The organism is Nocardioides allogilvus (assembly GCF_003047285.1).
In the GTDB taxonomy this organism is placed as follows: Bacteria; Actinomycetota; Actinomycetes; order Propionibacteriales; family Nocardioidaceae; genus Nocardioides; species Nocardioides allogilvus.
This window is the reverse complement of record NZ_PZYX01000003.1, coordinates 112,934-168,872: the sequence shown is the minus strand read 5'-3', so window position 1 is coordinate 168,872 and position 55,939 is coordinate 112,934. Positions and strand designations below refer to the sequence as shown.

Genomic DNA, 55,939 nt, shown 5'->3' with positions numbered 1-55,939 from the left:
CAGCGCCTGGTCGGAGACCTCCGAGTTCTTCGTGTCCCGCGACCTGCGGGGCCGGCGCGGCTGGAAGACGGTCAAGAAGTCCGGCGCCTTCGACCGCACCCTGGCCAGGTCGAAGCGCAAGGGCGCCCGGATCGTGCTGCCCAAGCAGCGGGTCGGCGAGCTTCGCCTCTATGCGCCGACCGCCCCGTCGTACGGCAAGGTGCGGGTCAAGATCGGTGCGACCAACTGGCGCGTGGTCGACCTGTCCGCGCCGCGCTCGGCGCAGCGGGAGTTCGTCGTCATCGACCGCTACCAGGGCGCCCGCACCGGGAAGGTCGTGATCGAGGTGCTGACCCGCAACAAGCCGGTCCTCCTCGACGCGATCGTCGCGCGGACCAACGTCTTCCAGGGCTGAGCCCCCCGCCCCGCAAATGACGAACGGCCCGCCCGCTCCGAGGAGCAGACGGGCCGTGCGTGTGGAGCAGCGTCAGGCCGGAACGACGTTGAGCGAGACCTTGGCGGCCACCTCGTCGTGCAGCTTGACCGACACCTCGTGCGCGCCGAGCGACTTGATGGGCTGGGCGACCACGATGGTGCGGCGGTCGACCTTCTCACCGGAGAGCTCGGTGATGGCGTCGGCGATCTCGGCGGTGGTGACGGCGCCGAAGAGGCGACCACCCTCACCGGAACGGACCTTGACGTTCACCGGAGCCTGCTCGAGCTTGTTCTTGATCTCGACCGCGTGGCCGGCATCGCGAGCGGCACGCGAAGCGCGGGCAGCCTTGATGGACTCGATGGTCTTCTCGCCACCACGGGTCCAGCGGAGGCCGAGGCCCCGCGGGATGAGGTAGTTGCGGCCGTAGCCGTCCTTGACCTCGACCACGTCGCCGGGGGCGCCGAGGCCGTCAACTTCCTGCGTCAGGATGAGCTTCATGTCTCGTGCTCCTCTCAGCGACCGGTGGACGTGTAGGGCAGCAGAGCGACCTCGCGGGCGTTCTTGACCGCGATGGCCACGTCACGCTGGTGCTGGACGCAGTTGCCGGTCACGCGACGCGCGCGGATCTTGCCTCGGTCGGAAATGAACTTGCGGAGGAGCGTGGCGTCCTTGTAGTCGACACCGGTCGCCTTCTCCTTGCAGAACTGGCAAACCTTCTTCTTGGGCTTGCGAATCACTGCCTTGGCCATTGTGGTGCTTCCTTTCTAGAAGCCCGGCCCTGCCGAACAGACAGGGGCGGAATGGTTGAGGTGATTACGGACGGGTTGTGCTGATCAGAAGGGCGGTTCTTGCGAGCCGCCGACGCCGGGGGCACCCCACGGGTCGTTGGCGGGGGCAGGGTTGCCACCGCCGTACCCGCCCTGGTTGCCGCCCTGGGCCGGCTGGCCGCCGCCCTGCGGAGCGCCGTAACCGGCACCCTGCGAGGGAGCAGGCGTGGCCCACGGGTCGTCGGCCGGGGCGTTGCCGCCCTGTCCGCCGCCCTGGCCACCGCCACCGAAGCCGCCACCGCCACTGGAGCGGTTGGCGCGGGTGACCTTGGCCGTGGCGTACTTCAGCGAGGGACCGACTTCTTCGACCTCGATCTCGAAGACGGTGCGCTTCTCACCCTCGCGGGTCTCGTACTGGCGAGACTTGAGTCGGCCCTGCACGACGACGCGCATGCCGCGCTGCAGCGACTCGGCGACGTTTTCCGCCGCCTGGCGCCACACCGAGCAGGAGAGGAACAGCGCATCGCCGTCCTTCCACTCGTTGCTCTGCTTGTCGAACGTGCGGGGCGTCGACGCGATCCGGAAGTTCGCCACGGCCGCACCCGAGGGGGTGAAGCGCAGCTCCGGGTCGTCGACGAGGTTGCCGACGACGGTGATGATCGTCTCGCCTGCCATGTCAGGTCTCCCTAGAAGTCAACTGATCAGTGATGTTGGTGGCCACCATGACGGAGCCCACCGACAGTGGTCCAGAGGTCAGCCCGAGGGCCGGACCTCACTTGGCGTCGGGACGCAGGACCTTGGTACGCAGGATGGACTCGTTGAGCGTGAGCTGGCGGTCGAACTCCTTGACCGTGGCCGGCTCGCAGGTCAGCGAGATGACGGCGTAGATGCCCTCGGCGTTCTTCTTGACCTCGTAGGCCAGACGACGACGACCCCACACGTCGACCTTGTCGACACTGCCGCCGTCCTTGCGGATGACGTTGAGGTACTTGTCGAGGGACGGCTCGATGGTGCGCTCCTCGAGACTGGGGTCGAGGATCACCATCACTTCGTAGACACGCGACATGCGTGGCTACCTCCTTCGGACTAAAGGCGGCCACGGACGTTCCGTGGCAGGAGGATGTGCCCCCACTGGACGGGGGCGACAGGCAAGGTTAACAGCGAGCCGGGCCGGACGGGCAAATGCTGGCCTGTGGATGAGCGGACGCACGGATCGAGCCGTGCGGCTAGCGTCGTGACCATGCGTACGGCGCCGCTCCACCACACCGTCATCGCCGGCCGCTACGCCATGATCGACCAGATCGGTGCGGGCGGCATGGGCTCGGTCTGGCGGGCTCGCGACGAGCGCTCCGGCGAGGTCGTCGCGGTCAAGGTGCTGGGCCAGCACAACGCCGCACTGCTGATCCGCTTCGTCCGCGAGCAGGCCGTGCGCGTGCGCCACCCCCACGTCGTCGCGCCCATCAGCTGGGCCGCCGACGACGACCTGGTCGTGCTCGCGATGGACCTCGTCGCGGGCGGCTCGGTCCAGGACCTGCTCGACGAGCACGGCACCCTCCCGGTGGGCTATGCCGCGGTGCTGCTCGAGCAGCTCCTCCAGGCGCTCGCCGCGGTGCACGCGGCCGGACTGGTGCACCGCGACGTGAAGCCGGCCAACCTGCTCCTCGACCCCTCCGAGCCCGGCAGCGACCGCCCCCACCTGCGGCTCGGCGACTTCGGCGTCGCGGCCCCGATCGCGGACGCCCGCTACACGACGGTCCCCGGCGCGATCGGCACCCAGGGCTACATGGCGCCCGAGCAGGCCCGCGGCGCACCGCCGGACCCGGCCCAGGACCTCTATGCCGTCGGTCGCGTGGGGCTCCAGCTCGTCAGCGGCCTGCCACCGGAGCGGCAGGGAGAGATCGGGTCGGGGCCGCTGCGGCCTCTGCTCGAGCGGCTGCTCGTCGTCGACCCCGAGCAGCGGCTCGCCTCCGCGGAGGCTGCCCTGCGGCTGCTGCGCCGCCTCGACATCGCCTTCGAGGCCGGGCCCCGGGTCGTGGATCGCCTCGGCCGGCAGCCCACCGACCAGATCGACTGGACTGCCTGGGCCCTCCTCGGTGCCTGCGTCGCCGTGCTCGCCCTCTGTGTCGCGGTCATGGTCGGCACACTGCGCTGACCTCCCGGTCCACCCGACGGCGGTGTCACGGCTCCAGAGGGACCGAGACGACTCCGATCGAGCGTCCGAAATCGAAGCGGACGGTCCGGGGGGCGTCACCCGAGACCACGTAGGCGGCCCTGACGACGGAGGGAGCGGCGCTGTCCAGGACGGTGCCGGGATCGTCACCCAGCAGCATCGTGGCCTTCCCTTCGATCCGGGCGTCGACCACGAGCCAGCTGCGGGAGTCCGGCGCCCAGCCGAGCCCCGCTACGTAGGGCAGGCGGTGGATCGCCGCCACCTGGCACCCGTTGTCGAGTGTCGCCGCCACCGGGAAGTCGCGCGCGTCGCAGAGCCTGTCGACGCTCGTCGTCGCGGTGGCGAGCTCGAGCAGGCTCTCGGCAGGCCCGGCGCCCACCGCACCCGTGCCGGGATCGACCGTCTGGGTGAAGCCGTCGTAGGTCACCTCGATGCCCAGAGGGTCACTGACCCCCACGACCATCGCGCCCGACCGGCCTGCCTGCGCGGTGATCGGAACGGGCACCTCGGCGCCGCCGTCCACGACCGTGAGCGTCGGCTGCGGGAGATCCTGTGGCTGGCGCCCGTCGAGGAGCACGCTGCGCGCGTCGCTGCTCGGATGGGCCTCGAAGGACCATTCCAGGCCCAGCAGTGTGACTCCCTCGTCGACCGGTTCCAGGCTCCCCTTCCCGCTGGGGACCGGGCCCAGGTCCTGGGCGACCTCCAGGGTCAGCACACCCGAGGGCAGGCCCACGGCGGCGGTCGCGGTGTCCTCGATCGCGGTCGCGTCGACCTGCTCCACCTGGCCGGCCTCGACCTCGACCGGCTCGTCCCCGTCATCGGACGTGCAGGCGGTCGACGACGTCACGATCACCACGAGAACCACCGCTGCTCGTCCCAGCCACGCTTGGCGCCTCATCGGTCGGTGGTTCCCCAGTTGTCGTCGTTCGCATATTGGTTGGCCGCGAGTCCGTCCGGCACCGGCCACTTCGCGTTCTCGAGGGCGCTGTCGCCGCCGGTGAGCTCGGACCAGGCCATGAATCCGGAGTTGCGTCCCTGGATGCTCACCTCGCGCATGGCCGTGACCACGGCGTTGAGGAAGTTGGCCCCGTCCACGATGATGCCGACGGGCGCTGTCACGGTCGCCGTGGGCAGCTTCGTGATCTCGATGTCTCCCAGCAGGGTGTCGACGATGTCGGACACCAGCGCCACCAGCGCCTGGATGACGTCCGACCAGCACTTCTGGATCATCTCCGCCGCGTCGGCCATCAGGTGACTGGCCGAGCCCATCTTGGCGGCCATCACCGTCATGGCGCCCTTCTGCTGGCCCGCAGCGCCGGAGTAGGCCTCGAAGCCGCGCCCGTCCCAGAAGATCTTGACCGTGTCGGTCGACTTCCCCACCGCAAAGGCGGCGTCACCCAGGGAGGACTGCGCGGTCTGGTAGCCGGCGCCGAGACCGTTGAGCTTCTCGGGGTTTCCGAAGATGCCGTCGATGCAGGCCTGCATGGCGTCCACGGCCTTCTTGTGCGCGTCCCACAGATCAGACAGGAGGTCGCCCAGCTTGCCGTTGAGCCAGTCCTTGACCTCGCCGATCAGGACGGCTCCGGAGATCGCACCCACCAGCGAGCCCAGCGGACCCCCGACGATGCCGATCGCACCACCGATGATGGCCGCGTCGACCTCGCTGAGGCCGTTGATCTTGTGCTGGATCTTCTCCCCCCACTTCTCGATCTCCTCGACCAGCTCGTCGTTGAGCTCGATGATGCGGTTGAACCACATGTCGGGGGTGCCGAACAGGATCAGGTCCGTGAGCTGCCCTTGGAGGGGCGGAGCGTCGTAGTCCGGCAACCCGGGAAGTCGATCGCCCATCAGAGACCCGCCTCCTGCTTGGTCATCAGCGTCGAGATGTTGGCGTCGGTCGCTTCGTAGTCCTTGGCGACCTGCTCGAGGGCGTCGCCCATGTCGGTCGACGTCTCACTGCCCGTCCCGAGGACTCCGGCGGCTGCCGTCGCGAAGTCGTCGTGCGGCTGCTGCAGGGAGGCCAGCAGGACGCCGAACAGATAGCCCTGTCCCTCACCGTTCGTTGCCTTGGTCTTTGCCGTGGCCAGCTTGGGACTCGCCTCGCTGCGCCACGTGAAGGCGCAGTTGTAGAGCGCCTGGGTCTCGACGTAGATCGACTGAGTTGGTTTGGTCATTGCTCCACCGCTTCCTTGAGTGCGTTGTTGAGGCGCTCCAGGCTGGTGGCCCACAGCCACTCCTGGTCGACGTCGACCGCCGTCAGCTGACCCCGATCGTTGCGGGCCAGCGAGACATATCCGTTGAGCGATGTCGTCCGCCGCATCCCCGGCGCCTGGATCGGTTCGAGGCCGCCGCCGTTGATGTAGCGCGCCAGGTGGTTCATCTGCTCCTCGTGCGTCCGCACGACCAGCCGGGGGGCGGTGGGACCCGGGAGGGGTGCCAACGGCCGGTCGGGGTCGGAGGGAGGACGGTCAGGATCGAACGCCCCCAGGAGGGCGAGCTCGTTCAGCACCCGTGCCGCCTCCGCGCGGTTGGCCGCCTCGAGGACGGCGTCGCGCAACCCCGTGTCGGACGTGGTGACCGACGTGAGCTCGAGGACCTGGACGGCCATGACCTCCCCCTGGCAATCGAGGGAGACCTTCACCAGCCGGGCCGGATCGGTCGCGTCGGCCTCGATGGTGCCGACGTAGTCGGGGCTGAGCACCCGACGTACTGCTTCCTGGTTCGACATGCCCAGCATCTACCCGCCGCCCCGACGAGCAAACACTCGAACTGACGTCGGATCCCGGCGACGAGGTTTCCGCGTCGGTGCCAGCGCATAGCCTTGCCGTCATGGACATCAAGATCGGCGCGCACGTGGACCAGACCGACCCCATCGCGCAGGCACAGGCGCGGGAGATGCCGCTCGTGCAGTTCTTCCTCGGCGACCCGCAGGGCTACAAGGGTCCCGAGGTGCAGTACGCCGACGGCGCAGCCGCGCTGAAGGCCGCGGCCGAGGCCGCCGGCGTCGACCTCTACGTCCACGCGCCCTACATCGTCAACGTCGCGACGACGAACAACCGGATCCGGATCCCCAGCCGCAAGCTGCTGCAGCAGCACGTCGACACGGCCGCCGAGATCGGTGCCAAGGGCCTGATCGTGCACGGCGGCCACGTCAACAAGGACGACGACCCCGGTGTCGGTTTCGACAACTGGCGCAAGGCGATCGATGCGACCGACCTGAAGATCCCGCTGCTGATCGAGAACACCGCCGGCGGTGGCAACGCGATGACGCGCTACCTCGACCGGATCGCGGGTGTCTGGGACGCGATCAGCGGCTGCGAGCAGGCGGACATGGTCGGCTTCTGCCTCGACACCTGCCACGCGCACGCCGGCGGCAACCCGCTCGAGACCGTGGTCGCCGACGTGCGTGCGATCACCGGGCGCATCGACCTGGTCCACTGCAACGACAGTCGCGACGAGTTCGACTCCGGCGCCGACCGGCACGCCAACCTCGGCGCCGGCAAGATCGACGCCGACCTCCTGGCCGCCGTCATCCGCGACGCCGGCGCCCCGGTCATGCTCGAGACCCCCGGCGCGGCCGCCCAGCACATCGAGGACGCGGCCTGGCTGCGCGAGCGCCTCTGAGCCTCCCCGAGCGGTCGAGAACGGCTCCGTGCCGTCCGGCCTCCGTGCGCGCAGAAAATTGATTGCCCTCTGCATGCAACCAGATGGGGCAGTACTGCGTCTGGGTATGTAGAGAGCTGGCTGGACACGCACGGGGGTCGTGTCCGGCCGTCTTTCATTTTGTGACCGGCTTCGGGCCTGTGTGGGTCTGGCCGCCCAGCCGATACCGTGGCCCGGTGACTCCTCCGACCACGATGCCGCTCTCCGTCCGGACCATCACGACGGCCGAGCACGCAGCGTTCATCGCCGCCCGCCCCAGCGCGAGCTTCCTCCAGACCCCCGGCTGGGCCAAGGTCAAGCCCGAGTGGCGCGCCGAGAGCATCGGCTGGTTCCGCGACGGCACGCTCGTCGGCACCGCGCTGGTCCTCTACCGCCAGCTCCCCAAGCTGAAGCGGTTCCTCGCCTACCTGCCCGAGGGTCCGGTCATCGACTGGCTCGACGACGACCTCTCGGCCTGGCTCGACCCGATGGCCGCGCACGCGAAGAAGCAGGGTGCCTTCGGCGTACGCATGGGGCCGCCCGTCATCACCCGCCGCTGGAGCGCCGCGCAGATCAAGGACGGCATCGCCGACGAGACCGTACGGCGCCTGACCGACGTCGCCCCGCTCGAGCGCTCCCGCGAGGGCGCGGCCGTGGTCTCCCAGCTCCACGAGGGCGGCTGGCGACCGCAGGCCGTCGAGGGCGGGTTCGCCGCCGGGCAGCCGCAGTTCAACTTCGTCATCCCGCTCGCCGGTCGCACCGAGGAGGACGTGCTCAAGGGCATGAACCAGCTCTGGCGCCGCAACATCAAGAAGGCCGCCAAGGAGGGCGTCGTCGTCGAGCAGGGCTCGCGCGCCGACCTCAAGGCCTTCCACGACCTCTACGTCCACACCGCCGAGCGCGACCACTTCACGCCGCGCGGCCTGGCCTACTTCGAGACGATGTTCGACGCGCTGTCGGCCGAGGCACCGGGCCGGATCACGCTGTGGCTGGCGCGTCACGACGGCGACCTCGTCGCCAGCACGATCGCGATCCGCGTCGGCACCCACGCCTGGTACTCCTACGGCGCCAGCTCGACCGAGAAGCGCGACGTCCGCGGTTCCAACGCCGTGCAGTGGGAGATGATCCGCGACGCGCTGGCCAACGGCGCCGAGGTCTACGACCTGCGCGGCATCACCGACACCCTCGACTCCTCCGACTCCCACGTCGGCCTGATCCAGTTCAAGGTCGGCACCGGCGGCGAGGCGGTCGAATACGTCGGCGAGTGGGACCTGCCGCTGAACAAGCCGCTCTACAAGGCCTTCGACCTCTACATGAAGCGACGTTCGTCGTGATCCGGGGCAGCTTGTCGCGTCATGTGGACGGTTACCGACCCGAATGCCGTTGCTTGAGCGGCCATATGGACGCTCAAGCAGGGGAACAGTCGCCATGAGCCTCGTCCTCTGCGTCGACGGCGAGCGCTGGCGCCAACACCTCCTGGAGACGGTCACGGCGCTGCCGGGTGTCGTGCCGGTGGCCAAGGGCAACGGCTACGGCTTCGGCATCGGCCGGCTCGCCCGCCGCTGCGGCTGGCTCGACGAGCAGGCGTCCGTCACGGGCAGCCGCATCGACATGATGGCGGTGGGCACCTACCTCGAGCTGCACGAGGCAGCCCCGCGCTTCGACGGCGACCTGCTGGTCCTCACGCCGTGGCGACCCCTGGGAGCTGCCCTCGACGTCCCCGAGACCCTCAACCCGCGCGTCATCCACACCGTCAGCCGGCTCGCCGACGTGGGCGACCTGCTCGGGCGGGCTCCGGACGCTCGCTTCGTGCTCGAGCAGCTCACCTCGATGCGCCGCCACGGGATGACACGGCGCGACCTGCTCGCGGCCGCCGAGGTGCTCGCCGAGAGCGGGCTCTCCGGCCTCGCGGGGGTGGCGATGCACCTGCCCCTCAACACCGCGAGCCACCTCGGTGAGGTCACCCGGCTGATCAACGACGTGGTCGCGACCGGCCTGCCGACGCGCACGATCTTCGTCAGCCACCTGACTCCCGTGGAGCTGGCCGGGCTGCGCACCGCCTACCCCGACTTCACCATCCGCCCCCGCATCGGCACCGACCTGTGGCTGGGCCAGCGCGCGGCGCTCAAGGTCACCGCGACGGTGCTCGACGTGCACGCCATCGAGCGCGGCGAGACCTTCGGCTACCGCGGCCGATCGATGCCGAAGGGCGGCCACATCCTGGTCGTCAGCGGCGGTACGGCGCACGGCATCGGCCTCGAGGCGCCGACCGGCGACCAGTCGCTGCGCAGCCGGGCCGCCACGATCGCGCGCAGCGGCATGGACGTAGCCGGCTTCGTGCGCTCGCCGTTCTCGATCGACGGCAAGCAGCGGCTGTTCGCCGAGCCCCCGCACATGCAGGCCTCGATGCTGTTCGTGCCGTCAGGTGCGCGGGTGCCCGACGTCGGTGAGGACATCGAGGTCCGGGTCCGCTTCACGGCCACGACCTTCGACCGCGTCGACATCCGCTGAGCCCGGGCCCTCCGGCTCGCGCTCGGCGGCGGCCATCGCCGTGACCCCGATCAGCCAGACCAGGCCGGCGAGGCGCAGCACCACGCCCAGCCAGTAGGCGCGTGCGTCACCGCCCCCGGACGGCGCAAGGATCCCGCCGAGGTAGAACCCGAGCATCGCCCAGTGCCCGATCTCGCAGGCCTGCCAGACCAGCAGGTGGCTCCACTGCCGCACGGCCACGACGGCGAGCGGCAGCAGCACCAGCGCGAACGACGGGGCCGCCGCAGGACTCACGATCAACGCCTCGGCCACCAGCAGCGTGCCCAGGCTGGCGAACGACCACTGCGTGCGCCAGGCCAGCACGACCACGACGACGCAGACGACGAGCAGCAGGACCGCGGTGCCACCGAGGATCATCCGCAGGGACGGGTCCAGGCCGGTCACCTGCGAGGCGAGCAACCAGGCCGAACCGATGTCGGCGCCGTGGAAGTAGGCCTTCCACGAGGTCAGCCACGCGCTGGGCGAACTCGCCACGGCCGGCAGCATCAGCGCCGTCCACGCCGCCACCGCTCCGGCGCCGAGGATCCCCGCCTCGGGCCACCGGCGATCGCGTGCCAGCAGGGCGATCCCGGGCACGAGCAGCAGCGCGGCGAAGGGCGACGCAGCAGCGGCCACACCGATCGCCACCCCCGTCACGCCGAGGCGCCGGCGCGACCAGCCCCACAGTGCGGCGGTGACGCCGGCAGCGGCCAGCAGGTCCCAGCCGATCGGGAAGAACAGCACGAGCACGGGAGCCAGCGCGAACGCAGCGGCGTCCCAGGGTCGGTGCCGCCGGACGCCCGTCAGCAGCCCGGCAGCGAGCAGCCCGACGCCTGCCAGCAGGACGATGTTGACGAGGGTGAAGATGCGCGCCTCGCGCAGCACCCCGGGCTGCTCGGCCACCTCGGGGACCGGCACCAGGGCGCGGGCCTCGAGGTCCGGCGAGCCGCTGAGCAGCGCGGTCACCCGCTGGCTGGCGAAGGCGACATAGGCGGGCAGCGGCGGCTGCCAGGCCGGTGCATATCGGGCCCGCGCCTGCGCGTCGTCGGTGAAGGGCCAGGTGCCCTCGGCGAGGCCGTTGGCGACGTACGCCGTCGAGATGTCCGACCAGCACAGGTTGGTGTAGCGGCCGGTGTTGCCGGCCTCGCCCGCGATGTCCAGGCAGGGCGCCTTCGCGACGATGCCGAGCGACAGGGCGACGGCCGCGAGCAGGAGCACGACGCGCAGCGGCGTCCACCACGGGTGCTGGCCCGCGTGGTCGCCGAGCGGCCCACCCACCGCCTCGCTGACCGAGCGGACGAGCGCGTCCTCCCGGCTCGGCGAGACCCGGTCGCGAGCCGGATCGCTCACCGGACTGCGGTGCGGCTCGGTGTTGCGCTCGGCGACGTCGTCTCCGACGGCGGCGGCAGCGGCAGCGGCGACGTCGGGCTCGGCGTCGGGGTCGGGGTGGGCGTCGGGGTGGGCGTCGGCGTCGGCGTTTGCGTCGGGGTGGGGGTCTCCGTCGGCTTGGGCTTCTGGGTCTTGATGGTCGCCGACTTGGTGGGCTTGCGCGTGGGCTTGGGCTGCGGCGGCTGCGTGGTGGTGGTCGGCGGCGGGACGTAGGGCTCGTGGCCCTCGTCGGGCGCGTCGCCGTCGACGTAGGCAGGCTCCGGGAAGTACTCGACCTCGAGGCCCTCCATCACGCGCTGCATGATCGCGGTCCAGGTGTCGGCCGGATAGCCACCACCGAAGTAGGACGGCAACCAGCCCTCGAGCTGTTCGTTGCCCTTGCCACGGACGTACATCACGGCCGTGGCCATCTGCGGCGTGTAGCCGGCGAACCACGCCGAGGACACCTCGCCGTCACCGTTGGTGGCGGTGCCCGTCTTGCCGGCGGCGGGCCTGCCGAGGTTGAGCGCCGAGGTGCCGGAGCCCGACTGCACGACCTGCTCCAGCGCGTAGGAGACGTCGGCCGCGATGTCCTCGTCGATGGTGCGCGTGGCGTCGTTCTTCCAGGTGTAGCGCTCCTCGCCGGAGGCGTCGACGACCTTCTCGATGACGTGCACGCCGGCGCGCTCACCGCCGCCCGCGATGGTGGCGTAGGCGTTGGCCATGTTGATCGGGCTGACCGTCGCGTTGCCCAGCGCGACCCCGGTGATGGGCTCCAGGCCCGGTGAGGAGTTGGGGATGCCCTTCGTCTTGCGGGTGCCCTTGCCCGGCGGGATGCCGAGATCCCCGGCAGCGTCGATGATCTTCTCCGGGCCGTCGTCCATCCCGAGGGTCATGTCGATGAAGGCGGTGTTGACGGAGTTCTCGGTCGCGGTGAGCATCGAGATGGCCGAGCCGAAGTCCTCGTCGCCCTGGTTCTCGACATCCGTGCCGTCGGGCAGGAGGTAGGGCGAGTTGCCGTCGAAGCTGTCGGTCAGCTCGTAGCCGTCCTTGATCGCCGCGACGAGCGCCGCGACCTTCATCGTGGACCCGCCCTGGCCACCGGCCGACGCCCAGTTGATCTGGGAGTCGAGGTAGTCCTGGCCGCCGAAGAAGCCGCGGAGCGCACCGGTGCCGACCTCGACCGTGGCTGCTCCGATGTGCAGCTCCTTGTCCCCGAAGCCCTCGGGCTTCTGCTCGAGCACACCCTCCTCCACGGCCGCCATCGCCTCGGGCGTGAAGGTGGTGGTGACGCGCAGGCCACCGCCGTCGATCTCCTGCTCGTCGAAGCCGAGGCGCAGCAGCTCCTTCTTCACCAGCGTCAGCATGTGTCCGCGCTGACCGCCGAACTGGCTCTGGCTGGCGATCTCGGGGAACTTCGGCAGCCGCTTGGCTGCCTTCTCCGCCTGGCCGGCCGAGATGGTGCCCATGTCGGCCATCGAGGACAAGACGTAGCCGTAGCGCTCCTTGAGCGCGCGCCTGGACTCGCGACCGTTGTCGGGGTCGTAGCGCGAGGGGTTGTTCAGCGTGGTGGCGAGGACCGCGCTCTCGCGGAGGCTGAGGTCCTTGGCCTCCTTGTCGAAGAAGGCGCCTGCGGCGGCCTGGATCCCGTACGCGCCGCGGCCGAAGTAGATCGTGTTGAGGTAGCCCTCGAGGATCTCCTCCTTGCTCAGCTGGTTCTGGATCTTGAGCGAGACGATCGCTTCCTTGATCTTGCGCTGATAGCTGCGCTCGCTCGTGAGGTAGAGGATCTTGACGTACTGCTGGGTGATCGTGGACGCACCCTGCTGGGCGTTGCCCTGGGCGTTGGAGAACGCCGCGCGCAGGATGCCCTTGGGGTCGAGGCCCTTGTCGGTCCAGAACGTGCGGTTCTCCGCGGCCACGACCGCGTTCTGCATCGTCTGCGGCATCTCCGAGAGCGGGATCGACTGCCGGTTCTGGTCGTCGTAGTAGGTCCCGAGCTCGGTCTTGCCGCCGCTGTAGTAGACGAAGGTCGTCTGCGCCTTGAACGCCTCGTTGGGCTCCGGGATGGCGATCGCCTTGTAGAGGACGAAGAACAGTCCCACCGCGATCAACAGGCCGACCAGCCCGAAGACGGTCAGCGTCTTGAGCAGGCCACGAACGCGGTCGCCAGCCGACTTCTTGGGCTTGATGGGACGTCGGGTCATGGGGGGACCGTCAGCTCTGCGCTTGCTCACGCGCAAAGGGTACGTGGCAGGGCTGGTCGACTTCGATTAGCGGCGTGTGGATATATCGCTACGATAGGTCGCATGGCACGTCGCGCAGAGACCATCGAGCTGGCAGTCCTCGGACTGCTGCACGAGGGACCCATGCACGGCTACGAGCTGCGCAAGCGGCTCAACCTGATGCTCGGCTGGGGTCGGGTGCTGTCCTACGGCTCCCTCTACCCCGCGCTGAAGAAGATGCTCCGGGCCAACCTCATCGAGGAGGCGACGGCCACCACACCGGTGTCGCGCCGCCCCCGGATCGTCTACGAGGTCACCGAGGCCGGGCACACCGAGTTCGAGCGCCTGATGTCGGAGGTCGGTCCCACGGCGTGGGAGGACGACAACTTCGACATCCGGTTCGCGTTCTTCGGACGAACCGACATGGAGATCCGGTTGCGGGTGCTCGAAGGGCGCCGTACCCGACTCCAGGAACGACTGGCACGCGTCCAGTCGGATCTCGAGCGCACCCAGGCCGAGGTCAACAGGTATGCCGCAGAGCTGCAGCGGCACGGGGTCGAGTCGGTCGAGCGCGAAGTGCGCTGGCTCTCCGACCTCATCTCCGCCGAGCGGGGCGAACCCCTCTCACCGCACGGGGCGCGGACGGTCCACACCCCGAGCACCGACCACTGACCATGCACGCCACCAAGAAGTCCCACGACACAAGGAGAGTCCCCATGGGGTCCGTACGAGTAGCAATCGTGGGGGTCGGCAACTGCGCCACCTCCCTCATCCAGGGCGTCGAGTACTACAAGGACGCCGACCCGACCGCAGTCGTTCCGGGCCTCATGCACGTGAAGTTCGGCGACTACCACGTCTCTGACGTGAAGTTCGTCGCCGCCTTCGACGTCGACGACAAGAAGGTCGGCAAGGACCTCTCGGAGGCGATCAACGCCTCGGAGAACAACACGATCAAGATCTGCGACGTCCCCACCATCGGTGTGGAGGTGCTGCGCGGCCCGACCCTGGACGGCCTCGGCAAGTACTACCGCATGACGATCGACGAGTCGCCCGCCGAGGCGGTCGACGTCGTGGCCGCCCTCAAGGCTGCCCAGGTCGACGTCGTCGTGTCCTACCTCCCGGTCGGTTCCGAGGAGGCGGACAAGTTCTACGCCCAGTGCGCCATCGACGCCGGCTGCGGCTTCGTCAACGCGCTGCCCGTCTTCATCGCCTCCGACCCCGAGTGGGCCAAGAAGTTCGAGGACGCCGGCGTCCCGATCGTGGGTGACGACATCAAGTCGCAGGTCGGCGCGACCATCACGCACCGCGTGATGGCCAAGCTGTTCGAGGACCGCGGTGTCGCGCTGGATCGCACCTACCAGCTCAACGTCGGCGGCAACATGGACTTCAAGAACATGCTCGAGCGGGAGCGCCTGGAGTCCAAGAAGGTCTCCAAGACCCAGGCCGTGACGTCCAACCTGACCGGCTCGCTGGCCGGCCTCACGGACAGCAAGAACGTCCACATCGGCCCGTCCGACTACGTCGCCTGGCTCGATGACCGCAAGTGGGCCTACGTCCGCCTCGAGGGTCGCGCCTTCGGCGACGTCCCGCTCAACCTGGAGTACAAGCTCGAGGTCTGGGACTCGCCCAACTCGGCCGGCATCATCATCGACGCCGTGCGCGCCGCGAAGATCGCCCTCGACCGCGGCATCGGCGGCCCGATCATCGCCGCCTCGACCTACCTCATGAAGAGCCCGCCGGTGCAGATGCCCGACGACCTCGGTCGCGAGGAGCTCGAGAAGTTCATCAAGGGCGAGTGATCTCACCGCTGGTGAGCTGAACCGCCGAAACCCCCGAGAGGCAACCTCTCGGGGGTTTCGTCACGTTCTGGGGTGTTGCAACACTCCGGAACCCTCGATTCCCCCGCCTATGCGGGTTTTCGTGGGGCGCCAGGGGTGGGTGCCACACCAGCACCACGCCGTACGGCGAAGCGTCAGCGCTCCACGGCGACCTTGATCTTCGCCAAGGTCTCGCGCATGCCCTCGCCGAGCTCGACCTGGAAGTCGGCGACGCCGCCGAGCATCCGCTCGGTCAGGGCGCGGGAGATGTTCGAGATGCCGTCGGGCGCCTCGCGGCGCTGGATCAGGCGCGTGCCGCCGGCACCGTCGGCCTCGAGGGTGAACGACCAGATCGTGAAGTTGTCCTTGACCCGGAACGCGACCTCGCGCTGCGGCTCGAACCGGACGACCTTGGACTGGGTGGGCCACACGAGCAGGCCACGCCGGTTGATGTTGATCATCTTGGTGCCGAGCTGGATCGGGCGGCCGCGGACGATCGTCTTGACGACCTGTGGACTCCACTCGGACATCCGGCCGAGGTCGGAGACGAGGGTCCACACCTTCTCGGGCGCAGCATCGATGGTGGTGGACTCTTCGAGCAGGGGTGCGACGAGATCGGTCATGGGCGGTTACGTTACCCAGCCTCAGTCGACCGGGTTGGCCTCGGCCCACGCCAGCAGGGCGGCGCGGGCGTCGTCCTCGCTCATCGGCCCGTTGTCCATCCGCAGCTCGAGCAGGTGCTTGTAGGCGTCACCGACGCGGCGCCCCGGCTCGATGCCGAGGATCTCCATGATCTGCGCGCCGTCGAGGTCGGGACGGATGGAGGCGAGCTCCTCCTGCTCGGCGAGCCGGTCGATCCGCTCCTCGAGCGAGTCGTAGGTCCGGCGCAGGCGGTCGGCCTTGCGCTGGTTGCGGGTCGTGCAGTCGGCGCGGGTGAGGATGTGCAGCCGCTCGAGCTGGTCGCCGGCGTCGCGGACGTAGCGGCGGACCGCCGCGTCGGTCCACTCACCGGAGCCGTAGCCGTGGAAGCGCAGGTGCAGCTCGACCAGCTTGGACACGGCGTCGATCTCGGCGTTGGAGAAGCGCAGCGCCTGCATCCGCTTGCGGGTGATCTTGGCGCCCACCACGTCGTGGTGGTGGAAGGTGACGAGACCGCCGGACTCGAAGCGCCGGGTCCGCGGCTTGCCGACGTCGTGCATCAGCGCGGCGAAGCGGGAGACGAAGTCGGGACCGCCCCCCAAGCGCGACTCGAGGTCGATCGACTGCTCCAGCACCGTCAGCGTGTGCTCGTAGACGTCCTTGTGGCGGTGGTGCTCGTCGCGCTCGAGGGCCAGCGCCGGCAGCTCGGGCAGGACGTGTGCCGCCAGGCCGGTGTCCACCAGCAGCGTGAGCCCGAGCCGGGGGAACGGCGCGCACACCAGCTTGACCAGCTCGTCGCGGACCCGCTCCGCGGAGATGATCTCGATCCGCCCGGCCATCTCGGTCATGGCCGCGACCACCTCCGGCGCAACGGCGAAGCCGAGCTGCGCGGCGAAGCGGGCGGCGCGCATCATCCGCAGCGGGTCGTCGGAGAAGGAGTCCTCGGGACGGCCGGGGGTGCGCAGGGTCCGGTTGGCGAGGTCGACGAGTCCGCCGTACGGGTCCTCGAACTCGCGACCGGGGACGCTGACCGCCATCGCGTTGACCGTGAAGTCGCGCCGCCCGAGGTCGCCGGCCAGGTTGTCGCCGTACGCCACGTCGGGCTTGCGTGAGAGCGGGTCGTAGGTCTCGGAGCGGTAGGTCGTGATCTCCACCTGCCACTCGCCGATGCGTGCGCCGATGGTGCCGAAGGCGCGGCCCATGTCCCAGATCGCGTCGACCCAGCCGGCGAGCAGCTTCTCGGTCTTCTCGGGCCGGGCGGAGGTGGTGAAGTCGAGGTCGTTCTGCAGGCGCCCGAGCATCGCGTCGCGCACCGGGCCGCCGACCAGCGCCAGCTCCTCGCCGGCCGCGGCGAAGCGCGCCCCGAGCTGGTCGATCACCGGCCCGATCCGGGTCAGCTCCGCGCTGACGCGGCGCTCGACCTCGACGATGGTCAATGGAGGCAGGGCGGCGTCGGACACGAGGGTCAACTCTAGGGGATCGGAGAGGGATCGCCGTGGTCGCGAGCGTCGTGCTCGAAGGGGTGGTCTGCGCGGCTACAGTCGTGCCGTGCAGCACCTGTCCCCCTCCCTCCCCGCCCGGAGGAGTCGGGGACGGATCCCGGCGGTGCCGACGACGGCGCGGGCTCTCGTCCTCGCCACGCTCTCCCTCGTCCTGGCCCTGCTCGGGCCCGCGTCGGCGAGCCTCGCGACCGCCTCCGCAGAACCCCGCAAGGGCGCCCCGGCCCGGGCAGCCGCCGACCCGTTGAAGATCCACCTCGACTCGATCAAGCCCTCGGCCCTGAGCGACGACGAGCGCCCGGTCAGGATCACCGGCACGCTCACCAACCAGAGCGACGAGCAGTGGACCGACATCAATCTCTATGCGTTGGTCTCCGCGTCCCCGATCGTTGACGCGCCCTCGCTGGCCGCGTCCTCGGCGATCGACGCGGACGAGTTCGTCGGCGAACGGATCGTGACGCCCGGCACCGAGGACACCGTCGAGGTGCTCGAACCCGGCGAGACGACGGAGTTCCGGCTCAAGGTGCCGCGCAGCGAGATCCTCGTCGAGGCCACCGGCGTCTACTGGCTCGGGGTGCACGCCCTCGGCAGCTCCTCGGTGGAGCGTGACATCGTCGCCGACGGGCGCGCCCGCACCTTCATCCCGCTGGTGCCGCGCAGCGGGAAGAACCCGGACAGCGTCGATGCGGCGATCGTCGTGCCCATCCGCGAGACCGTGTGGCTCACTCCTTCAGGTCGCGTGGACCGGGTCGGCAGGTGGGCCAGGTCGCTCGCCGAGGGCGGCCGGCTGCACTCGATCCTGGCGGCGGACGACGCCGACGTCCCCCTCACCTGGCTGGTCGACCCGGCCGTGCTCGCGGCGGTGGCCCGGCTCGAGGAGGGCAACCCCGACCGCAGCCTGGCCCCCGATCCTGCGGTGACGCCCGAGCCCACCGAGGAGCCCTCCGACGAGCCTGCCTCCCCGACGGACGGCGCGCCGGCCGGGCCCGATCCCTTCTCGGCACCCTCCGACCCGATCCCCCCGGTCGACCCCGACGACGAGCTCACCGAGGAGGAGCAGCGGGTCGCCGGCCTGGCCGGCGCCTGGCTCGACCGCTTCAGGCAGGTCACGGCCGACCAGCCCGTCCTCGCCCTGCCGTACGGCGACCTCGACGTGTCCGCAGCGGCGGTGCACGGTCCCGGCTACTACCAGCAGGCCGTGACGCGCAGCGCCCAGGTGATGGCCTGGCTGGAGGTCGCCGCCACGCCGGCGATCGCCCCGCGCGACGGCATCCTGAGCCCGGCCGCCATCGAGGCAGCCACGCCGGACACCACGATCATGGTGGCCGACACGTCCTTCGCGTCCGTGCCCCCCAACGCGCCGCAGTCGATGGTGCGCCTGCTCGAGCACAAGGTGGTCGTCACCTCCAGCGGGGCCGCGGCGGGCGGCCCGAGCCCGACCGCCTCCGCCGACCCGTTGGCCCTGCGGCAGCGGCTGCTGAGCGAGGTGGCCCTGCGCCTGCAGTCCGGCTCCCGCTCACCCGTCGTGATGATGCTGCCGGCCCACTGGCGACCCGTCGACCCGAGCCCCCTGTTCACCGGCCTCGAGGTGCCGTGGCTGGAGCCGATCAGCGTCGCCGACCTCACCCTGCGCCCCGCGGCCTCGATGAACGCGGTCGGACTGGTCTACACCGACGAGGACGCGGAGGCGGCGCTCGACGTCCTCAACTTCAGCGCTGCCGACCAGTTCACCACCCGCGCCAACCTGCTCGCAGGGACCCTCAGCCTCCCCAACCTCGTGCGCCAGCAGGTCGCCGACGAGGTGCTGATGAGCCTCTCCTCCGGACACCGCGTCAACGCCGCCCGGGCCGCCGAGTCGGTGCGCGAGGCAAGTGTGTTCGTCGCCGACCAGATGGCCAGCGTCACCGTCGACGCACCGGACGCGGTGACCCTGTCGAGCGAGAGCGGGCAGTTCGGCGCCGACCTCGTCAACGGCCTCGACCAGCCGGTGACGGTGCGGATCGCCGTCGAGTCCGACGGTGACCTCGAGTTCGCCGACCAGGGCCCGATCCAGATCAGCGCGGGCGCGCGGCACCGCATCCTGCCGCGCGTGACGGCCGATCGCCCCGGCATCCACCAGGTCCGTCTCGTCGTGACCGACACCCAGGGCGAGCCGCTCGGCTCGAGCACCAACCTGCAGATCCGCGCCGCCCAGGTGAGTGGCCTGATCTGGCTGCTGCTCGCCGGCGGCGCGGCCCTGCTCTTCGGCACCATCGCGGTCCGGCTCGTACGCCGCCTCCGCGACCGCGGCAAGGCCGGCGACAAGGCCGACGACAAGGCCGCCGGCGAGCAGGTCGCGTGAGCGAGCAGAAGCAGGCCCCGACCCTGCTGGCCTCCAGCGCGGTGATGGCCGCCGGCACGGCCTTCTCGCGGATCAGCGGGTTCCTGCGCGGAGCGCTGCTCGTGGCGGCCCTGGGTGCAGCGCTGCAGGCCGACCTCTTCACCCTGGCCAACACCCTGCCCAACATGATCTACATCCTGGTCGCGGGCGGCGTCTTCAACGCCGTGCTCGTCCCGCAGCTGGTGCGGGCGATGAAGGGCGACGAGGACGGCGGCGACGCCTATGCCAACCGCGTCATCACCCTGGCCGCGCTGTTCCTCGGCACCGTGACGGTGGTGCTCATCGCGGTCGCGCCCTGGGCACTGCGGCTCTTCCTGCCCGGCGAGTTCGACGCACCCGGCCGGGCCGCTCACTTCCAGTCGATCGTCGACCTGACCCGGCTGTGCCTGCCGCAGGTCTTCTTCTACGGCATGTTCGTGCTGGTCGGGCAGATCCTCAACGCCCGTGGCCGGTTCGGCCCGATGATGTGGGCGCCGATCGCCAACAACCTCGTCGCGGTTGTGATGCTGGTGATCTACCTCGTGCTCTACGGCAAGGCCACCGAGTCCGAGTACCAGCAGGCACTGGGCGGCAACCAGGAGCTGCTGCTGGGGGTGGGCTCGACGCTGGGCATCGCCGTCCAGCTCCTGATCCTGCTGCCCTACCTCCGCGCGGCAGGCTTCTCCTACCGGCCCCGCTTCGACTTCCGTGACGAGGGCCTGGCCAAGACGCTCGCGCTGGGCGGCTGGACGGTGCTGTTCGTCGTCGTCAACCAGCTCGCCTACTTCGTGGTGATCAACCAGGCCGCAGGCGGCACCGTGACCGATCCGGAGGGCACCGGCTACACCGTCTACTCCAACGCCTTCTTGATCATGATGGTCCCCCACTCGATCATCACCGTCTCGCTGGCGACCGCGATCCTCCCGAGGATCTCCGCGTACGCCGCCGACCACCGCCTGCCCGACCTGGGCCGCGCCATCGGCTCGACGCTGCGCAGCGCACTGGCCCTCGTGCTGCCGATCGCGGCGCTGCTCCCGGTGCTGGCCGCCGACGTGTCCAACGTGCTGTTCGGCTGGGCCGAGGAGGGCACCCACGAGCGGTTCGCCCCGACCCTCGCGCTGTTCGCGCCGGGCCTGGTGTTCTTCACCGTCCACTACCTCATGCTGCGCGGGTTCTACGCCCTCGAGCAGACGCGCCGCGTCTTCTTCATCCAGTGCGCCATCTCCGCGACCAACATCGTGATGGCGCTGCTGCTGGTGAGCCGGGTGGACGACCGCCACACCGCCCCCGCCCTCGCGGTGGCCTACCTCTCGGCCTACCTCGTCGGCTCGGCGATCAGCTATGCCTCCCTGCGCCACGTGCTCGGGGGCATCGGGACACCGGGCCTCGTGCGCTTCCTGGTCCGGATGCTGCTCGTCGTCGCTCCGGCCGTCCTCGCGGCCTGGCTGGTGACCCTCGGGCTCACCGCCGCGTTCGGCTCCCTCGCCGACGAACCCGAGCCCTGGGTCTCCGCGATCCGCGGTGGCCTCGCCGGCGCGGTCGGGCTCGGCGGCGTGCTCCTGCTCGCCCGCACCTTCCGTGTCCGCGAAGTCACCTCCGTGACCGACGCCGCGTTGGCCCGCCTGCGGCGCGCGTGAGTCCTACGATGAGGGCGTCGAACGCCTGTCGGACCGGGGAGGGTGAGGAACCGCGTGCCTGACTCGCTGCATGCCGGTGACCAGCTCGCCCGCCGCTACCGCCTCGACGAGCTGCTGACCGAGAGCGCCGGTGGCCGCTTCTGGCGCGCCCACGACCTCGTCCTCGACCGGCACGTCGCCGTACACCTGATCCCGCGGTCGGACGAGCGCGCCGACGGCCTGCTCGAGGCTGCACGGCGTACGGCGCCGCACCACGACCGCCGGATGCTGCGCGTGCTCGACGCCGACCGGACCGACGATGTCTGCTACGTCGTCAACGAGTGGGGTGCGGGCACCTCCCTCGACATCATGCTCGCCGCGAGCGGCCCGCTGCAGCCCCGTCGAGCGGCCTGGATCGTCTCCGAGGTGGCCGCCAGCCTGGCGCGGGCGCACGACGCCGGCCTCGACCACGGCCGGATGGTGCCGGAGAACGTCCTGATCGACCGGCAGGGGCAGGTGCGGATCATCGGCTTCGCCGTCGACGCGGCCCTGCACGGCCTGGCGCCCGGGCGCCAGTCGGCCGACCTGGTCGACACGGTCGCCGTGCTCTATGCCGCGCTGACCGGCAAGTGGGCGGGCGTCTCCATCTCCAACCTGCCGCCCGCGCCGACGGTGCACGGCGACGTGCTGCGACCGCGACGCGTGCGGGCCGGGATCCCCCGCCCGCTCGACGCGCTCTGCGACCAGGTCATCAACCAGGTCTCCGGACACAGCCACCGCTCCGTGCACGACCTCTCGACCATGGCCGGGGTCGCGTCAGCGCTCGCCGAGTTCGTCGGCGACCCGACCGGGATGGCCGAGGGCGGCGCCTGGAGCGGGCCACCGCCGACCCAGCCCATCAGCCGGATCGGGCCCATGCCCACGCCGTCCCCACCGGTGCCACCGGCCCAGGTCCGGCCTGCCACGACGCCGACTCCCATCGAGGCACGTCCCGAGCCGAGGCCCGAGCCGCCCGAGCCCGAGCCGCCCGAGCCCGAGCCGTTCGAGCCCGACGCGTCCGAGCCTGCCCAGCCTGCTGAGCCCACCGCCATCATCGAGACCAGCCCCGTCGCCGAGGAGCTCCCGACCCAGGCCGGCATCCCGGTCTTCGACGAGAACGACGAGGTCGGCTGGATCCCGGCCCGCAGGGAGGCGCCCGCCCCGCCGCCCCCGTTCGAGGAGAAGCCCGCCAAGCCCCTGTTCGCGCCGGAGCCCCCCGAGGGCCAGCCGGTCCGTCGCCCGCGACCCGGCAGCACCGCTGCCCAGTCCCCGTCCTACTGGCCGTGGGAGTCGACCGGTCCGGCCACCAGCTCCGGCAGCGGGGTCTGGCCCTCGCAGGAGCTCGCCGACAGCGGGGACGACGTCGTCCCCGGGCGCAACTGGTTCCGGCTCGCGATGGGCATCGCCATCGGCGTGCTCGCGTTGGTGGCTGCTGCCGCGGCCTATCACCTCGGCTCAGGCGGCGCCGAGGAGGAGCCCGGGGAGACGACCACGACGACGTCGCAGGGCCCGACGCCCACGCCGCTCACGGGCATCACGGCCTTCGACCTCGACCCGCAGGGCTCGCCGCCGCAGGAGGAGTACCCCGAGCTGGTGCCGCTGGCGATCGACGGCGATCCCGAGACCTCGTGGCACACCTCGACGTACAAGCAGGACTTCGGGCCGACCGGGCTCAAGGAAGGCGTCGGCCTGGTGCTCGACCTCGGTGCCACCATCGGCGTCCGCGAGATCGACATCGCGACCCTGGGCGGCCCCACGGCGGTGTCGGTCTATGTCACCGAGACCGCCCCGACCAGCGTCTCCGACCTCACGCCCGTCGGCACGGCAGCGGGCAACGGCGGGCTAGCTGTCGCCCTCGACGAGCCGGTGTCCGGCCAGTTCGTCACGGTCTGGTTGACCTCGATCCCCCCGGTGGAGGGCGGGTTCCGGGGCACCATCGCCGACGTGGTGGTCAAGGGGTGACCCCACGACCGGCCCTGGGGCACGCCGAGCGCACGGACGCCGAGCTGCTCGCGCTGCACGTCGACGGCGACGCCGACGCGTTCGGTGAGCTCTTCGCCCGTCACCGCGACCGGCTCTGGGCGGTCGCCCTGCGCACCATGGGCAACCCCGAGGACGCCGCCGACGGACTCCAGGAGGGGATGATCGCGGCGTTCCGCCGGGCCGGCTCCTTCCGCGGGGACGCGGCCGTGACGACCTGGCTGCACCGGGTCGTCGTCAACGCCTGTCTCGACCGCCTGCGGGCGATGAAGGTCAGGCGCACCGAGGCCCTGCCCGACGACCTCGAGGACCGCGCCGACCGGGGCTCGCTCGTCAGCTCGACCGACGCGGAGCTCGACCCGGCCGAGCTCGCGGTGGCCGACGAGCGCCGGCGCACGGTGCTCACCGCGCTGGGCACGCTCACCCCCGACCAGCGCGCAGCGCTCGTGCTCGTCGACATGGAGGGCTACTCCGTGGCCGAGGCCGCGCAGATGCTCGACGTCGCCGAAGGCACGGTCAAGTCGCGCTGCTTCCGGGGCCGGGCGAGGCTGGCCCCGCTCCTCGGGGTGCTCGCACCGCCGCAGCGTGACGTGGCCGACACCAGGAACCTCCCGCCCACCGCGGACGTCCCAACCACTGGCCCTCCGCGCGCGCCGCCGCCCGCCCCGAGCTGACCAGACCGTCCGTCCCCTGCCCCGCCGAAGGAGGTGCCCCCGTTGACCGATCCCACGCCCGACCCGCTGACTCCCGGACAGGACGACGCCGTGCGCAGGCTCCTCGCGTCGGCCCGTCACAGCGACCCCACTCCCCCCGAGGTCGTCGCGCGCCTCGACGAGACGCTCGCCTCGCTCAGGTCCGAGCGCGTGCAGGCGCCGGCGCCCGTCGTGACCTTGGCGTCGCGTCGTCGCCGTACGGCCGCCACGGCCCTGCTCGCAGCCGCCGCCGTGGTGGTGCTCGGCGTCGGCATCGGCCAGGTGCTGCCGTCCGGCACGTCCACCGACGCGGGCAGCAGCGCCGGTGCCGGCGACTCGGCCGCCTCGAGCGACGAGCGACCCGCCACGGCCGAGTCCGGCCGGGCCTTCGACGCGGAGTCCGACTCCGCGGCCGACGCCGAGGAAAAGCTGAGTGACCTCAGGATGCAGAACGGGAGGACGCCGGCCGGCCCCGGTGCCCTCACGAGTGAGTCGGGGCTCCGCTCCCAGGTGCGGGCCCTGCGCCGCGCCTCTCTCACCGCCGCCTACTCCAGCAGCCCGCTCTGCACGCTCGCGGACGCCCGGAGCGGCAAGCGGGTGCCGGTGACCTTCGACGGTGTCCCCGCCGTGCTCGTCTTCCGCGCGCCGGTGGCCGACCGGCAGCGTGTCGACCTGTTCCTCTGCGGCGAGGCCTCGCCCGCCCGCTCGGTGCGGCTGCGGGCGCGCTGACGGACTGGCCCACCGGGCGGAACATCGGCCGCCTACGATCGGTTGCACACGTCGTAGAGCCATCCCCCATCTCCAGGAGCCCTGAAACCGCATGTCTGAAGTCCGCAACGTCATCATCATCGGTTCGGGTCCCTCGGGCTACACGGCCGCTGTCTACGCCGCGCGCGCGTCGCTCAACCCGCTGGTCTTCGAGGGCTCCGTCACCGCCGGTGGTGCGCTGATGAACACCACCGAGGTGGAGAACTTCCCCGGCTTCCGCGACGGCATCATGGGCCCGGCCCTGATGGACGAGATGCGCGCCCAGGCCGAGCGCTTCGGCGCCGAGCTGGTCTCCGACGACGTCGTCGAGGTCGACCTGACCGGCGACATCAAGGTCGTCAAGACCGCGGACGGCGAGTTCCACGCCCGCTCGGTGATCCTCGCGACGGGCTCCGGCTACCGCAAGCTCGGTCTACCCCGCGAGGAGGAGCTCTCCGGTCGCGGAGTCTCCTGGTGCGCGACGTGCGACGGCTTCTTCTTCCGCGAGCAGGCCATCGCGGTCATCGGCGGCGGTGACTCGGCCGTCGAGGAGGCCACCTTCCTCACCCGCTTCGGCTCGAAGGTCTACCTGATCCACCGCCGCGACGAGCTGCGCGCCTCCAAGATCATGCAGGAGCGCGCCTTCGCCGACCCCAAGCTCGAGATGGTCTGGAACTCCGAGATCGCCTCGATCAACGGCGATGACCGCCTCGAGTCGCTGACCCTGCGCGACACCGTGACCGGTGAGGAGCGCCAGCTCGACGTCACCGGCCTGTTCATCGCCATCGGCCACGACCCGCGCTCGGAGCTGCTGACCGGCCAGGTCGACCTCGACGACGACGGCTACGTCCTGGTCAAGCACCCCTCGACCGCGACCAACCTGCGCGGCGTCTTCGCCGCCGGCGACCTCGTCGACCACCACTACCGCCAGGCCATCACCGCGGCCGGCACCGGCTGCGCGGCCGCCCTCGACGCCGAGCGCTACATCGCCGATCTGGACCACGCCGCCTCGAGCGCCGGCTCGGCTGCCGCCACCGCGCGCGAGGTCGAGGAAGCCGCCCAGGTCGCCGGCTGATCGAGCGCTTCGCGTCGCCGTACCCACGCCGAACAGACGTGGGAACAGATGTCGGCGACGTGGTGTTCACTCATCTACAGACCTCATCAGACAACCGAAAGGGCAACCCCGTGGGCAACATCTCCGCCGTCACCGACGCCGAGTTCGAGGCGCAGGTCCTCAAGTCCGACAAGCCCGTCCTCGTCGACTTCTGGGCCGAGTGGTGCGGCCCGTGCCGCCAGGTCGCCCCGATCCTCGACGAGATCAACGCCGAGCACGGCGAGAAGATCACGTTCTTGAAGATGAACGTCGACGAGAACCCGGTCACCCCGGCGTCCTACCGCGTCACCGGCATCCCGACGATCAACGTCTACCAGGGCGGCGAGGTCGTGAAGTCGATCGTCGGCGCCAAGCCGAAGGCCGCGCTCCTCAAGGAGCTCGCCGACTTCATCTGAGTCGCTTCCTCGTCGGCCCGGCACATCACGTGCCGGGTCGACGTGCATTTCGGGGTCGTACGGCGCCGCCGACCCCCGCACCGGACGAGCCCGGGCTCAGACTGACGAGCGGTGCGTCGTCTTGGGTGCAGGCGCCGGCGCCGGGCGCACCACGCCCCACAGCTTCTCGAGGGTGGCCCCGACCTCGCTCTTCCAGGTCACCGTGGTGCGCAGGTCCATCCGCATCCGTGGCGTGGTCACGTGGGCGCGCTGGGTCTTGAATCCGACCCGGCCGAGGAACTCGGCCGGCATCACGCAGCCGTAGGAGCGGCCCCGGGTGTCGCCGAAGGCCTCGACCGCGGCGATGTTGCGCTTGACCAGGTCGCGCGCCATCCCCTGCACCAGGAGCCGGCCGACGCCTCCGTGGCGGGCCGACGGGTCGACGTACACCGTGGACAGCAGGACGGCGTCGGGCGAGGGCGGCGAGGTCGGGATGCCGGCAGCGCCCGGGAAGAAGACCGCGGGGGCATAGATCGCGTGCCCGACGACCTCCCCGTCGACCAGCGCGACCCGCCCGGCCGAGCCCCACTCGCGCAGGACCCACGACAGCCAGGCGTCGCGCGCCTGCGTCTCCTCACCGCTGCCCAGCCGGGCGCGACTGACCGGATCGGTCGACCAGAACAGGCAGGAGCGACACGGCTCGCGCACCTGAGCCAGGTGGTCGAGCGTGAGCGGGGCTGTCCGCCGGGCCATGACCCCATGCTAGGCGCGATGCCCTACTGCGAGGATGGGCCCATGCGCCAGATCCGCCAGAGCAAGAAGCTGCAGGGAGTCCGCTACGACGTCCGGGGCCCGATCCTCGTCGAGGCCCAGCGCCTCGAGGCCGAGGGACACCGGATCCTGAAGCTCAACATCGGCAACACCGCACCCTTCGGCTTCGAGGCACCCGAGGCGATCTTGGCCGACATCATCCACCACCTGCCGGAGTCGCAGGGCTACAGCGACTCGCAAGGCATCTACTCCGCGCGCACCGCGGTGATGAACTACTACCAGTCCCACGGGCTGCGCGAGGTCAGCGTCGAGGACGTCTTCATCGGGAACGGCGTCTCCGAGCTCATCTCGATGGTGCTGCAGGCGTTCCTCGACGACGGCAACGAGATCCTGGTGCCCGCGCCCGACTATCCGCTGTGGACCGGCGCGATCACGCTCTCGGGCGGTACGGCGGTGCACTACCGCTGCGACGAGTCGAACGGCTGGAACCCCGACCTGGCCGACATCGAGGCCAAGATCACCGAGAACACCCATGGTCTCGTGATCATCAACCCGAACAACCCCACGGGCGCGGTCTACAGCGAGGACATCGTCAAGGGCCTGGTCGACATCGCCCGGCGCCACCAGCTGGTCGTGTTCGCCGACGAGATCTACGAGAAGATCCTCTTCGAGGACGCCCAGCACCACCACGCCGCGACCTTCGCCGGCAACGACGTGCTCTGCCTGACCTTCAGCGGCCTGTCCAAGGCCTACCGCGTCTGCGGCTACCGCGCCGGCTGGCTGATGATCTCGGGGCCGAAGGAGATCGCCACGGACTTCCTCGAGGGCTTGACGCTCGTGGCCAACATGCGCATGTGCGCCAACGTGCCCGCGCAGCACGCCATCCAGACCGCGCTCGGCGGCTACCAGTCGATCGAGGAGTTCATCGGTCCCGGGGGCAGGTTCTACGAGCAGTCGATGCTCGCAGACCGGTTGCTCAACGAGATCCCGGGCGTCTCCAACGTGACGCCGAAGGGTGCGCTCTACTGCTTCCCGCGCCTGGACCCCGAGGTCTACGCCATCGACGACGACCAGCAGTTCGTGATCGACCTGCTGCGGGCCAAGAAGATCCTGGTCACCCACGGCACCGGCTTCAACTGGTTCGCGCCCGACCACTTCCGGCTCGTGACCCTGCCCGAGGCGTCCGTGCTCGAGGAGGCCATCGGGCGGATCGGCGACTTCCTCGCGACCAGGCGCTAGCCGGCCGGCGCACGCCCCGCTGATGAGAGGCGTCACGTTGCGTCGCAGGGTCCCCTGACGGGGCTTAGGCTCCCTGCCATGCGCGATCTCACCTATCCCCCCGTCATCGTCACCGCCAAGGCCGCTTTCCGGCTGCTCGGACAGCGGTTCCAGATGACCGGGACCGAGCACGTGCCGCGCTCCGGCGGCGTCCTGCTGGCCTTCAACCACATCAGCTACGTCGACTTCGTCTACGGCGGGCTGGCCGCGAACCCGTCCGGGCGCAAGGTCCGCTTCATGGCGAAGCGCGAGCTGTTCGATCACCCCGCGGTGGGCCCCTTCATGCGGTCGCTGCACCACATCGAGGTCGACCGGGCCGCCGGTGAGACGTCGCTCGCGGTCGCACTGGACCACCTCAAGTCCGGCGAGGCGGTCGGGATCTTCCCCGAGGCGACCATCTCGCGCGCGATGGAGCTCAAGGAGTTCAAGACCGGCGCCGTGCGCATCGCGGCCGAGGCCGGGGTGCCGCTCGTGCCCGTCGTCCTCTGGGGCACGCAGCGGATGATGACGAAGGACCACCCGCGCGACTTCTCCCGGGGCAAGACCATCGCCCTCACCGTCGGTGAGCCGATGCATCCCACCACCGAGGACAACGCGGTCGCCCAGACCGCGGAGCTGCACCGGCGCATGAACGTCCTGCTGGAGCAGACGATCACCGCCTACCCGACCGCCGAGCAGCCTCCCGGTTCGTGGTGGGTGCCCGCCCGTCTCGGGGGTACGGCGCCGACGCTCGCGGAGGCCGCTGACCTCGATGTCGCGGAGAAGCGCGAGCGCGCGCGTCGCAAGGCCGCCAAGAAGGCCGCCACCAAGAAGTGATTTCTCGACCTGTCGTCAAGTCGCTTTGTTGCTGCATCGCTTTGTCGACATAGCAGCGTTCGTGCAGGTCAGAGCGTTGCGCCGGGCTGTGAACCGGGCGCCCGGACGACCCAGACCTGCCGGGTGAGCGCTGAGGATCCTCAGATCGGACGGTCGTTCCGGTTGCGCGGGTCCATGACCTCCACGATCCGGCGCAGGTCGTCGAGGGAGGCGAACTCGACCGTGATCTTGCCCTTGGCCTTGCCGAGGTCGACCTTGACCCGGGTCTCGAACCGGTCCGAGAGCCGCTCGGCGAGATCGGCCAGGCCCGGAGCCGTCGGGCGACTGCGCTGGGTGCGGGGAGTGCCGGTCTGGCCGGGCCCGAGGGAGACGATCTCCTCGAGGCCGCGCACGCTGATGCCCTCGGCGGTGACGCGGGCCGCGAGGCGGTCCTGGAGGTCCGGGTCCTCGATGGTCAGCAGGGCGCGGGCGTGGCCGGCCGACAGGACGCCGGCCCCGACGCGACGCTGGACGGCCGGGGACAGCTTGAGCAGCCGCAGCGTGTTGCTGATCTGGGGGCGCGAGCGACCGATGCGCTGCGCCAGCTCGTCGTGGGTGCAGCCGAAGTCCTCGAGCAGCTGCCCGTAGGCGGCAGCCTCCTCGAGCGGGTTGAGCTGCGACCGGTGCAGGTTCTCCAGCAGCGCGTCGCGGAGCATGTCGTTGTCGTCGGTGTGGCGGACGATGGCCGGGATCGTGTCGAGACCGGCCTCCTGGGATGCGCGCCAGCGGCGCTCCCCCATGATCAGCTCGTAGTCGGCCTCGCCAGTGCGCCGCACCACGACGGGCTGGAGCAGCCCGACCTCGGTGATCGAGTGCACGAGCTCAGCAAGGGCCTCCTCCTCGAAGACCTGGCGAGGCTGCCGGGCGTTCGGGCGCACCTGGGCGATCGGGAGCTCGGCGAAGTAGGCGCCGGAGACGGTCCCGGCGTGCACGGGATCCGTCTCGCCGGTGCTGGTCGCGGGCGCCGCAGGCGCGGGGCTGCCGTCCGCTGCGGCCGTGGGCGGGGTCGAGGGGGCGTCCACGGACCACCTGTGGGAGCCGTCCGACTCGGCGGGACCGGTCGGGATGAGGGAGCCCAGGCCCCGGCCGAGGCCGCGACGAGGCTGCTTGGGGGTGGTGCTCATCGAGGTGCTCCCTTGGTTGCGATCTCCCGGGCTGCCTCGAGATAGCTGAGCGCACCGGCCGACGCAGGATCGTAGGTCATCACGGTCTGGCCGTAGGACGGCGCCTCCGAGACTCGCACCGACCGGGGGATCGCGGTCTTGAGCACCTCGGGCCCGAAGTGCTCGCGCACCTCGGACGCCACGCCCGCCGCAAGCCTCGTCCGGGCGTCGTACATCGTCAGCAGGATCGTGCTGACGACGAGGTCCTGGTTGAGGTGCTTGCGCACCATCTCCACGGTCTCGAGGAGCTGTCCGAGCCCTTCGAGGGCGTAGTACTCCGCCTGGATCGGGATGAACATCTCCCGGCCGGCGACCAGGGCGTTCAGCGTCAACAGCCCCAGCGACGGCGGGCAGTCGATGAGGACGTAGTCGAAGCGCTCCTCCCCGGCCGTGGCGGCGGTCCCGACCCAGGGATGCCCCGCCAGGGCCGTCTGGAGCCGGGTTTCACGTGCCACCATGCTGACCAGCTCGATCTCGGCGCCCGCGAGGTCGATCGTTGCCGGCACGACCCAGAGTCCGGGGATGTCCTCGCTCTGGCTCATCACCTCGGCCAGGGGCTGCCCGTCGACGAGCATGTCGTACGTCGAGGGCACCCCGCGGTGGTGATCGATGCTGAGCGCGGTCGAGGCGTTCCCCTGGGGGTCGAGGTCGATCACCAGCACCCGCTGGCCCAGCTGGGCGAGCCCGGCGGCGACGTTGACGGTTGTGGTCGTCTTGCCGACGCCACCCTTCTGGTTGGCGACCACGAACACCCGGGTGGCGCCGGGACGCGGCGCGGGAGTGTCGCGGTGCAGGTGACCGCTGCGGGCCAGCACCGACTGCTCCGCGGCCCGGGCGAGGGGCGTGGTGTCGTCGTCGTACGCGCTCATGCCTTCGGCGACCTCAGCCGCCGTACGCACCCGCCATGCGGGGCTGGTTTCACGTGAAACCTGCTCGGGGGCGCTGGTTTCACGTGAAACAGATCCACCCTCAACCTGTGGATGAACGTGAGCCTCCTGTGGATACGCACGCTCAGCGGGTGGGGATGAGGCGGTGGATAACCCCGCATCGTCGCGCTGAGGGAGATGCTCAGGACGGTTCGAGTCCTCGGTCACAACCAGGACCTTTCGCAAAAGTATTGGCACGGTCAGAGGGGGCACGACCCGCGTCGGCCGCCAGGGATCAGCGTTGGCGACGGCGCGCGGGACGTGACGAGCGTGAGGCGGGCAAACCTACCCGCGAAGGGTCGGCCCAGGCCACCCGTAGGGCATGGGTGCTGTGGACAAGTGACTCGCCCCCGAGGGTGAGGATCTCGGGTTCGGAGCACCGCAGCTTCCTGAGCGTCGGGCGGGCCGCTTCGATCTCCTCGGCGACGGAGGAGCCCTTCATCGCGACCAGCGCTCCGTGCGGCGCGACCAGCGGCATCGACCACCGCAGGAGACGCTCGAGCGGCGCCACGGCCCGGGAGGTCACGATGTCGAAGCCATGCGGCTCCTTGACCTCCTCGGCACGACGCCGCACGACGGTGACGTTGGACAGCGCCAGCTGCTCGACGACCTCGTCGAGAAAGGTCGTACGGCGCAGCAGCGGTTCGACGAGGGTGATCCGCAGATCGGGGCGGGCGATGGCCAGCACCACGCCGGGCAGCCCGGCGCCCGACCCGATGTCGCACACCGAGACGTCCCGGGGGATCGCCTCACCCAGGACCGCACAGTTGAGGAGGTGCCGATCCCACAAGCGCGGCGCCTCACGCGGGCCGATCAGGCCGCGGAGCACCCCATCGGTGGCCAGGAGGGCGGCGTACGCCTCCGCCAGCGGCAGACGAATGGAACCAAACACCCCCCGGGCCGCCTCGGGAGTTTCCGGGGGCACGGAGGGTGGGAGGTCGCTCGTCGTGTTCACGGGCACTGTTTCACGTGAAACACGCGCTCTCAGGCCGGCAGGATGACGACGAAGCGTCGCGGCTCGGCGCCCTCGGACTCAGACGTCAGGCCGGCAGCGGACACGGCGTCGTGGACGACCTTGCGCTCGAAGGAGGTCATCGGCTCCAGGGAGACGGACTCGCCGGACTTCTGGACCTCGGCGATCTTCTCGGTGGCCAGGGCGATCAGGCGCTCGCGCTGCTGGGCGCGATAGCCGGAGACGTCGAGCATCAGCCGAGACCGCTCACCGGTCTCGCGGTAGACGGCCAGGCGGGTGAGCTCCTGCAGCGCGTCGAGGACCTCGCCCTTCGCGCCGACGAGCTGGGAGAGGTCGGCGCCCACGATCGACACCGCAGCCCGGTCACCCTCGACGTCCATGTCGAGGTCGCCGTCGAGGTCGGCGATGTCCAGCAGCTCCTCGAGGTAGTCGGCGGCGATGTCGCCCTCGTTCTCGAGCCGCTCCACCTTGGAGGGACGGCCGGACTCGACCGCGTCCTGCGTGGACTCCTCGGTCGACTCGCTCAGGTCGGTGCTGGTCTCGTCGGGTTCAACTGCGCTGGTCTCGCTCATGTGCAATCTCCTGCCATCTGCTTCGAATTCGCGGCCGGGCCGCGGGGAACTGGGGGAGGGCTAGCTGTTGCCCTGCTGCTTCTTCTTGGCCTGGCGCTGCGCCTTCGTCTGGCGCTTGGGCTGCACACGGGGGGCCGGGCGCTCCTCGACCGCGGTCTCCGTCGTGGCCGGCTCCGCACTCGTCTGCGCGTCGAGCGTCAGGCCCTTGCGGGCAGCCTTCGCCCGGTCGCGCTCCTCCTTGGCCCCGAAGGCCGGAGTGCCGGGGGCGGGGTTGTTGCGGATCACGTAGAACTGCTGGCCCATGGTCCACAGGTTGGAGGTCGTCCAGTAGAAGAGGACACCCACCGGGAAGGCGATACCACCGACGGCGAACACGATCGGCAAGACGTAGAGCAGCATCTTCTGCTGCTGGGCGTAGGGCCCGGTGAGCGCGTCAGCCGGCATGTTCTTGCTCATCAGCTGGCGCTGGGTGAGGAAGGTGGTGAGGGTCATCGCGATGACGAGGACCGCAGCCAGCAGCCGCACCATGTTGTCGTTGGTGCTCAGGAAGGTGTCGGAGATCTTGGCGCCCGCGAACACGGCGTCACGCAGCTGGTTGTTCAGCTCCGGGGTCATCAGCCCGCGCTTGTCCTGCGGGTTGCGCGCGGCCTGGTCGAGGATCCGGAACAGGGCCAGGAAGATCGGCATCTGCAGCAGGATCGGCAGGCAGGACGCGAACGGGTTGGTGCCCGAGTCCTTGTAGAGCTTCATCGTCTCCTGCGCGAGACGCTCACGGTCGTGGCCGTACTTCTTCTGCAGCTCCTTGACCTTGGGCTGGATCAGCTGCATGTTCCGGCTGGACTTGATCTGCTTGACGAACAGCGGGATCAGCGCTGCCCGCACGACCAGGGTCAGTCCGATGATCGACAGCACCCAGGCGACGCCCGAGGCGGGGCCGAACCAGTCGCCGAAGACCTTGTGGAAGCCAACGAGAACGAAGGAGATCGCGTAGTACAGCGGCGTCATGATGAAACTGCCGATGGCACCGAAGAATTCGAGCACTCAAGCTCCCTGGGTCGGGGTCGATCCCGCACTCGCGGCGCGGGGAGGACTGTGTGGATCGAGCGGAACCGGGTCATAGCCGCCGGCTGCCCACGGGTGGCAGCGGATCAGTCGTCGCCCAGCCAGCCACACGCCGCGCAGGGCACCGTGCTCGGTGACTGCCTCGAGTGCGTAGGCGGAGCAGGACGGGTGATAGCGGCACACCTGGCCGTACAGCGGGCTGATCAGCGTGCGATAGGCCTTCAGCAGCCAGATCAGCAGGAACTTCACGACGTCACCCTGCCCAGACAACGGCGCAGGTCGGCGTCGAGTTCCGTGGTCGTCGCGTCCGCGGAGGCCGGGAGCGCACGCACGACGAGCACAGCAGAACCCGGAAGCCCCGCCAGTGCAGGCAGGTGCTCCCGGGTCAGGTGTCGAAGTCGGCGCTTCACGCGGTTGCGAACCACGGCATTGCCCACGGCCTTGCTGACCACGAAACCCACGCGCGCCGGTTGCCCGGGCGCCTGGACGTCGAGGTGGACCACGAGCGTGCTGGACCCGCAGCGACGACCCGATCGAACCGTGACCCGGAAGGAGTCACTGTCGACGAGTCGGTGCGCCGCCGGCAGCACGAGCGTGGACGCCGCGGGCGCAGCCGTCAGACGGCCAGGCTGCTGCGGCCCTTGCGGCGACGTGCCGACAGGATCGAGCGGCCGGCGCGGGTGCGCATGCGCAGGCGGAAACCGTGCACCTTGTGACGGCGGCGGTTGTTCGGCTGGTAGGTACGCTTGCTCACGAGCTTCTCTCCGATGCAGTTTCTCTTGGGGTGTCCACTCCACAGGCGGGACATGGTGCGTACGGCGGGCAGAGTGATCGCCGCACTTGGCTCTTCGGCCGGCACCGCCCACCCACGCTGCATGACCCGTGTGGGGCATGCGAGTCGTGGACATGCGGCACCCGTCGACACGGAGTGACCGGCCAACGGTACGCGCGCTGGCGAATCAGGGTCAAACTCAGGACCTTGCCATACCGGGTCAGCCTGTGGATGACGGCTTGCCGGGGGCTTTCGACGGTTGTTAGGTTGCGGCCCACCGAGGTTCCTTGCCCCGGTGAGGACGACCGCTGGCAACGGGTCGCAACGGGGTGGTCACAGGACCGCTCATCTGCGGCCTGACCTGCACACTTAGGGTTCGAGCAGGACGGGCCGACTGCCCGGGGTGTGACCCAGGTCACCACGACGGCCCATGGTTCACAGACTGTGGACAACTCTGTGGACGAATCGCCGAACAACCAGATGCAGGAGAGGTAGGCCGGTGGACGACCAGGCAAACGATCTCGGGACCGTGTGGCGAGCCATCGTCCATGACCTCCAACCCAACCAGCGGGCTTGGTTGCGGGCGAGCGAGCCGGTGACCCTGCACGAGAGCACGGCCATCATCGCCGTGCCCAACGACTTCACGCGCGGCCAGCTCGAGGGCCGGCTGCGCGCCCAGCTCGAGGACGCGCTCAGCGAGTCCTTCGGCCGCGAGATCCGCATGGCCGTCAGCGTCAACCCCGCCCTGGAGGACCTGACCCCGCACACACATGTCGCCGAAGAGACAAGTCCACCTAGCGACATGTCGACAAATGCACCTGCGGACGACGGCACGCCGCACGGCCTGATCCCGACGTCCAACGCGACGACGCCGGCACCGAGCTCGGCCTCCAGCGCGGAGCAGGCCGCCGATCGGCGTACGCACTCGGCACTCGAGACGCGGCTCAACCCGAAGTACACGTTCGAGACGTTCGTCATCGGCTCCTCCAACCGGTTCCCGCACGCGGCCGCCGTCGCGGTGTCCGAGGCGCCGGGCAAGGCCTACAACCCGCTGCTGGTCTACGGCGAGTCCGGCCTCGGCAAGACCCACCTGCTGCACGCGATCGGCCACTACGTGCGCAGCCTCTACACCAACGCCAAGGTCCGCTACGTCTCCAGCGAAGAGTTCACCAACGAGTTCATCAACGCGGTCCGCGACGACCGGCAGGACCGGTTCAAGCGGCGCTACCGCGACGTCGACGTGCTGCTGATCGACGACATCCAGTTCCTGCAGGGCAAGACGCAGACGCAGGAGGAGTTCTTCCACACCTTCAACACGCTGCACAACGCCAACAAGCAGATCGTGCTCACCTCCGACCAGGCGCCCAAGAAGCTCGAGGCGCTCGAGGAGCGGCTGCGCAACCGGTTCGAGTGGGGCCTCATCACCGACGTCCAGCCCCCCGAGCTCGAGACGCGGATCGCGATCTTGCGCAAGAAGGCCGCGATGGACCGGCTCACCGCCCCGCCGGACGTGCTGGAGTTCATCGCCTCCAAGATCCAGACCAACATCCGCGAGCTCGAGGGTGCGCTGATCCGGGTCACGGCCTTCGCGAACCTCAACCGCCAGGACGTCGACATGAGCCTGGCCGAGATCGTCCTGCGCGACCTGATCCCCGAGGGCGCGGAGCCGGAGATCACGCCGGGACTGATCATCGCCCAGACGGCTGCCTACTTCGGGGTCTCGATCGAGGACCTCACCGGCCCGAGCCGCGGGCGCCACCTCGTGATGGCCCGCCAGATCGGCATGTACCTCTGCCGCGAGCTGACCGAGCTGTCGCTGCCCAAGATCGGCGCCGAGTTCGGCAACCGCGACCACACGACCGTGATGTATGCCGATCGCAAGATCCGCCAGCTGCTCGCCGAGCGGCGCGCGGTGTTCAACCAGGTGTCCGAGCTGACCAACCGGCTCAAGGTCCAGGCACGTCAAGGGTGAGCAGAAATCTGTGGAGGACGTGTGGTTCCGACCAGCGTGTCCTCCACAGGGCCTGTGTGCGAACGGGCACGAACCACAAGTTCACCCGGCTGGGTGCACAACCCGCCCCGCTGGTGAACAGCTGGGCGCACAGCCCCTGTGCACTCGCATTGCGAGGGCTCACCTGCACAAACAGAAGTTCTCCACAGTTTCCACAGACGCTATTACTCCTATGTACCTGTAACCGGATCGATTGCCAGAAATCATTGAACCGGCCCTTGGCTGGGGACAACCGCGGGACTTCCCTCCCGTCGCGCCTCTCCTCCATGGCAGGATTCACAATCCGCGCGCACCTGTGCGCTGGATCGTGTCGTTCGCGGCACCTGCTGACCCGCCGAAAAACTTTGCACATGAGGAGCCCGCAGTGAAGTTCCGCGTCGAACGCGACGTCTTCGCCGATGCCGTTGCCTGGGCGGCCCGCAGCCTCCCGGTCCGCCCGAGCTCTCCAGTGCTCGCCGGCCTGCTCATCGAGGCCAGCGACGCCGGCCTGGTGCTGTCCACCTTCGACTACGAGACCTCGGCCCGCGCCGACCTCCACGCCGAGGTGAGCGACGAGGGCAGTGCCCTGGTCAGCGGCCGGCTGCTCGCCGACATCTGTCGCAGCCTGCCGGCGAAGCCGATCGAGATGCAGCTCGACGGTCCCCGGGTCTCGCTGACCTGCGGGTCCGCGCGCTTCAGCCTGCAGACCATGCCCGTCGAGGACTACCCCAAGCTGCCGCAGATGCCGGCCGCGACCGGCACCGTCTCCAGCAACGACTTCGCGCACGCGGTCGCCCAGGCCGTCACCGCGGCCGGTCGCGACGACATGCTCCCGGTCCTGACCGGCGTGCGGATCGAGATCGACGGCTCGACGATGTCGCTGCTCGCGACCGACCGCTTCCGGCTCTCGCACCGTGAGCTCACCTGGAACCCCCAGACCCCCGACGCGTCGGTCGCCGCGCTCGTCCCGGCGAAGGTGCTCGGTGACACCGCCAAGTCGCTGACCTCCGGCGCCGAGGTCACGATCGCGCTGAGCGCCGGCGACGGTGGCGAGGGCCTGATCGGCTTCGAGGGAAGTGCGGTCGGTGGCGTTCGCCGTACGACCACGCGACTGCTCGACGGTGAGTTCCCCAAGGTCCGCTCGCTCTTCCCGAGCGAGCACCTCACGATCGCGAAGGTCCGCAAGGACGAGCTGATCGAGACGGTCAAGCGCGTCGCGCTGGTGGCCGAGCGCAACACGGCGGTGCAGCTGAAGTTCGGCGACAACCAGCTCGTGCTGGACGCCGGCACCGGCGACGAGGCGCAGGCGACCGAGGTCATCGAGGCAGAGATCACCGGCGACGACCTGACGACGGGCTTCAACCCGCAGTTCCTGCTCGACGGGCTGACCGCGCTCGACGGTGAGTTCATCGACCTCGCCTTCACCCAGGCCAGCAAGCCGGTCGTCATCTCCAGCACCGACGGCGGCGACAAGGAGTCGTTCCGCTACCTGCTGATGCCGCGCCGCCTGCTCTCCTGACGGCAGTCGTCACCCAGCCCTGTCGTCACCCGCGACGGGGTGGTTGAGTTGGGGCCGGACCACACAACGGGAGGCACTCGGATGCACATCGGACTCGTCGGGCTCGGCAAGATGGGCGGCAACATGCGCGAGCGGTTGCGCCGTGGCGGCCACACGGTGGTCGGCTACGACCGCAACCCCGACGTCAGCGACGTCGCCTCCCTCGCCGAGATGGTCGAGCAGCTCCCCTCGCCGAAGGTCGTCTGGGCGATGGTGCCCGCGGGCGACCCGACCCGGCAGACGGTGGCCGAGCTCGGTGGCCTGCTCGCCGAGGGCGACGTGATCGTCGACGGCGGCAACTCGCGCTGGACCGACGACCTGGCCAACGCCGCATCCCTCGAGGACAAGGGCATCGGCTACGTCGACTGCGGTGTCTCCGGCGGCGTGTGGGGCCTGGAGAACGGCTACGCCTTGATGTACGGCGGCGACGCGGCCGACATCGAGAAGGTGCAGCCTGCCTTCGACACCCTCAAGCCGGAGGGCGACTTCGGCGCCGTGCACGCCGGCAAGGTCGGCGCCGGGCACTTCTCCAAGATGGTCCACAACGGCATCGAGTACGCCATCATGCAGGCCTATGCCGAGGGCTGGGAGCTGCTCGAGAAGGCCGAGCTCACCGACAACGTCACCGAGGTCTTCCGCTCCTGGCGCGAGGGCACCGTCATCCGCTCGTGGCTGCTGGACCTGATGGTCGCGGCGCTCGACGAGGACCCGGGCCTGTCGCAGATCGCCGGCTACGCCGAGGACTCGGGCGAGGGTCGCTGGACCGTCGAGGCCGGCATCGAGAACGCGGTGGCGACCCCCGCGATCACCGCTGCGCTCTACGCGCGGTTCGTCTCCCGCCAGGACGACTCGCCGACGATGAAGGCGATCGCCGCGATGCGCAACCAGTTCGGCGGGCACGCCGTGAAGACCGCCGCCCCCCGTGGCGGCGACGCAGCACCGGACCAGGGTGCGCCCGACCAGTCGAAGGCGGCCGAGCAGGCCGGCGCCGGCAGCGGCACCGAAGCCGGGGAGAGCTAAGAGGCACGTGCACGTCGCGCACCTGACCCTGCACAACTTCCGCTCGTATGCCGACCTGGACGTCGAGCTGGAGCCGGGGGCGACGGCCTTCATCGGCCGCAACGGCCAGGGCAAGACCAACCTCGTCGAGGCGATCGACTACCTCTCCCGCCTGTCCTCGCACCGCGTCTCCTCGGATGCCCCGTTGGTCAAGGCCGGCACCGACCAGGCGCTGATCCGGGCGGCGGTCGTGCGCAGCGGGCGCACCGCGATCCTCGAGGTCGAGCTCAACCCGGGCCGGGCCAACCGGGCCAGGATCAACAAGTCCCCGCTGCCGCGACCGCGCGAGCTGATCGGGGTCGTGCGCACCGTCGTGTTCGCGCCCGACGACCTGACCCTGGTCAAGGGCGATCCGTCGGACCGGCGCAAGTTCCTCGACGACCTGCTGATCCTGCGCGCGCCGCGGCTGGCCGGCGTCCGCTCCGACTACGACCGCATCCTCAAGCAGCGCAACAGCCTGCTGAAGACGGCCGGCCTGGCTCGCGGTGATTCACGTGAAACAGCGCTGTCCACGCTGGCCGTCTGGGACCTGCAGCTGGCCAGCATCGGCAGCGAGCTGCTCGCGGCCCGGCTGCGGCTGGTCGACGACCTGCGGCCCTACCTCGGCAAGGCCTACCAAGCCGTCGCCCGCGGGGCCAGCCGCGACGACGCCGAGATCGACTACAAGCCTTCCTTCGAGCTGCCTGCCGACGTCCACGACCTGGAGGGTGCACTGCTCGCCGAGCTCGAGCGCCGTCGCAAGGACGAGCTCGACCGCGGCATCTCCCTGGTCGGGCCGCACCGCGACGAGCTGGCGCTGAGCCTGGGCAACGGCGAGCTCCGGCTGCCGGTCAAGGGCTATGCCTCGCACGGGGAGTCGTGGTCCTTCGCGTTGGCGATGCGGCTGGCGTCGTACGACCTCCTCCGCGCCGACGGCGACGACCCGATCCTCGTGCTCGACGACGTGTTCGCCGAGCTCGACACCGAGCGCCGCGCCCAGCTCGCCGAGCTCGTCGCCGGCGCCGAGCAGGTGCTGGTCACGGCCGCCGTCGCGGCCGACGTGCCCGAGTCGCTGCAGGGCATCCGGTTCATCGTCGCCGACGGCGAGGTACGCCGCGATGCCTGACGAGACCCCGGAGGAAGCCACCGAGGGACCGACCGAGGGACACCGCGACGACGGGCTCGACTACGCCCGCTCGGCGCGCAAGGCCGCCGGGTCCGGCCCGGGCAAGGCACCCCGACGCAAGACCAGCGGCGACGCCTTCCGGCGCCGGGTGGTGCCGAAGTCGTCGGGCGCCCACCCCGACGACCGGGATCCGCAGCTGATCGACTCCGCCATGTCGCGGATGATCAGCCAGCACGGCTGGGAGCTCGACCTGCGCGTGCAGGCGGTCTTCGGCCGGTGGGCCGAGCTCGTCGGCGACGAGGTCGCCTCCCACTGCACGCCCGAGACGCTGGCCGAGACGCGCCTCGTCGTGCGCACCGACTCGACGGCCTGGGCGACCCAGCTCAAGCTCCTCGCGCCGACCATCGTCAAGCGCCTCAACGTCGAGCTCGGCGACGGCATCGTGACCGTGATCGACATCCAGGGACCGCACCTGCCGAACTGGAAGAAGGGCCGCTTCACCACCCGCGACGGGCGCGGTCCCCGAGACACCTACGGCTGACCCGTTCTGCCGATCTGCGGGGCCCGGGGCGTATGGGGACTCCACCGCCCCCCTGTTCGGCCCTCCGTTCGGCCTCTCTGGTGTCCGCAGAGGCCCGTTTCATCCACAGATCCCCCGGTTCCCGGGGGTCATGCGTGGATTCTGGGCCTCTGAGGGCTAGACTGAGCGAAAGGTCGTTGACTGGATCAGTCACGACCTTCGCCCTTGTCACCCCACCCCTTCAGGGGTGAGAAGCAGAAGAGGTTTGCGTGAGCGACGCCCAGGTCCCCGAGCAGCCCAATGGAGTCGAGTACGACGCCTCCGCGATCCAGGTCCTCGAGGGTCTCGAGGCCGTGCGCAAGCGGCCGGGCATGTACATCGGCTCGACCGGTGAGCGCGGCCTGCACCACCTGATCTGGGAGATCGTGGACAACGCGGTCGACGAGGCGATGGCCGGCTACTGCGACCGGATCGTCGTCACGTTGCAGGACGACGGCAGCGTCCGGGTCGAGGACAACGGCCGAGGCATCCCGACCGACACCGCGCCCGGCGCCGACATGCCGGCCGTGACGATGGCGCTGACGATGCTGCACGCCGGTGGCAAGTTCGGTGGCGGCGGCTACAAGGTGTCCGGTGGCCTCCACGGCGTGGGTGTGTCGGTGGTCAACGCGCTGTCGACCACGCTGGTCGTCGACGTACGCAACCGTGGCCACCTGTGGCGCCAGACGTTCTCCCTCGGTGTGCCCGACGCCGACCTCGAGCAGATCCGCCCGATGGAGCCCGGTGAACGCACCGGCACCACCGTGACGTGGTGGGCCTCCGAGGACATCTTCGAGTCCACGACCTACAACCTCGAGACGATCACCAACCGCTTCCGCGAGATGGCCTTCCTCAACAAGGGCCTCGAGATCGTCATCCGCGACGAGCGCGAGCACGCCGACGAGATCGCCGATGCGGTCGAGGACGGCACGGTCGACGCCGCGATCGACCAGGCCTCCCCCGACGCGATCAAGAAGACGACGACCGGCCTGGAGCGCGTCTTCAAGTACGACCGCGGCCTGGTCGACTACGTCGAGCACCTCAACCGCCGCAAGGACAAGGCCAACCCGACCGTCATCTCGTTCGAGGCGGAGAGCCCCGAGACGACCGGGGCCCACATGAGCCTCGAGGTCGCGATGCAGTGGAACACCTCCTACACCGAGTCGGTCCACACCTTCGCCAACGCGATCAACACCCACGAGGGCGGCACCCACGAGGAGGGCTTCCGCTCGGCCCTCACCACCCTCGTCAACCACTGGGGCGAGGAGTGGGGACTGGTCAAGAAGAAGGAAGACCGCGTCTCGGGTGACGACATCCGCGAGGGCCTGACCGCGATCATCTCGATCAAGCTCGAGGAACCGCAGTTCGAGGGCCAGACCAAGACCAAGCTCGGCAACACCGAGGCCAAGGGCTTCACCCAGCGCATCGTCAACGACCAGCTCGGTGCCTGGTTCGAGGAGAACCCCGCCGAGGGCAAGGACATCGTCCGCAAGTCGCAGGCGGCCGCCTCGGCGCGCATCGCCGCCCGCAAGGCCCGCGACCTGGCCCGTGGCCGCAAGGGCCTGCTCGGTGGCGGCGGCCTGCCCGGCAAGCTCAGCGACTGCCAGTCGACCAACCCCGTCGAGTGCGAGGTCTTCATCGTCGAGGGTGACTCGGCCGGCGGCTCCGCGCGCCAGGGCCGCGATCCGCGCGTCCAGGCGATCCTCCCGATCCGCGGCAAGATCCTCAACGTCGAGAAGGCCCGCATCGACAAGGTGCTGGCCAACACCGAGGTGCAGTCGATCATCTCCGCGCTCGGCACCGGCATCCACGAGGAGTTCAACTCCGACAAGCTGCGCTACCACAAGATCGTGCTGATGGCCGACGCCGACGTCGACGGCCACCACATCAACACGCTGCTGCTCACGCTGCTGTTCCGCTTCATGAAGCCGCTCATCGAGCACGGCTACGTCTACATGGCGCAGCCGCCGCTCTACCGCCTGCGCTGGAACAAGCCGGCCGAGCACGAGTTCGTCTACTCCGACGCCGAGCGCGACGCGCTGATGCGCGACGGCCTCGAGCAGGGCAAGAAGCTGCCGAAGGAGAACCCGGTCCAGCGCTACAAGGGTCTCGGTGAGATGAACGCCGACGAGCTGTGGGAGACCACGATGGACCCGGCCCACCGGATCCTGCTCCAGGTGACCCTCGAGGACGCTGCCCAGGCCGACGAGATCTTCTCGATCCTGATGGGCGAGGACGTCGAGCAGCGCCGCTCCTTCATCCAGCGCAACGCCAAGGACGTTCGATTCCTCGATATCTAGGTCTCTAACACCAGTCCTAGATTCTCCTAGATTCGACCAGAGAGACACACAGACACATGACTGAGAGCACCGGCAACCTCCTCGGCGGCGGGGACGGCATCGACCACGGCCCCGGTGGCCGGATCGAGCCCATCGACCTGCAGGTCTCGATGCAGCGCAGCTACATCGACTACGCCATGGCGGTCATCGTCGGGCGCGCACTCCCCGACGTGCGCGACGGGCTCAAGCCCGTGCACCGCCGGATCCTCTACGCCATGTACGACGGCGGCTACCGCCCCGACCGCGGCTTCTCCAAGTGCTCTCGCGTCGTCGGTGACGTCATGGGTCAGTACCACCCCCACGGCGACACCGCGATCTACGACACCATGGTCCGCCTCGCGCAGCCGTGGGTGATGCGCGCTCCGCTGATCAACGGCCAGGGCAACTTCGGCTCGCCGGGCAACGACTCCGCTGCCGCCATGCGTTACACCGAGTGCCGCATGGCGCCGCTGGCGATGGACATGGTCCGCGAGATCGACGAAGACACCGTCAACTTCCAGCCCAATTACGACGGTCGCTCGCAGGAGCCGACCATCCTGCCCGCCCGGTTCCCCAACCTGCTGGTCAACGGCTCCGCCGGCATCGCGGTCGGTATGGCGACGAACATCCCGCCGCACAACCTGCGCGAGGTCTCCGAGGGCGCGATCTGGGCGCTCGAGCACCCCGACGCCAGCCGTGAGGAGCTCCAGGACGCCCTGATCGAGCGGATCAAGGGCCCCGATTTCCCGATGGGCTCGCTCATCGTCGGACGCCAGGGCATCGAGCAGGCCTACCGCACCGGACGCGGTTCGATCACGCAGCGCGCCGTCGTCGAGATCGACGAGGACTCCAAGGGCCGCACCTGCCTGGTCATCTCCGAGCTGCCCTACATGGTCAACCCGGACAACCTCGCGCTGAAGATCGCCGAGCTCGCCGACTCCGGCCGGATCCAGGGCATCGCCGACGTCCGCGACGACACCAGCTCGCGCACCGGCCAGCGCCTCGTGGTCGTGCTCAAGCGTGACGCGGTCGCCCGCGTCGTACTCAACAACCTCTTCAAGCACACCGAGCTGCAGACCAACTTCTCGGCCAACATGCTCGCGCTGGTCGACTACGTCCCGCGCACGCTGACGATCGACCAGTTCATCAGCAACTGGGTCGCCCACCAGATCGAGGTCATCCAGCGCCGGACGCGCTACCGCCTCGCCGAGGCCGAGAAGCGCGCCCACATCTACCGCGGTCTCGCCAAGGCGCTCGACGCGCTCGACGAGGTCATTGCCCTGATCCGCCGCTCCCCCGACGTCGACGAGGCCCGCACCGGGCTGATCGGCCTGCTGGACATCGACGAGATCCAGGCCAACGCCATCCTCGAGATGCAGCTGCGCCGCCTGGCCGCCCTCGAGCGCCAGAAGATCATGGACGAGCTCGCCAAGATCGAGCTCGAGATCGCCGACCTCGAGGACATCCTCGCCAACGAGCCGCGCCAGCGTCAGATCGTGATCGACGAGCTGTCCGAGATCGTCGCGAAGTACGGCAGCGACCGCCGCTCGCAGATCATCGCGGCCGATGGCGACCTGTCGATGGAGGACCTGATCCCCGACGAGGAGCTCGTCGTCTCCATCACGCGCGGTGGCTACGCCAAGCGCACCCTCGCCAGCCAGTACCGCACCCAGAAGCGCGGCGGCAAGGGCGTGCGTGGCGCGACCCTGCGCGGCGACGACGTGGTCGAGCACTTCATCTCCACCACCAACCACCACTGGCTGTTGTTCTTCACCACGGCCGGCCGGGTCTACCGCACCAAGGCCTACAACCTGCCTGAGGCCGCCCGCGACGCCAAGGGTGGTCACGTCGCCGGCCTGCTGTCGTTCCAGCCCGACGAGGACATCGCCCAGGTGCTCGCGATCCGCGACTACGAGCAGGCGCCCTACCTCGTCCTCGCCACCCGCAACGGCCTGGTCAAGAAGACGCGCCTCGGCGACTACAACAGCCCGCGCCAGGCCGGCGTCATCGCGATCAACTTCCGTGAGGACGACGACGCGCTGATCGGCGCCGAGCTGGTCAACAGCGACGACGACATCCTGCTCGTCTCGCGTCGCGGCCAGGCGATCCGCTTCAAGGCCGATGACGGCCAGCTCCGCCCGATGGGTCGCGCGACCTCCGGCGTGACGGGCATGAAGTTCCGTGACGGCGACTCCGTGCTGTCGATGTCGGTCATCCGCGCCGCCCAGGTCGCGGCCGAGGAAGCGGCTGAGGACGCTCCCGACGGCGACGCCGTCTCGAGCGACGAGGTGAAGGAGCAGTACGTCTTCACCATGACCGACGGCGGCTTCGCCAAGCGCTCGCGGATCACCGAATATCGCACCACCGGTCGCGGTGGCCTCGGGATCAAGGCGATGACCCTGACCAACGAGGACCGCGGCGGCCTCGTCGGCGCGTTCATCGTGGAGGAGGGCGACGAGATCCTCTCCATCACCCAGGCCGGCCAGGTCGTGCGCAGCCCGATCAACGAGCACTTCCGCGCGACCGGTCGATCGACCCAGGGCGTGAAGTTCGTCAGCCCCAAGTCCGGCGACGCCGTGGCCGTGGTGGCCCGTTCGGTCGAGGCCCGCGACGAGGAGGAGGCGGAGGAGTCCGCCGCCGAGACTGCGCCCGAAACGGTCGTGGCGACCACCGAGGTCGTCGAGCAGGCCGATACTGTCGAATCGCCGGATGTTGCCGACGGTGCAACAATCGAGAGTCCTGACGAAGACGCTGAGGAGTGATCCATGTCTGAGCGAATTGCCCCCCGCGCTGCCGGGAGCAAGAGTTCGACCGGTGCGAGCACGGCCCCCGCGACTGACGCCGGCGCGCGTGCGCCCCTGAGCGAGCGCATCCTCTCGGCGCTCTCCAGCGCCGCGACGGAGCACCGTGCGAACGCCGTGGCCGGGACGAGCAAGCAGGATCGCCGTACGGCCGGTGCCGCCAACAAGGCACCGCGCCGCGCCCGGCTCCGGCTGACCCGCATCGACCCGTGGAGCGTCATGAAGACGTCGTTCCTGCTCTCGGTCGCCTTCGGTGTCGTCACCTTCGTCGCGGTCTTCATGGTCTGGTCGGTGCTCGGCGCGGCCGGCGTCTGGGAATCGATCAACGCGACGGTGGCCAGCGTGGTCGAGGGCGACTCCAACAGCTCCGACTTCGACGTCACCAACTACCTCGGCATGGGTCGCGTCCTGGGCTTCACGCTGCTGGTGAGCATCATCGACGTGATCCTCCTGACCGCCATCGCCACCCTCACCGCGTTCCTCTACAACATGGCCGCCGCCCTGCTCGGCGGCATCGAGGTCACGTTGGCCGAGGACGAGCGCTGACGTTTTGTTGCCCCGCCTGACGGTGGGGTAATGTTCCCCCTCGGTCGCCCTCGGGCGGCCAACGTCGCGCCAGCGACACCGGGCCTATAGCTCAGACGGTTAGAGCGCTTCCCTGATAAGGAAGAGGTCAGAGGTTCAAGTCCTCTTAGGCCCACCACCACTTCGATCTCCGCCCGTCTTCTAAGGTGCCTGCATGAAGAAGCTCATCGTCGTCCTGCTGGCTGCTGCCGGCGCCGCCTTCGCGAAGAAGAAGATCGACGAGGGCAAGACCGAGCAGGCACTGTGGGCCGAGGCGACGGACACCGTCCACAAGTCCTGATCCACACCACCTCGGTGGTTGAGGAGGTCGCCCAGCGACCGTCTCGAAACCTAGGGGGCCTTGGCGCAATTGGTAGCGCACCTCGTTTGCAACGAGGGGGTTAGGGGTTCGAGTCCCCTAGGCTCCACCAGCTCCTCTCGCCGTACGGCGACAGCGACCGGCTCAGGGTGGCCCGCGCCGGACGGTCCCGACTTCTCGGGGTGTCCGTCAGGTTCTCGAGCGTTGCAACACCCCGGAACGTTGCATTCCCCCGCCGATGCGGGGGAATCGAACCTTCCCGGGGGTTTCAGCGGCGCCCGAACAACGACGCCGGGTTGAGTCGTGAGCCCTTTCCAGCCTGATCGCCTGACACGATCCGGTCGAGTCGAAGGGTACGCGGGGTGACGGGGTGCGTACGGCGAGTGGCAGACTCGCCGCGTGAAATTCCCGTCCTCGTCCCCGGTCGGGCCGCTGGCCTGCCTGGTCGTCGCGGCGACGCTCGCCGGCCTCGTGGGCTGCTCCGAGCCCGAGCTGCGGGCGCAGGAGCTGCCGGTGGAGCCCACGCCCACCATCGCGCCGTACGACACGGCCGGCAGGGCGCCTGCCGGGCAGACCGCGCTGACGCTGGTCCCGGCCGACGCCAGCGTCGTGACCGTCACGGACTTCGACGAGTCGCGGGCGAGCCTGGGCGTGCCCGACCTGACCAGCGACGACCTGATGAGTGATCGCTCGGACTACTGGGAGCGCGCGCGTCGCGAGAGCGTGCTGCTGGCCGAGGGCATGCTGCTCGACGAGACCTCCCGGCTGATGCTCGACTACGGCTTCACCCAGGACGACGTCGACTGGGAGGCCCACTTCACGACGCCGGAGGGTCCGGGCTGGATCCTCGCGTTCCGGCCCGACCTCGACCTCGCGCCCGTGCAGCGTGCGGTGCGCGACGAGGTCGCGGGCCTGGGCGGAGGGGTCGTCGACCCCGAGCGACACCTCGTCTCGGTCGGGATCGCGGAGGACGGTGAGGACACGTGGGGCACCATCGGGGGCATCGCCGACCTGACCAGTGACGCACCGGCCGAGTCGGCGTACTACCGAGCCGGGTGCGTGCCGCTGGGCACCGCGCTCGGCCCGGACGCCGACATCGAGGACCAGGAGGCCGTGGTGGGCCAGCACGACCCGACCCTGCTGGACCCGCTCGCGAGGTTCGCGGTGAGCTTCGCCGACGGGGTGGCCACCGCACGGCTGGGCCTCGACCGCACCGACCTGTTCGCGCGCTCCGACCTCGCGGCCGACTTCCCCACCGTGGGCCCGATCGGCTTCTCGGACGCCTTCACCCTGCCCGTGGTCGACCCCTCGACCGGGCGCATCGGCTACGACGTCGCGGCTCCCGTCGCTGCGGCCACGGCGACGCTGACCGACCTGCTGCCGTTCGCGGTGTGCAACGAGGTCACGCCGATGGACGAGCCGACCGGCCTGTGACGAACCCGTGAGACGCCTGATCGCGCCGACCGCGCTCGCCCTCGTGCTCGTCGCTATCGCCGGCGCGCTGGGGGCCTGGCAGCTGAGGGCCTGGCAGGAGCGACGGGCCGCCGAGGCGCGTGACCTCACGCAGCTCGCGCCGGTCCCGCTGACCGACGTGATGGGGCCCGACGACCCGTTCCCCGGGACCGACCTGGGGCGTCCCGTGAGCATCACGGGCGAATGGCTGCCGCAGGGCGCCTTCTACGTCTCCGGGCGCGAGAGCGAGGGCCGCGACGGGCTGTGGCTCGTCGTCCCGCTCGCCGTGGGCGCGGCCACCGAGCCCGCCGTACCCGTCGTGGTGGGCTGGACGCCGGCCGAGGACGCCGCGCTCGTCCCGACCGGGACCGGGGAGGTGACGGGCTGGCTGCAGCCGCCCGAGGGCAACCTCTCGGTCGACGACGACCCCACCGACGACGTGGTCCCCCAGCTCCGCACCGCCGACGCCATCCAGCGCGTCGACAACGACCTCTACAGCGCCTACGTCGTCGCCACCACACCCGCTGCCGGGCTGGAGGCCGCGACCCTCGACTCGCTGCCCGAGGTCGGCACGTTCACCGCGCTGCGCAACCTGCTCTACGCCCTGGAGTGGTGGGTCTTCGGGGCCTTCGCCGCCTTCGTCTGGTGGCGGTGGGTCCGCGACGAGAAGGCCACCGAGCGCGTGACAGACTCGCCGTCGTGAAGGCTGCCCTGCTCCGCTACCGCGTCATGGCCACCGTCGTCGGTGTGCTGCTCATCGTGCTGTGCCTCATCGGCCTGCCGCTGCACTACGGCTACCTCCTCTTCCCCGACGCGATGCCGCAGGGCGGGAGCGCCTACGAGCTCGGTGCGGCCATCTCGCAGTACCTCGGCGTGGCCCACGGCTGGCTCTACCTCATCTTCTTGATCATGGCCTTCCTGCTGGGCCGCCGGGCCGGGTGGGACATGCCGTTCCTGGTCGTCACCCTGCTGTGCGGCACCGTGCCGATCCTGTCGTTCTGGGCCGAGCACCGCGCCACCCAGCGGGTGCGAGCCGAGCACCCCGAGCTGGCCTGACGCCGGTGACCACGGCGTTCGTGCTCGGCGGTGGCGGCGTGCTCGGCGCCGTCGAGGTGGGTATGCTCCGCGCCCTCTTCGAGCGCGGCATCGTCCCCGACCTCGTGCTCGGCACCAGCGTCGGCGCCCTCAACGGCGCGATGGTCGCCCGCGACCCGTCGATCGGCGTGATCGACCGGCTGACGGACCTGTGGGCCGCGACCGCGCAGTCGCGGACCACCGACGGCAGCGAGCTGTTCCGCGACCGGCCGTTGCGGACCGTCCGCCGCGTGGTGGCCACCGGCGGCACCCACGTCTTCTCCGCCAAGCCGCTGCGCGAACGCCTCGTCGACGAGTTCGGCGACCTCACCTTCGAGGACCTCCCGGTCACCTTCGGCGTCTGCGCCGCCAGCATCGAGCGCGCTGCCGAGCACTGGTTCACCAGCGGTCCGCTCGTGCCCGCCATCGTCGCCAGCGCCGCCGTCCCTGGCCTGCTGCCGCCCGCGAAGGCGACGACGGAGTACGGCGAGGAGCACTTCCTCGACGGTGGCATCGTCAACTCCATCCCGGTGGGGCGGGCGGTGGGGCTGGGCGCGACCCGGATCTTCGTGCTGCAGGTCGGCCGGATGGACCGGCCGCTGGTGGCGCCGAAGCGGCCCTGGGAGGTCGCCCGCGTCAGCTTCGAGGTGGCACGCCGCCACCGCTTCCAGCGCGAGCTGGCCGAGATCCCCGACGGCGTCGAGGCCCACGTGCTGCCGGCCGCCGGCACGTCGCCCAAGGACGACAGCATGCTCGCCTTCCGCGACTTCGACTCCGTGCAACGGCGCATCGACTCGACGTACGACGCCTCGCTGGCCTATCTCGACGAGCACCTGCCGACATGACGGGCCCGCACGTGGACCGGGGGCCGGGGTGATCTGGGCACTGCGGCGCCTCGTGCTCGCGCCCGCCCTCGTGCTGCTGACGGCGCTCCTGTGGGTGAGCCTGCCGCTGTGGCTGATCGTCGCGGCCGCCCTGTCGCCGCTTGTGCCCGGCCGCTGGCGGGCGTTGCGCCTGCTGTGGGTGGTGATCCTCTACCTCACGGCCGAGTCGTTGCTGCTGCTCGTGCTGCTGGGGCTGTGGGTGGCGTCCGGCTTCGGGTGGCGGATCAGGTCGCCGTACTTCGCGGGCATCCACTACGACCTCGTGCAGTTCGTGCTGGTGCTGTTCGTGCGCGAGTCGCGCCGCGTGCTCGCCCTGAAGATCCGCACCGACGGGCCGAGTCCCGCCGTCCACCCGGACCGGCCGATCCTGGTCTGCTGCCGGCACGCGGGGCCGGGCGACTCGTTCCTGCTGATGTATGCCCTGCTGCACTGGTATGCCCGCGAGCCGCGCGTGGTGCTCAAGGACACCTTGGCGTGGGACCCGGCGATCGACGTGCTGCTCAACCGCATCCCGGCGTCCTTCATCTCCCCCGACCCGGGGCCGGGTGAGGAGTTCGAGAGCAAGATCGCGCGCCTGGCCGCCGGGCTCGACTCCAACGACGCGTTCGTGATCTTCCCCGAGGGCGGGAACTTCTCGCCCGGTCGCCGCGACCGCGCCATCGCCCGGCTGCGCAAGCTCGGGCTGGAGAAGATGGCCGAGCGGGCCGAGGAGATGACCCACGTGCTCGCGCCCCGGCCCGGCGGCTTCCTGGCGGCCCTCGACGCGGCTCCCGAGGCCGACGTCGTGCTCGTCGCCCACACCGGGCTCGACCACCTCGTCACCGTCGCCGACCTCTGGCGCGAGCTGCCGATGGACAAGGAGCTCGTCATGCGCTGGTGGGAGGTGCCCCGCTCCGAGATCCCGGCCGGTCGCGAGGAGCGGATCGACTGGCTCTTCGAGCGGTGGGCGCGGATCGACGCCTGGATCGACCACAACAAGCCGAAGGACCTCCCCCGGCACTGACGGTGCGCGGGAGAGGTCCTGGGGATGGTGCTGTCAGTGCCTGTTCTCCGGCACGTCGTCGACGTCGATGATCTCCGCCGGGTGGTCGGGCGTGGTGATGTCGTGCGGCGTCTCGGCCGCGTCGCTGATCGCCTCGCCCGGGGCGCCACCGGCGACGTCGTGGTTGGTCTCGTCACCCACCGGCGAGCCCGTGGACTGCGGGGCGGCCGGGGTCACGGGTGCGGCGGCCGCGGGCGGGGTGGCCGGAGCCGGGGGCGGCGGGGTCGGCACGTAGGACGACTGCCAGTTGTTGGTGCCCGAGGACTGCTGGCGCAGCTTGGAGAACACCACGCCGCCGATGGCCAGCAGGCCACCGAGGAACAGCACCTTCTTGAGCTTCGAGCCCGACGGCTCGGGCTCGTGGCGCAGCTCCGAGAGCTTCGCGGCCGCGACCTCCCGGGAGGCAGCAGCCCGCTCGGCGGCGACGGCCGCGCCCGCGGACGCCTTCTCGGCGGCGATGGCGCGGCCCTCGGCGAGCCGCGGCGCGGTCCGGTCGCGGGCGTCCTGCAGGAGGGGTACGGCGCGGTCGCGGGCGTCGGCCAGGGCGGGCCCTGCCTTGTCGCGTGCGTCGGTGATGGCGGGTCCGGCCTTGTCCCGCGCGGACTCCAGCGCCGCCTCGAGCTGCGGGATGACGTTTTCGGCGACGGACTCGACGTAGTCGGTGGCCCGGTCGATGAGCGACTTCTGCTTGCGGATTCGCATGCGTGTCCTCCTAGAGATTGGTGACTCCATCTCACCATGCACCTCAAGGGGCGACCAGCCCCCGCCGGGGTGAGGGGTGCCATGGCAGGATCGGTGCGTTGACTTCACCCCACGCGAGAGGCATCACCATGGCGGACCCGAAGGCCACCCTGAAGACCAACCAGGGTGACATCGTCATCAACCTGTTCCCCAACCACGCTCCCGAGACGGTCGACAACTTCGTCGGTCTCGCCGAGGGCACCAAGGACTACTCGGCCGGCGACCGTTCCGGCCCGTTCTACGACGGCCTCGGCTTCCACCGGGTCATCGAGGGCTTCATGATCCAGGGCGGCTGCCCCCAGGGCACCGGCACCGGCGGCCCGGGCTACACGTTCAAGGACGAGGTCCACCCCGAGCTCGTCTTCGACAAGCCCTACCTCCTCGCCATGGCCAACGCCGGCCCGGGCACCAACGGCTCGCAGTTCTTCATCACCCTCGGTGCCACCCCGTGGCTGAACCGCAAGCACACGATCTTCGGCGAGGTCGCCGACCAGTCGTCGCGCGACGTCGTGGACAAGATCGGTGCGACGCGCACCGGCGCGGGCGACCGTCCGGTCGACGCGGTCGTCATCGAGTCCGTGACGATCGAGCGCTGAACCACCACCCATGAGTGACACGTCCGCGACCGGTGTGCCGACCTGTTATCGGCACGCCGATCGCGAGACGTGGATCCGTTGCCAGCGCTGTGAGCGCCCGATCTGCCCCGACTGCATGCGCGACGCTGCGGTCGGGTTCCAGTGCCCGTCGTGCGTGAGCGAGGGTGCCAAGCAGACGCGCACCGGCCGCACGGCGTACGGCGGCTCCCGCTCCGGCAACCCGGCCCTGACCTCCATGGTGCTGATCGCGACCAACGTCGCGGTCTGGCTGGCGATCGTGGCGACCGGCTGGCAGCAGAGCGAGCTGATCCGGCGCCTCGCGCTCACCCCGCTCGGCACCTGCGAGTCCGAGCAGGGCGGCTACTACCCCAACATCACCTCGCGGGTGGACTGCCAGTTCTACGCCAACGCCGACGGTGTCTGGGTGCCCGGCGTCGCCGACGGCGCCATCTGGCAGCTGCTGACGAGCGCGTTCACCCACGTCGACATCTGGCACATCGGCTTCAACATGCTGGCCCTGTGGGTGCTCGGTCCCCAGCTCGAGATGGCCATCGGCCGGGCCCGCTTCCTGTCGCTCTACTTCCTGTCCGCGCTCGCCGGCTCGACCACCGTCTACTGGCTGGCCGCCGAGAACGGCGCCACGCTCGGTGCCTCGGGTGCCGTCTTCGGGCTGATGGGAGCGCTGCTCGTCATCGCCTTCAAGGTCGGCGGCGACGTACGCAACATCCTCACCTGGATCGGCATCAACGCCGTGATCACGGTGCTCGGCGCCCAGTTCATCTCCTGGCAGGCCCACCTCGGCGGACTCCTCGGCGGGATGGCGATCGCTGCCGTCCTCGTCTACTCCCCCCGCCCCCGCCGCACCCGGCTCCAGGCCCTCGGCCTGCTCGGGCTGCTCGCGGTCCTCGGCGCACTGATCGTGCTGCGCACCGCCGCCCTCGTCTGAGCCCCGGCCCCTCTTCCTCCCGCCCTGCGCGGCGGTGAGTGAGTCACCTTCCGCACGCCGAAAAGGTGGCTCACGCACCGCTGGACGACGGCGCCGTGGCGGGGGCTGTTCATGCACAGCTGTGGACTCACCTGTGGATAACTACAGACGTGTAATTCATCCACAGCGGCTCTCCACAGTGTTGAAAACTCGGGCCCCGACATGCGTCATACCGACCCCGAGGAATGGGTTGCGGTTCGTATGACGGATGCCCCCGGGCACCGGAAATGCCGACAGCCGCCGCCCCCGAGGGGACAGCGGCTGCCGGACGAGGTCGTGCGGGTGACTCACTCCCAGCGCGTGGCGAACGAGAAGCCGACCGCCATGAAGGCGATGCCGACCATCAGGTTCCACTGGCCGAGGTCGTTGAAGACCGGCAGGGCCGAGAGGTCGTCGGAGAAGACGTAGAACGTGCAGATCCACAGCAGGCCGATCAGGAAGCAGCCGAGCATGCCGACCACGACGCCGCGGCCGCGGCCGAGCGGGGTGACGGGGTGGGCGGCGATCGCCAGGCCGACGAGCAGGGCGCCGAAGCCGATCGCGTAGTTCCACAGCTCGAGGTCGGCGATCGCCTTGGGGCTGCCCGTGGGGGCCGGGAACACCGTCGGGTCGGGGCGGACGCTGAGGTAGTAGAACAGGATCCACGCGATGCCGGCCACGATCAGCAGCAGCGACAGGATGAACCTCACCGACACGATCTTCGCCTCGGTCTCGACGTACGTCGCGTTGGACTTGGCCACAACACACTCCTGCTCGATTTTCACACCGTGGTCATACGGACGGCGGGGGCACCCACCGGGGAGCTAGCGTAGTCGCCATGGCCCCGGACTCCGATTCTCACCCCACCCACGGGAGCGGCGGCACACACCAGCGCTCCCGCTCGGCGTGGGCGTGGCGGATCGGCACGCCGGTGATGGTGCTGCTGTCGGGGGTGCTGTTCGCCATCAGCGCCGAGCACAGCGGCGGCACCGACCTGCGCGGCGGGCGCTACACCGACTTCGCGTCGGTGGTGAAGGTGCAGCGCGAGGACACCAACGAGCTCACCGCCGAGGTCTCCCGCCTCGGCTCCGAGATCGAGCGGCTCAGTGCGGGCCTGGGCGATCGCAGCGTCAACCGTGCGCAGCGCGAGGTCGAGACGCTCTCCGACCCGGCGGGCCTCACGCCCCGGACCGGGCCGGCCGTCAAGGTGACGCTGGACGACGCCCCCGAGGAGATCCTCGCCGACGAGAGCCGCGACCCCCTCGACGTGATCGTGCACCAGCAGGACATCCAGGCCGTCGTCAACGCCATGTGGCGAGCCGGCGCGGAGGCCGTCACGATCCAGGGCCAGCGCCTGATCACCACCACCGGCATCAAGTGCGACGGCAACCTCGTCAGCCTGCAGGGCGTGCCCTACTACCCGCCCTACGAGATCGTCGGCATCGGCCTGCCCGCGCTGATGCTCGACTCCCTCGACGGTGACAACTACCTCGACATCTACCGCGAGGCCGCCGCCGATCCACGCGGTGGTGTGTCGTACGCCGCCGAGGTGGTCCCGCACGCGATCGCGCCGGGCTACCAGGGGCTGCTCGACCTCACCTACGCGACGCCGCTGCCCACGACCAGCTGACCGGCGCGGGTCCGTGCCGTGGGGCCGCGACCCGGCAGCTCGGGTGCCCATCGGGGCCGTCAAGGCCGCCCCTCGCGATAGTTCAGTGAGACTTTGTCGTGCTCACCGCCTGTGAGTACAAACTCCCACTCAACTACCCCGATCCCGATGGTCCCGGCCGATCCCGATGGTCGCGCGGGTCAGCTCCGGCGGAGCAAGGGGGTCGTCGGTGCGGCCGCCGGCGTGGTGGGTGTCTCCGTCGGCACGGGCAGGGGCGTCTCGGTCGGGGTCGGCGTCTCGGTGGGCGCCGGCGTCTCGACCGGGGGCTCGTAGATCGACACGAAGATGGTGATGGTGTCGCCCTGGTCGGCCGTGCCGTCGGCCGGGATCTGGCGGATCACGGTCTTCTTCGGCTCGGTCGTCTCGGCCGTCTCCACGACCTCCGGCTCGAAGCCTGCCTGCCGGATCGCACGCTCGGCCTCGCCCTGGCGCATCCCGACGACGTTGGGCACGCCCTCGGGTCCCTCGGAGATGAACAAGGTGACGACGGTGCCCTCGGCGACCCGCTGGCCGCTGGCGGGCTCGGTCCGGACGACGTTGTCCTTCGGTTCGTCGGACTCCTCGGTCTCGAACTTCACCTTGAGGTCGTTGCTCTCGATCACGGTCCGCGCGCTGTCCTTGGGCTGGCCAAGGACATAGGGCACGTCCGTCTCCGGCACGCCGAGCGACAAGGTGAAGTCGACGGCGGTGCCCGGCGGGACGTAGAGGTCGCGGTTGGGGCTCTGCTCGATGACCTGGTCGGCCGGCACCGTCTCCGAGGACTCCCGGTCGATGGTCCCGACCGCCAGCCCGGCCTCGCGGATCGCCGCGCGGGCCTCGTTCTGGGTCAGCCCCACCAGGGCCGGCACCTGCTCGTCGTTGACCGGCTCCTCGAAGAGCC

57 protein-coding genes and 2 tRNA genes (2 of these 59 cut by a window edge) are annotated in these 55,939 nt (G+C 70.0%); 35 read left to right on the top strand and 24 right to left on the bottom strand.

Annotation, left to right across the window (positions count from 1 at the left end; genetic code table 11):
• Window positions 1–394, top strand: the 3' portion of a protein-coding gene (locus tag C9J87_RS19630; RefSeq protein ID WP_010834555.1) for a hypothetical protein. Its footprint begins 740 nt before the window's first position; 394 of the gene's 1,134 nt are visible here — the last part of the coding sequence; its start codon lies beyond the left edge, outside the window; it ends in the stop codon at window positions 392–394.
• Between the two features lie 72 nt (window positions 395–466).
• Here the strand turns inward: C9J87_RS19630 and rplI are convergent, their stop codons facing one another.
• The 4 genes from rplI to rpsF all read right to left on the bottom strand — a co-directional run bounded on the left by rplI (window position 467) and on the right by rpsF (window position 2,248).
• Window positions 467–913, bottom strand: coding sequence for a 50S ribosomal protein L9 (gene rplI, locus C9J87_RS07270; RefSeq protein ID WP_010834556.1), 447 nt, complete (start codon window positions 911–913; stop codon window positions 467–469).
• A 14-nt stretch (window positions 914–927) separates the two neighbouring features.
• A complete protein-coding gene (rpsR, locus tag C9J87_RS07265) occupies window positions 928–1,164 on the bottom strand; it encodes a 30S ribosomal protein S18 (protein WP_008355445.1) in 237 nt (78 codons plus the stop codon).
• 84 nt (window positions 1,165–1,248) lie between these two features.
• Window positions 1,249–1,857, bottom strand: a complete 609-nt coding sequence (locus C9J87_RS07260) for a single-stranded DNA-binding protein (RefSeq protein WP_010834557.1) — start codon at window positions 1,855–1,857, stop codon at window positions 1,249–1,251.
• Window positions 1,858–1,954: 97 nt separating this feature from the next.
• Window positions 1,955–2,248, bottom strand: coding sequence for a 30S ribosomal protein S6 (rpsF, locus tag C9J87_RS07255; protein ID WP_010834558.1), 294 nt, complete (start codon window positions 2,246–2,248; stop codon window positions 1,955–1,957).
• Window positions 2,249–2,422: 174 nt separating this feature from the next.
• On the opposite strand from rpsF, the gene C9J87_RS07250 reads away from it, so the two are divergent.
• On the top strand, window positions 2,423–3,334 hold the full coding sequence (locus tag C9J87_RS07250) for a serine/threonine-protein kinase (protein WP_232819905.1): 912 nt from the start codon (window positions 2,423–2,425) through the stop codon (window positions 3,332–3,334).
• Window positions 3,335–3,359: 25 nt separating this feature from the next.
• Here C9J87_RS07250 and C9J87_RS07245 read toward each other — a convergent pair whose 3' ends face one another.
• Genes C9J87_RS07245 through C9J87_RS07230 form a run of 4 tightly spaced genes read right to left on the bottom strand, consistent with a single transcriptional unit; the run spans window position 3,360 to window position 6,080 of the window.
• Window positions 3,360–4,250: a hypothetical protein gene (locus tag C9J87_RS07245; RefSeq protein WP_157953140.1), complete on the bottom strand. Its 891-nt coding sequence runs from the start codon at window positions 4,248–4,250 to the stop codon at window positions 3,360–3,362.
• Window positions 4,247–5,200: a hypothetical protein gene (locus C9J87_RS07240; protein WP_107705108.1), complete on the bottom strand. Its 954-nt coding sequence runs from the start codon at window positions 5,198–5,200 to the stop codon at window positions 4,247–4,249. The genes C9J87_RS07245 and C9J87_RS07240 overlap by 4 nt, the downstream gene beginning before the upstream one ends.
• A complete protein-coding gene (locus C9J87_RS07235) occupies window positions 5,200–5,526 on the bottom strand; it encodes a hypothetical protein (RefSeq protein WP_010834562.1) in 327 nt (108 codons plus the stop codon). The genes C9J87_RS07240 and C9J87_RS07235 overlap by 1 nt, the downstream gene beginning before the upstream one ends.
• The gene (locus C9J87_RS07230) at window positions 5,523–6,080 is read right to left on the bottom strand and encodes a hypothetical protein (protein WP_157953139.1); all 558 of its coding nucleotides are present in this window, start codon (window positions 6,078–6,080) and stop codon (window positions 5,523–5,525) included. Before C9J87_RS07230 ends, C9J87_RS07235 begins: the two co-directional genes overlap by 4 nt.
• 101 nt (window positions 6,081–6,181) lie before the next feature.
• Between C9J87_RS07230 and C9J87_RS07225 the strand changes: the two genes are divergently transcribed.
• The 3 genes from C9J87_RS07225 to C9J87_RS07215 all read left to right on the top strand — a co-directional run bounded on the left by C9J87_RS07225 (window position 6,182) and on the right by C9J87_RS07215 (window position 9,505).
• Window positions 6,182–6,976 (top strand): deoxyribonuclease IV, encoded by a 795-nt coding sequence (locus C9J87_RS07225; RefSeq protein ID WP_107705106.1) that lies wholly within the window; start codon window positions 6,182–6,184, stop codon window positions 6,974–6,976.
• A 233-nt stretch (window positions 6,977–7,209) separates the two neighbouring features.
• The gene (locus tag C9J87_RS07220; protein WP_036491404.1) at window positions 7,210–8,328 is read left to right on the top strand and encodes a lipid II:glycine glycyltransferase FemX; all 1,119 of its coding nucleotides are present in this window, start codon (window positions 7,210–7,212) and stop codon (window positions 8,326–8,328) included.
• 94 nt (window positions 8,329–8,422) lie between these two features.
• Window positions 8,423–9,505 carry an alanine racemase gene (locus C9J87_RS07215; protein ID WP_107705105.1) on the top strand — a complete coding sequence of 361 codons (1,083 nt, stop codon included), beginning with the start codon at window positions 8,423–8,425 and terminating at the stop codon, window positions 9,503–9,505.
• On the opposite strand, the gene C9J87_RS07210 is transcribed toward C9J87_RS07215, so the two are convergent.
• Together C9J87_RS07210 and C9J87_RS07205 are read right to left on the bottom strand one after the other, a co-directional pair.
• Window positions 9,416–10,873 (bottom strand): glycosyltransferase 87 family protein, encoded by a 1,458-nt coding sequence (locus tag C9J87_RS07210; RefSeq protein ID WP_010834566.1) that lies wholly within the window; start codon window positions 10,871–10,873, stop codon window positions 9,416–9,418. The two genes, C9J87_RS07215 and C9J87_RS07210, sit on opposite strands and share 90 nt — an antisense overlap.
• On the bottom strand, window positions 10,870–13,098 hold the full coding sequence (locus tag C9J87_RS07205; protein ID WP_107705104.1) for a transglycosylase domain-containing protein: 2,229 nt from the start codon (window positions 13,096–13,098) through the stop codon (window positions 10,870–10,872). The genes C9J87_RS07210 and C9J87_RS07205 overlap by 4 nt, the downstream gene beginning before the upstream one ends.
• Before the next feature lie 102 nt (window positions 13,099–13,200).
• Here C9J87_RS07205 and C9J87_RS07200 point away from each other — a divergent pair, with 102 nt between their 5' ends.
• Both C9J87_RS07200 and C9J87_RS07195 read left to right on the top strand, forming a co-directional pair.
• Window positions 13,201–13,788, top strand: a complete 588-nt coding sequence (locus C9J87_RS07200; RefSeq protein ID WP_107705103.1) for a PadR family transcriptional regulator — start codon at window positions 13,201–13,203, stop codon at window positions 13,786–13,788.
• Window positions 13,789–13,832: 44 nt separating this feature from the next.
• A complete protein-coding gene (locus tag C9J87_RS07195) occupies window positions 13,833–14,915 on the top strand; it encodes an inositol-3-phosphate synthase (protein WP_107705102.1) in 1,083 nt (360 codons plus the stop codon).
• Window positions 14,916–15,088: 173 nt separating this feature from the next.
• Here the strand turns inward: C9J87_RS07195 and C9J87_RS07190 are convergent, their stop codons facing one another.
• Together C9J87_RS07190 and C9J87_RS07185 are read right to left on the bottom strand one after the other, a co-directional pair.
• The gene (locus C9J87_RS07190; protein ID WP_107705101.1) at window positions 15,089–15,556 is read right to left on the bottom strand and encodes an SRPBCC family protein; all 468 of its coding nucleotides are present in this window, start codon (window positions 15,554–15,556) and stop codon (window positions 15,089–15,091) included.
• Window positions 15,557–15,577: 21 nt separating this feature from the next.
• On the bottom strand, window positions 15,578–17,032 hold the full coding sequence (locus C9J87_RS07185; RefSeq protein ID WP_107705100.1) for a CCA tRNA nucleotidyltransferase: 1,455 nt from the start codon (window positions 17,030–17,032) through the stop codon (window positions 15,578–15,580).
• 88 nt (window positions 17,033–17,120) lie between these two features.
• On the opposite strand from C9J87_RS07185, the gene C9J87_RS07175 reads away from it, so the two are divergent.
• The 7 genes from C9J87_RS07175 to trxA all read left to right on the top strand — a co-directional run bounded on the left by C9J87_RS07175 (window position 17,121) and on the right by trxA (window position 26,013).
• Window positions 17,121–19,412: a DUF6049 family protein gene (locus tag C9J87_RS07175; protein ID WP_156887268.1), complete on the top strand. Its 2,292-nt coding sequence runs from the start codon at window positions 17,121–17,123 to the stop codon at window positions 19,410–19,412.
• Window positions 19,409–21,067 carry a murein biosynthesis integral membrane protein MurJ gene (gene murJ / locus C9J87_RS07170; RefSeq protein ID WP_232819903.1) on the top strand — a complete coding sequence of 553 codons (1,659 nt, stop codon included), beginning with the start codon at window positions 19,409–19,411 and terminating at the stop codon, window positions 21,065–21,067. Before C9J87_RS07175 ends, murJ begins: the two co-directional genes overlap by 4 nt.
• A gap of 54 nt (window positions 21,068–21,121) precedes the next feature.
• Window positions 21,122–23,047, top strand: a complete 1,926-nt coding sequence (locus C9J87_RS07165) for a protein kinase family protein (protein ID WP_010834574.1) — start codon at window positions 21,122–21,124, stop codon at window positions 23,045–23,047.
• Window positions 23,044–23,739, top strand: coding sequence for an RNA polymerase sigma factor SigM (gene sigM / locus C9J87_RS07160; protein WP_010834575.1), 696 nt, complete (start codon window positions 23,044–23,046; stop codon window positions 23,737–23,739). Before C9J87_RS07165 ends, sigM begins: the two co-directional genes overlap by 4 nt.
• Window positions 23,740–23,781: 42 nt before the next feature.
• Window positions 23,782–24,486, top strand: a complete 705-nt coding sequence (locus C9J87_RS07155; protein ID WP_010834576.1) for a hypothetical protein — start codon at window positions 23,782–23,784, stop codon at window positions 24,484–24,486.
• 91 nt (window positions 24,487–24,577) lie between these two features.
• Entirely contained in the window at window positions 24,578–25,579 is a 1,002-nt protein-coding gene (gene trxB, locus C9J87_RS07150; RefSeq protein WP_010834577.1) for a thioredoxin-disulfide reductase, read from the top strand.
• A gap of 110 nt (window positions 25,580–25,689) precedes the next feature.
• The gene (trxA, locus tag C9J87_RS07145) at window positions 25,690–26,013 is read left to right on the top strand and encodes a thioredoxin (RefSeq protein WP_036491417.1); all 324 of its coding nucleotides are present in this window, start codon (window positions 25,690–25,692) and stop codon (window positions 26,011–26,013) included.
• 96 nt (window positions 26,014–26,109) lie between these two features.
• Here trxA and C9J87_RS07140 read toward each other — a convergent pair whose 3' ends face one another.
• Window positions 26,110–26,745, bottom strand: coding sequence for a GNAT family N-acetyltransferase (locus tag C9J87_RS07140; protein WP_010834579.1), 636 nt, complete (start codon window positions 26,743–26,745; stop codon window positions 26,110–26,112).
• Window positions 26,746–26,787: 42 nt separating this feature from the next.
• On the opposite strand from C9J87_RS07140, the gene C9J87_RS07135 reads away from it, so the two are divergent.
• On the top strand, window positions 26,788–28,002 hold the full coding sequence (locus C9J87_RS07135) for a pyridoxal phosphate-dependent aminotransferase (protein ID WP_010834580.1): 1,215 nt from the start codon (window positions 26,788–26,790) through the stop codon (window positions 28,000–28,002).
• A 78-nt stretch (window positions 28,003–28,080) separates the two neighbouring features.
• Window positions 28,081–28,857, top strand: coding sequence for a lysophospholipid acyltransferase family protein (locus C9J87_RS07130; RefSeq protein WP_010834581.1), 777 nt, complete (start codon window positions 28,081–28,083; stop codon window positions 28,855–28,857).
• Between the two features lie 140 nt (window positions 28,858–28,997).
• On the opposite strand, the gene C9J87_RS07125 is transcribed toward C9J87_RS07130, so the two are convergent.
• The 8 genes from C9J87_RS07125 to rpmH all read right to left on the bottom strand — a co-directional run bounded on the left by C9J87_RS07125 (window position 28,998) and on the right by rpmH (window position 34,346).
• A complete protein-coding gene (locus C9J87_RS07125) occupies window positions 28,998–30,020 on the bottom strand; it encodes a ParB/RepB/Spo0J family partition protein (RefSeq protein WP_010834582.1) in 1,023 nt (340 codons plus the stop codon).
• The gene (locus tag C9J87_RS07120; RefSeq protein ID WP_036491419.1) at window positions 30,017–30,928 is read right to left on the bottom strand and encodes a ParA family protein; all 912 of its coding nucleotides are present in this window, start codon (window positions 30,926–30,928) and stop codon (window positions 30,017–30,019) included. Before C9J87_RS07120 ends, C9J87_RS07125 begins: the two co-directional genes overlap by 4 nt.
• Before the next feature lie 292 nt (window positions 30,929–31,220).
• Window positions 31,221–31,877 (bottom strand): 16S rRNA (guanine(527)-N(7))-methyltransferase RsmG, encoded by a 657-nt coding sequence (gene rsmG, locus C9J87_RS07115; protein WP_010834584.1) that lies wholly within the window; start codon window positions 31,875–31,877, stop codon window positions 31,221–31,223.
• Window positions 31,878–31,969: 92 nt separating this feature from the next.
• The gene (locus C9J87_RS07110; RefSeq protein WP_010834585.1) at window positions 31,970–32,530 is read right to left on the bottom strand and encodes a Jag family protein; all 561 of its coding nucleotides are present in this window, start codon (window positions 32,528–32,530) and stop codon (window positions 31,970–31,972) included.
• A 60-nt stretch (window positions 32,531–32,590) separates the two neighbouring features.
• Entirely contained in the window at window positions 32,591–33,571 is a 981-nt protein-coding gene (gene yidC / locus C9J87_RS07105) for a membrane protein insertase YidC (protein WP_010834586.1), read from the bottom strand.
• Entirely contained in the window at window positions 33,572–33,841 is a 270-nt protein-coding gene (gene yidD, locus C9J87_RS07100) for a membrane protein insertion efficiency factor YidD (protein WP_010834587.1), read from the bottom strand.
• A complete protein-coding gene (gene rnpA / locus C9J87_RS07095; RefSeq protein ID WP_010834588.1) occupies window positions 33,838–34,182 on the bottom strand; it encodes a ribonuclease P protein component in 345 nt (114 codons plus the stop codon). The genes yidD and rnpA overlap by 4 nt, the downstream gene beginning before the upstream one ends.
• 26 nt (window positions 34,183–34,208) lie before the next feature.
• On the bottom strand, window positions 34,209–34,346 hold the full coding sequence (gene rpmH, locus C9J87_RS07090; protein ID WP_010834589.1) for a 50S ribosomal protein L34: 138 nt from the start codon (window positions 34,344–34,346) through the stop codon (window positions 34,209–34,211).
• Between the two features lie 517 nt (window positions 34,347–34,863).
• Between rpmH and dnaA the strand changes: the two genes are divergently transcribed.
• From dnaA to C9J87_RS07015, 16 genes are all read left to right on the top strand, one after another.
• Window positions 34,864–36,336: a chromosomal replication initiator protein DnaA gene (gene dnaA, locus C9J87_RS07085; protein WP_036491422.1), complete on the top strand. Its 1,473-nt coding sequence runs from the start codon at window positions 34,864–34,866 to the stop codon at window positions 36,334–36,336.
• A 403-nt stretch (window positions 36,337–36,739) separates the two neighbouring features.
• On the top strand, window positions 36,740–37,873 hold the full coding sequence (gene dnaN, locus C9J87_RS07080; protein WP_010834591.1) for a DNA polymerase III subunit beta: 1,134 nt from the start codon (window positions 36,740–36,742) through the stop codon (window positions 37,871–37,873).
• Between the two features lie 81 nt (window positions 37,874–37,954).
• Complete coding sequence (gene gnd, locus C9J87_RS07075; protein WP_107705096.1) at window positions 37,955–38,932, top strand: phosphogluconate dehydrogenase (NAD(+)-dependent, decarboxylating); 978 nt, start codon at window positions 37,955–37,957, stop codon at window positions 38,930–38,932.
• Between the two features lie 7 nt (window positions 38,933–38,939).
• On the top strand, window positions 38,940–40,076 hold the full coding sequence (gene recF, locus C9J87_RS07070) for a DNA replication/repair protein RecF (RefSeq protein WP_107705095.1): 1,137 nt from the start codon (window positions 38,940–38,942) through the stop codon (window positions 40,074–40,076).
• Complete coding sequence (locus tag C9J87_RS07065) at window positions 40,069–40,617, top strand: DUF721 domain-containing protein (protein ID WP_107705094.1); 549 nt, start codon at window positions 40,069–40,071, stop codon at window positions 40,615–40,617. Before recF ends, C9J87_RS07065 begins: the two co-directional genes overlap by 8 nt.
• Window positions 40,618–40,865: 248 nt before the next feature.
• A complete protein-coding gene (gene gyrB, locus C9J87_RS07060) occupies window positions 40,866–42,935 on the top strand; it encodes a DNA topoisomerase (ATP-hydrolyzing) subunit B (RefSeq protein ID WP_010834596.1) in 2,070 nt (689 codons plus the stop codon).
• Window positions 42,936–42,991: 56 nt separating this feature from the next.
• Complete coding sequence (gene gyrA, locus C9J87_RS07055; protein ID WP_107705093.1) at window positions 42,992–45,715, top strand: DNA gyrase subunit A; 2,724 nt, start codon at window positions 42,992–42,994, stop codon at window positions 45,713–45,715.
• A gap of 3 nt (window positions 45,716–45,718) precedes the next feature.
• Window positions 45,719–46,300: a DUF3566 domain-containing protein gene (locus tag C9J87_RS07050; protein ID WP_036491425.1), complete on the top strand. Its 582-nt coding sequence runs from the start codon at window positions 45,719–45,721 to the stop codon at window positions 46,298–46,300.
• 80 nt (window positions 46,301–46,380) lie between these two features.
• Window positions 46,381–46,457: transfer RNA gene (locus C9J87_RS07045), tRNA-Ile, on the top strand.
• A gap of 36 nt (window positions 46,458–46,493) precedes the next feature.
• On the top strand, window positions 46,494–46,619 hold the full coding sequence (locus C9J87_RS20190) for a DLW-39 family protein (protein ID WP_232211530.1): 126 nt from the start codon (window positions 46,494–46,496) through the stop codon (window positions 46,617–46,619).
• Window positions 46,620–46,673: 54 nt separating this feature from the next.
• Window positions 46,674–46,749, top strand: a tRNA-Ala gene (locus tag C9J87_RS07040).
• A gap of 287 nt (window positions 46,750–47,036) precedes the next feature.
• Entirely contained in the window at window positions 47,037–48,071 is a 1,035-nt protein-coding gene (locus C9J87_RS07035) for a hypothetical protein (RefSeq protein ID WP_107705092.1), read from the top strand.
• A 7-nt stretch (window positions 48,072–48,078) separates the two neighbouring features.
• Entirely contained in the window at window positions 48,079–48,792 is a 714-nt protein-coding gene (locus C9J87_RS07030; protein ID WP_010831100.1) for an SURF1 family protein, read from the top strand.
• On the top strand, window positions 48,789–49,145 hold the full coding sequence (locus C9J87_RS07025) for a DUF3817 domain-containing protein (RefSeq protein WP_010831101.1): 357 nt from the start codon (window positions 48,789–48,791) through the stop codon (window positions 49,143–49,145). Before C9J87_RS07030 ends, C9J87_RS07025 begins: the two co-directional genes overlap by 4 nt.
• Before the next feature lie 5 nt (window positions 49,146–49,150).
• Window positions 49,151–50,008, top strand: coding sequence for a patatin-like phospholipase family protein (locus C9J87_RS07020; protein ID WP_010831102.1), 858 nt, complete (start codon window positions 49,151–49,153; stop codon window positions 50,006–50,008).
• Between the two features lie 28 nt (window positions 50,009–50,036).
• Complete coding sequence (locus C9J87_RS07015) at window positions 50,037–51,050, top strand: 1-acyl-sn-glycerol-3-phosphate acyltransferase (RefSeq protein WP_010831103.1); 1,014 nt, start codon at window positions 50,037–50,039, stop codon at window positions 51,048–51,050.
• Window positions 51,051–51,083: 33 nt separating this feature from the next.
• On the opposite strand, the gene C9J87_RS07010 is transcribed toward C9J87_RS07015, so the two are convergent.
• Entirely contained in the window at window positions 51,084–51,791 is a 708-nt protein-coding gene (locus tag C9J87_RS07010; protein WP_107705091.1) for a hypothetical protein, read from the bottom strand.
• 128 nt (window positions 51,792–51,919) lie between these two features.
• Here C9J87_RS07010 and C9J87_RS07005 point away from each other — a divergent pair, with 128 nt between their 5' ends.
• Complete coding sequence (locus C9J87_RS07005) at window positions 51,920–52,426, top strand: peptidylprolyl isomerase (protein ID WP_010831105.1); 507 nt, start codon at window positions 51,920–51,922, stop codon at window positions 52,424–52,426.
• A 10-nt stretch (window positions 52,427–52,436) separates the two neighbouring features.
• Entirely contained in the window at window positions 52,437–53,372 is a 936-nt protein-coding gene (locus C9J87_RS07000; RefSeq protein ID WP_036489885.1) for a rhomboid family intramembrane serine protease, read from the top strand.
• Between the two features lie 326 nt (window positions 53,373–53,698).
• On the opposite strand, the gene C9J87_RS06995 is transcribed toward C9J87_RS07000, so the two are convergent.
• On the bottom strand, window positions 53,699–54,151 hold the full coding sequence (locus tag C9J87_RS06995; protein ID WP_010831107.1) for a cell division protein CrgA: 453 nt from the start codon (window positions 54,149–54,151) through the stop codon (window positions 53,699–53,701).
• Between the two features lie 77 nt (window positions 54,152–54,228).
• Between C9J87_RS06995 and C9J87_RS06990 the strand changes: the two genes are divergently transcribed.
• Window positions 54,229–55,020 carry a DUF881 domain-containing protein gene (locus C9J87_RS06990; RefSeq protein ID WP_084622727.1) on the top strand — a complete coding sequence of 264 codons (792 nt, stop codon included), beginning with the start codon at window positions 54,229–54,231 and terminating at the stop codon, window positions 55,018–55,020.
• Window positions 55,021–55,199: 179 nt separating this feature from the next.
• Here the strand turns inward: C9J87_RS06990 and pknB are convergent, their stop codons facing one another.
• A protein-coding gene (pknB, locus tag C9J87_RS06985) for a Stk1 family PASTA domain-containing Ser/Thr kinase (RefSeq protein WP_107705090.1) crosses the window boundary here: on the bottom strand, window positions 55,200–55,939 show its 3' end. Its footprint extends 1,069 nt past the window's final position; only the last 740 of its 1,809 coding nucleotides appear in the window; its start codon lies beyond the right edge, outside the window; it ends in the stop codon at window positions 55,200–55,202.

Bases quoted from the DNA above. Each gene is read 5' to 3' on its own strand.
- rplI (WP_010834556.1), bottom strand. From the start codon at position 913: ATGAAGCTCATCCTGACGCAGGAAGTTGACGGCCTCGGCGCCCCCGGC.
- rpsR (WP_008355445.1), bottom strand. From the start codon at position 1,164: ATGGCCAAGGCAGTGATTCGCAAGCCCAAGAAGAAGGTTTGCCAGTTC.
- C9J87_RS07260 (WP_010834557.1), bottom strand. From the start codon at position 1,857: ATGGCAGGCGAGACGATCATCACCGTCGTCGGCAACCTCGTCGACGAC.
- rpsF (WP_010834558.1), bottom strand. From the start codon at position 2,248: ATGTCGCGTGTCTACGAAGTGATGGTGATCCTCGACCCCAGTCTCGAG.
- C9J87_RS07250 (WP_232819905.1), top strand. From the start codon at position 2,423: ATGCGTACGGCGCCGCTCCACCACACCGTCATCGCCGGCCGCTACGCC.
- C9J87_RS07245 (WP_157953140.1), bottom strand. From the start codon at position 4,250: ATGAGGCGCCAAGCGTGGCTGGGACGAGCAGCGGTGGTTCTCGTGGTG.
- C9J87_RS07240 (WP_107705108.1), bottom strand. From the start codon at position 5,200: ATGGGCGATCGACTTCCCGGGTTGCCGGACTACGACGCTCCGCCCCTC.
- C9J87_RS07235 (WP_010834562.1), bottom strand. From the start codon at position 5,526: ATGACCAAACCAACTCAGTCGATCTACGTCGAGACCCAGGCGCTCTAC.
- C9J87_RS07230 (WP_157953139.1), bottom strand. From the start codon at position 6,080: ATGTCGAACCAGGAAGCAGTACGTCGGGTGCTCAGCCCCGACTACGTC.
- C9J87_RS07225 (WP_107705106.1), top strand. From the start codon at position 6,182: ATGGACATCAAGATCGGCGCGCACGTGGACCAGACCGACCCCATCGCG.
- C9J87_RS07220 (WP_036491404.1), top strand. From the start codon at position 7,210: ATGCCGCTCTCCGTCCGGACCATCACGACGGCCGAGCACGCAGCGTTC.
- C9J87_RS07215 (WP_107705105.1), top strand. From the start codon at position 8,423: ATGAGCCTCGTCCTCTGCGTCGACGGCGAGCGCTGGCGCCAACACCTC.
- C9J87_RS07205 (WP_107705104.1), bottom strand. From the start codon at position 13,098: ATGACCCGACGTCCCATCAAGCCCAAGAAGTCGGCTGGCGACCGCGTT.
- C9J87_RS07200 (WP_107705103.1), top strand. From the start codon at position 13,201: ATGGCACGTCGCGCAGAGACCATCGAGCTGGCAGTCCTCGGACTGCTG.
- C9J87_RS07195 (WP_107705102.1), top strand. From the start codon at position 13,833: ATGGGGTCCGTACGAGTAGCAATCGTGGGGGTCGGCAACTGCGCCACC.
- C9J87_RS07190 (WP_107705101.1), bottom strand. From the start codon at position 15,556: ATGACCGATCTCGTCGCACCCCTGCTCGAAGAGTCCACCACCATCGAT.
- trxB (WP_010834577.1), top strand. From the start codon at position 24,578: ATGTCTGAAGTCCGCAACGTCATCATCATCGGTTCGGGTCCCTCGGGC.
- C9J87_RS07140 (WP_010834579.1), bottom strand. From the start codon at position 26,745: ATGGCCCGGCGGACAGCCCCGCTCACGCTCGACCACCTGGCTCAGGTG.
- C9J87_RS07135 (WP_010834580.1), top strand. From the start codon at position 26,788: ATGCGCCAGATCCGCCAGAGCAAGAAGCTGCAGGGAGTCCGCTACGAC.
- C9J87_RS07130 (WP_010834581.1), top strand. From the start codon at position 28,081: ATGCGCGATCTCACCTATCCCCCCGTCATCGTCACCGCCAAGGCCGCT.
- C9J87_RS07125 (WP_010834582.1), bottom strand. From the start codon at position 30,020: ATGAGCACCACCCCCAAGCAGCCTCGTCGCGGCCTCGGCCGGGGCCTG.
- C9J87_RS07120 (WP_036491419.1), bottom strand. From the start codon at position 30,928: ATGAGCGCGTACGACGACGACACCACGCCCCTCGCCCGGGCCGCGGAG.
- C9J87_RS07110 (WP_010834585.1), bottom strand. From the start codon at position 32,530: ATGAGCGAGACCAGCGCAGTTGAACCCGACGAGACCAGCACCGACCTG.
- gnd (WP_107705096.1), top strand. From the start codon at position 37,955: ATGCACATCGGACTCGTCGGGCTCGGCAAGATGGGCGGCAACATGCGC.
- C9J87_RS07065 (WP_107705094.1), top strand. From the start codon at position 40,069: ATGCCTGACGAGACCCCGGAGGAAGCCACCGAGGGACCGACCGAGGGA.
- gyrA (WP_107705093.1), top strand. From the start codon at position 42,992: ATGACTGAGAGCACCGGCAACCTCCTCGGCGGCGGGGACGGCATCGAC.
- C9J87_RS07050 (WP_036491425.1), top strand. From the start codon at position 45,719: ATGTCTGAGCGAATTGCCCCCCGCGCTGCCGGGAGCAAGAGTTCGACC.
- C9J87_RS20190 (WP_232211530.1), top strand. From the start codon at position 46,494: ATGAAGAAGCTCATCGTCGTCCTGCTGGCTGCTGCCGGCGCCGCCTTC.
- C9J87_RS07010 (WP_107705091.1), bottom strand. From the start codon at position 51,791: ATGCGAATCCGCAAGCAGAAGTCGCTCATCGACCGGGCCACCGACTAC.
- C9J87_RS07005 (WP_010831105.1), top strand. From the start codon at position 51,920: ATGGCGGACCCGAAGGCCACCCTGAAGACCAACCAGGGTGACATCGTC.
- C9J87_RS07000 (WP_036489885.1), top strand. From the start codon at position 52,437: ATGAGTGACACGTCCGCGACCGGTGTGCCGACCTGTTATCGGCACGCC.
- C9J87_RS06990 (WP_084622727.1), top strand. From the start codon at position 54,229: ATGGCCCCGGACTCCGATTCTCACCCCACCCACGGGAGCGGCGGCACA.